The sequence below is a fragment of the Bacillus sp. RC242 genome (assembly GCF_044908245.1).
GTDB lineage: Bacteria > Bacillota > Bacilli > Bacillales > Bacillaceae_G > Bacillus_A > Bacillus_A mycoides.
On sequence record NZ_JBIYCZ010000026.1, the window covers coordinates 1 to 42,232 of the forward strand.

General features: G+C 35.8%; 36 protein-coding genes and 1 pseudogene. 16 read left to right on the forward strand and 21 right to left on the reverse strand.

Annotated features, from left to right (window positions below; translation table 11 throughout):
* Positions 1-693: 693 nt before the first annotated feature.
* Positions 694-3,738 (forward strand): efflux RND transporter permease subunit, encoded by a 3,045-nt coding sequence (locus ABH957_RS28260; protein ID WP_404512765.1) that lies wholly within the window; start codon positions 694-696, stop codon positions 3,736-3,738.
* Positions 3,739-3,786: 48 nt separating this feature from the next.
* Here ABH957_RS28260 and ABH957_RS28265 read toward each other — a convergent pair whose 3' ends face one another.
* From ABH957_RS28265 to ABH957_RS28280, 4 genes are all read right to left on the reverse strand, one after another.
* Entirely contained in the window at positions 3,787-4,314 is a 528-nt protein-coding gene (locus ABH957_RS28265; protein ID WP_404457211.1) for a P-loop nucleotide/nucleoside kinase family protein, read from the reverse strand.
* 138 nt (positions 4,315-4,452) lie between these two features.
* Positions 4,453-5,373, reverse strand: a complete 921-nt coding sequence (pstA, locus tag ABH957_RS28270; protein WP_002010630.1) for a phosphate ABC transporter permease PstA — start codon at positions 5,371-5,373, stop codon at positions 4,453-4,455.
* 2 nt (positions 5,374-5,375) lie between these two features.
* Positions 5,376-6,266: a phosphate ABC transporter permease subunit PstC gene (pstC, locus tag ABH957_RS28275; protein ID WP_012260333.1), complete on the reverse strand. Its 891-nt coding sequence runs from the start codon at positions 6,264-6,266 to the stop codon at positions 5,376-5,378.
* Between the two features lie 71 nt (positions 6,267-6,337).
* Positions 6,338-7,237, reverse strand: coding sequence for a phosphate ABC transporter substrate-binding protein PstS family protein (locus tag ABH957_RS28280; protein WP_113937941.1), 900 nt, complete (start codon positions 7,235-7,237; stop codon positions 6,338-6,340).
* 500 nt (positions 7,238-7,737) lie between these two features.
* Between ABH957_RS28280 and ABH957_RS28285 the strand changes: the two genes are divergently transcribed.
* Genes ABH957_RS28285 through ABH957_RS28295 form a run of 3 tightly spaced genes read left to right on the forward strand, consistent with a single transcriptional unit; the run spans position 7,738 to position 10,092 of the window.
* Positions 7,738-7,995 carry a FeoA family protein gene (locus ABH957_RS28285; protein ID WP_002090873.1) on the forward strand — a complete coding sequence of 86 codons (258 nt, stop codon included), beginning with the start codon at positions 7,738-7,740 and terminating at the stop codon, positions 7,993-7,995.
* Positions 7,992-8,714, forward strand: coding sequence for a FeoB small GTPase domain-containing protein (locus ABH957_RS28290; protein ID WP_404512767.1), 723 nt, complete (start codon positions 7,992-7,994; stop codon positions 8,712-8,714). The genes ABH957_RS28285 and ABH957_RS28290 overlap by 4 nt, the downstream gene beginning before the upstream one ends.
* Positions 8,692-10,092, forward strand: coding sequence for a nucleoside recognition domain-containing protein (locus tag ABH957_RS28295; protein ID WP_113770285.1), 1,401 nt, complete (start codon positions 8,692-8,694; stop codon positions 10,090-10,092). Before ABH957_RS28290 ends, ABH957_RS28295 begins: the two co-directional genes overlap by 23 nt.
* Positions 10,093-10,293: 201 nt before the next feature.
* On the opposite strand, the gene ABH957_RS28300 is transcribed toward ABH957_RS28295, so the two are convergent.
* The 7 genes from ABH957_RS28300 to ABH957_RS28330 form a co-directional block, all read right to left on the reverse strand.
* Complete coding sequence (locus ABH957_RS28300; RefSeq protein ID WP_113937940.1) at positions 10,294-11,460, reverse strand: Ger(x)C family spore germination protein; 1,167 nt, start codon at positions 11,458-11,460, stop codon at positions 10,294-10,296.
* On the reverse strand, positions 11,444-12,565 hold the full coding sequence (locus tag ABH957_RS28305; RefSeq protein ID WP_113937939.1) for an endospore germination permease: 1,122 nt from the start codon (positions 12,563-12,565) through the stop codon (positions 11,444-11,446). Before ABH957_RS28305 ends, ABH957_RS28300 begins: the two co-directional genes overlap by 17 nt.
* Entirely contained in the window at positions 12,566-14,044 is a 1,479-nt protein-coding gene (gene gerLA / locus ABH957_RS28310; RefSeq protein ID WP_113937938.1) for a spore germination protein GerLA, read from the reverse strand. It abuts the gene before it with no gap.
* 101 nt (positions 14,045-14,145) lie between these two features.
* Positions 14,146-15,618: a sodium:solute symporter family protein gene (locus tag ABH957_RS28315; protein ID WP_113937937.1), complete on the reverse strand. Its 1,473-nt coding sequence runs from the start codon at positions 15,616-15,618 to the stop codon at positions 14,146-14,148.
* Positions 15,615-15,812, reverse strand: a complete 198-nt coding sequence (locus ABH957_RS28320; protein ID WP_002029838.1) for a DUF3311 domain-containing protein — start codon at positions 15,810-15,812, stop codon at positions 15,615-15,617. The genes ABH957_RS28315 and ABH957_RS28320 overlap by 4 nt, the downstream gene beginning before the upstream one ends.
* A 1-nt stretch (position 15,813) precedes the next feature.
* Entirely contained in the window at positions 15,814-16,989 is a 1,176-nt protein-coding gene (locus ABH957_RS28325) for an amidohydrolase (protein ID WP_404512769.1), read from the reverse strand.
* Positions 16,990-17,118: 129 nt separating this feature from the next.
* Positions 17,119-17,829: a C39 family peptidase gene (locus ABH957_RS28330; protein ID WP_404457208.1), complete on the reverse strand. Its 711-nt coding sequence runs from the start codon at positions 17,827-17,829 to the stop codon at positions 17,119-17,121.
* 381 nt (positions 17,830-18,210) lie between these two features.
* Between ABH957_RS28330 and ABH957_RS28335 the strand changes: the two genes are divergently transcribed.
* The 8 genes from ABH957_RS28335 to ABH957_RS28370 all read left to right on the forward strand — a co-directional run bounded on the left by ABH957_RS28335 (position 18,211) and on the right by ABH957_RS28370 (position 26,540).
* A complete protein-coding gene (locus ABH957_RS28335; protein ID WP_404493115.1) occupies positions 18,211-19,626 on the forward strand; it encodes an amino acid permease in 1,416 nt (471 codons plus the stop codon).
* Between the two features lie 282 nt (positions 19,627-19,908).
* A complete protein-coding gene (locus tag ABH957_RS28340) occupies positions 19,909-20,784 on the forward strand; it encodes a cytochrome aa3 quinol oxidase subunit II (RefSeq protein WP_002134440.1) in 876 nt (291 codons plus the stop codon).
* Between the two features lie 33 nt (positions 20,785-20,817).
* Positions 20,818-22,752, forward strand: coding sequence for a cytochrome aa3 quinol oxidase subunit I (gene qoxB, locus ABH957_RS28345; protein WP_002063826.1), 1,935 nt, complete (start codon positions 20,818-20,820; stop codon positions 22,750-22,752).
* A 13-nt stretch (positions 22,753-22,765) separates the two neighbouring features.
* Positions 22,766-23,368 (forward strand): cytochrome aa3 quinol oxidase subunit III, encoded by a 603-nt coding sequence (gene qoxC, locus ABH957_RS28350; RefSeq protein WP_002010602.1) that lies wholly within the window; start codon positions 22,766-22,768, stop codon positions 23,366-23,368.
* Entirely contained in the window at positions 23,369-23,680 is a 312-nt protein-coding gene (qoxD, locus tag ABH957_RS28355) for a cytochrome aa3 quinol oxidase subunit IV (protein ID WP_002063824.1), read from the forward strand.
* A 269-nt stretch (positions 23,681-23,949) separates the two neighbouring features.
* On the forward strand, positions 23,950-25,779 hold the full coding sequence (locus ABH957_RS28360; protein ID WP_404512771.1) for a monovalent cation:proton antiporter family protein: 1,830 nt from the start codon (positions 23,950-23,952) through the stop codon (positions 25,777-25,779).
* Positions 25,780-25,797: 18 nt separating this feature from the next.
* The gene (locus ABH957_RS28365; protein ID WP_113937931.1) at positions 25,798-26,088 is read left to right on the forward strand and encodes a DUF4022 family protein; all 291 of its coding nucleotides are present in this window, start codon (positions 25,798-25,800) and stop codon (positions 26,086-26,088) included.
* 14 nt (positions 26,089-26,102) lie between these two features.
* A complete protein-coding gene (locus ABH957_RS28370; protein WP_113937930.1) occupies positions 26,103-26,540 on the forward strand; it encodes a GNAT family N-acetyltransferase in 438 nt (145 codons plus the stop codon).
* 33 nt (positions 26,541-26,573) lie between these two features.
* Here the strand turns inward: ABH957_RS28370 and ABH957_RS28375 are convergent, their stop codons facing one another.
* The 3 genes from ABH957_RS28375 to ABH957_RS28385 form a co-directional block, all read right to left on the reverse strand.
* Positions 26,574-27,008 carry a hypothetical protein gene (locus ABH957_RS28375; protein WP_113937929.1) on the reverse strand — a complete coding sequence of 145 codons (435 nt, stop codon included), beginning with the start codon at positions 27,006-27,008 and terminating at the stop codon, positions 26,574-26,576.
* Positions 27,009-27,012: 4 nt separating this feature from the next.
* On the reverse strand, positions 27,013-27,213 hold the full coding sequence (locus tag ABH957_RS28380) for a helix-turn-helix transcriptional regulator (RefSeq protein ID WP_113937928.1): 201 nt from the start codon (positions 27,211-27,213) through the stop codon (positions 27,013-27,015).
* A gap of 139 nt (positions 27,214-27,352) precedes the next feature.
* On the reverse strand, positions 27,353-28,645 hold the full coding sequence (locus tag ABH957_RS28385; RefSeq protein ID WP_002029772.1) for an NCS2 family permease: 1,293 nt from the start codon (positions 28,643-28,645) through the stop codon (positions 27,353-27,355).
* Positions 28,646-28,910: 265 nt separating this feature from the next.
* Between ABH957_RS28385 and ABH957_RS28390 the strand changes: the two genes are divergently transcribed.
* Both ABH957_RS28390 and ABH957_RS28395 read left to right on the forward strand, forming a co-directional pair.
* The gene (locus ABH957_RS28390; RefSeq protein WP_002125290.1) at positions 28,911-30,302 is read left to right on the forward strand and encodes an amino acid permease; all 1,392 of its coding nucleotides are present in this window, start codon (positions 28,911-28,913) and stop codon (positions 30,300-30,302) included.
* 181 nt (positions 30,303-30,483) lie between these two features.
* The gene (locus tag ABH957_RS28395; RefSeq protein WP_113937927.1) at positions 30,484-32,031 is read left to right on the forward strand and encodes a DNA-binding protein; all 1,548 of its coding nucleotides are present in this window, start codon (positions 30,484-30,486) and stop codon (positions 32,029-32,031) included.
* A 50-nt stretch (positions 32,032-32,081) separates the two neighbouring features.
* Here ABH957_RS28395 and ABH957_RS28400 read toward each other — a convergent pair whose 3' ends face one another.
* Positions 32,082-33,803 carry a DUF2339 domain-containing protein gene (locus ABH957_RS28400; RefSeq protein WP_404457200.1) on the reverse strand — a complete coding sequence of 574 codons (1,722 nt, stop codon included), beginning with the start codon at positions 33,801-33,803 and terminating at the stop codon, positions 32,082-32,084.
* Positions 33,804-33,937: 134 nt separating this feature from the next.
* Positions 33,938-35,239 carry a branched-chain amino acid transport system II carrier protein BrnQ1 gene (gene brnQ1, locus ABH957_RS28405; RefSeq protein ID WP_395923019.1) on the reverse strand — a complete coding sequence of 434 codons (1,302 nt, stop codon included), beginning with the start codon at positions 35,237-35,239 and terminating at the stop codon, positions 33,938-33,940.
* Between the two features lie 232 nt (positions 35,240-35,471).
* Between brnQ1 and ABH957_RS28410 the strand changes: the two genes are divergently transcribed.
* Positions 35,472-36,857, forward strand: a complete 1,386-nt coding sequence (locus ABH957_RS28410; RefSeq protein ID WP_002090906.1) for a peptide MFS transporter — start codon at positions 35,472-35,474, stop codon at positions 36,855-36,857.
* A 30-nt stretch (positions 36,858-36,887) separates the two neighbouring features.
* Here the strand turns inward: ABH957_RS28410 and ABH957_RS28415 are convergent, their stop codons facing one another.
* The 5 genes from ABH957_RS28415 to ABH957_RS28435 form a co-directional block, all read right to left on the reverse strand.
* Positions 36,888-38,009, reverse strand: a complete 1,122-nt coding sequence (locus ABH957_RS28415) for a YHYH domain-containing protein (protein ID WP_404457197.1) — start codon at positions 38,007-38,009, stop codon at positions 36,888-36,890.
* Positions 38,010-38,148: 139 nt separating this feature from the next.
* The gene (locus tag ABH957_RS28420) at positions 38,149-38,781 is read right to left on the reverse strand and encodes a class A sortase (protein ID WP_078206595.1); all 633 of its coding nucleotides are present in this window, start codon (positions 38,779-38,781) and stop codon (positions 38,149-38,151) included.
* Between the two features lie 116 nt (positions 38,782-38,897).
* Positions 38,898-39,371, reverse strand: coding sequence for a hypothetical protein (locus ABH957_RS28425; RefSeq protein ID WP_061675087.1), 474 nt, complete (start codon positions 39,369-39,371; stop codon positions 38,898-38,900).
* Positions 39,364-39,582, reverse strand: a complete 219-nt coding sequence (locus ABH957_RS28430; RefSeq protein ID WP_002167109.1) for a helix-turn-helix transcriptional regulator — start codon at positions 39,580-39,582, stop codon at positions 39,364-39,366. The genes ABH957_RS28425 and ABH957_RS28430 overlap by 8 nt, the downstream gene beginning before the upstream one ends.
* Positions 39,583-39,695: 113 nt before the next feature.
* A complete protein-coding gene (locus ABH957_RS28435) occupies positions 39,696-40,955 on the reverse strand; it encodes a 3D domain-containing protein (protein ID WP_404457195.1) in 1,260 nt (419 codons plus the stop codon).
* 661 nt (positions 40,956-41,616) lie between these two features.
* Between ABH957_RS28435 and ABH957_RS28440 the strand changes: the two are divergent.
* Positions 41,617-42,120: pseudogene (locus ABH957_RS28440) on the forward strand (methyl-accepting chemotaxis protein); the annotation flags it as partial.
* Positions 42,121-42,232 lie beyond the last annotated feature (112 nt).

Genomic DNA, 42,232 nt, shown 5'->3' on the forward strand with positions numbered 1-42,232 from the left:
CAGGATCAAACTCTCCAATAAAGTTAGTTTGTCTAGCATCTAAAAATAAAAATTGACGTTCACGTTGTTTGTTTCGTTCAGTTTTCAAAGAACTTGTCTGCCGCTTCAAAAGCGACTTCATCATATTAACATCTTCATTTTTCGATGTCAACTATGTTTTTAATTTTCTTTTTTGTCGTTTTCTGCGTTTCCGCATCAGCGACGTTTATTAATATACCATCATGGTTTTTAAATAACAAGTATTTTTTATAAAAAAATACAAAAAGTTATCTATCCTACTTTCTTCTATAGAAAGAACCCTTATCCTTTCTACTAAAAACATTCATTTTGATTGTATACAAGTTACTATACACTATCATCAACCAGGCAGTATTTCACAATAACTTCCTAACCTTTAGTCTTCTCTTTTTTAAATTTTATAATTACCATAGTTCTACTTAAGAAGGACAAATAATTATTTAAATGTAGAGTAACAAAAAACGAGGCCACTATACTAGAGCAAAACTTTAATTCCTGATTTTTCTCTCCAATCAGGAATTTTGCTTCCACAAATAACAAACTTCCCCTCGAAATATTAACTTAAGATTATTGTTAGAATTTTTTTACATTTAATTAATGAAAGATATCCAATTTTTGTTATATAGTAAGAAAGTGCCCACAAAACTATAAATAAACTAATGGAGGAATTATTTTATGGATAGGTTAACAAAATTTTCATTAAAAAACCGAGCCGCTATTATTATCATGGTTTTTCTCATTTCCATACTCGGTGTTTATTCCGGCTCTAAATTACCTATGGAATTTTTACCAAGCATCGATAACCCTGCAATAACTGTTACGACATTATCTCAAGGGCTCGATGCTGAAACGATGACCAAGGACGTAACTGATCCCCTTGAAAAACAATTTCGTAATTTAGAACATATCGATGGCATCACTTCTTCCACACATGAGGGATTATCACGCATCGACATTGCATATACATCCAAGGCAAATATGAAAGACGCGGCACGCGAAGTCGAAAAAACAATTAATACGATTAAATTACCTAAAGATGTAACTAAACCTGTTGTTAGCCAATTAAACACTTCTATGATTCCACTCGCTCAAATTACCATCCAGAAGCAAAACGGATTTTCAAAAGCTGACGAAAAACAAATTGAGAAAGAAATCGTACCACAACTCGAAAGCATTGATGGTGTTGCCAATGTTATGTTTTTCGGAAAATCAACTTCCGAATTATCCATCGTACTTGATCCTAACCAACTAAAAGATAAAAACGTAACATCACAGCAAGTATTAACAGTTTTACAAGGAAAAGAAACTTCCACTCCAGCCGGAGCAATTACCGTTAATAAGGCAGAATACAATCTTCGTGTCATCGGGGATATAAAAAATGTAAATGACATAAAAAACATCACCGTTACACCTCAAGTAAAATTACAAGATGTTGCTCAGATTGAATTAAAACAACATTACGATACAATCTCGCACATAAACGGGGAAGAAGGAACAGGATTAATCATCATGAAAGAGCCGAGTAAAAATGCGGTTGCAATCGGAAAAGAGATTGATAAAAAGATTAAAGATATAAGCAAGCAATATAAAGATCAATTCTCTATTAAACTTTTAGCTTCAACTCATGAGCAAGTTGAAAATGCTGTTACTAGTATGGGAAAAGAAGTAATCCTTGGGGCAATTGCTGCAACTCTCATTATCTTAATCTTTTTACGCAGCTTCCGAACAACACTCATCGCTGTCGTTAGTATTCCATTATCTATTTTATTAACACTATTTTTACTCCATCAATCTAACATCACACTTAACATTCTAACTCTTGGTGGCTTAGCCGTTGCAGTTGGACGTCTCGTCGATGATAGTATCGTTGTCATCGAGAATATTTTCCGTCGTTTACAAAAAGAATCTTTCTCTAAAGATATTATTCTCGATGCAACAAAAGAGGTCGCCGTCGCAATTACCTCTTCTACTTTAACGACAGTCGCCGTTTTTTTACCTATCGGTCTCGTATCGGGAGTAATCGGAAAACTAATGTTACCTATGGTATTAGCAGTTGTGTATTCTATACTTTCTTCCTTAATTGTGGCATTAACAGTCGTTCCACTTATGGCTTTTTTACTGCTCAAAAAAACCAAACGTCGCAATTCACATTCTTCACCGCGATATGTCGCTACATTAAAGTGGGCTCTTTCTCATAAGTTTATCATTCTACTCACTTCTTTTTTATTATTTGCAGGATCAATTGCAGCCTACATACTACTTCCGAAAGCTAACATAAAGTCTGAGGACGATACAATGCTTTCCGTTAACATGACATTTCCAGGTGATTATGATTCTGAAGCTAAAAAACAAAAAGCCTTTGATTTCGAAAAGAAACTCCTCTCTAATTCTGATGTAACAGATGTTATTTTGCGAATGGGATCTAGCGCAGAAGATGCACAATGGGGACAGACAACTCAAAACAATCTTGCAACTATATTTGTAGTCTTTAAAAAAGGATCTGATATCGACCAATATATTAAAGAATTAAAAAAGGCTCATAATACTTTTGAACCAGCTGAACTTGATTATATAAAAACGAGTTACTCTGACTCTGGAGGCGGAAACAACTTACAATTTAACGTAACCGCTACTAACGAAACAAATTTAAAAAAGGCCGCTAACATCGTCGAAACAAAACTAAAAGGTATGGACGATCTCTCTAAAGTAAAAACAAATATGGAAGACTCTAAAAAAGAATGGCAAATTCATATCGATCAAACAAAAGCGGAACAACTCGGTTTAACACCAGAATTAGTAGCACAACAAGTATCATTCCTTATGAAGAAATCTCCTATTGGGGAAATCTCAATCAATAATGAAAAAACAATCATTATGATAGAACATAAAAAGGCATCCATTAACAAACAAGAAGATATTTTAAACACAAACATACTATCACCTATTAACGGACCTATTCCTTTAAAAGACATTGCAACTATTTCAGAAAAGCAACTTCAAACAGAAATCTTCCATAAAGATGGGAAAGAAACGATACAAATTACTGCAGAAGCTTCAAGTGAAGATTTAAGTAAAGTAAGCGCAGAAGTAAATAAGGCTATAACCGACTTAGATTTACCTAACGGAGCAAAAGTAAATGTCGCAGGCGCTACTGAATCTATGCAAGAGAACTTCACAGATTTATTCAAAATTATGGGGATCGCAATCGGGATTGTATATTTAATTATGGTTATCACATTCGGGCAAGCACGTGCTCCTTTCGCGATTTTATTCTCTTTACCATTAGCTGCTGTCGGCGGTATTTTAGGATTAATCATTTCAAGAACACCTGTTGACGTAAATTCATTAATCGGCGCATTAATGTTAATCGGGATTGTCGTTACAAATGCTATTGTATTAATAGAAAGAGTGCAACAAAATCGGGAAAACGGTATGGAAACCAGAGAAGCCTTACTAGAAGCAGGATCTACTAGATTACGCCCAATTATTATGACAGCTATAACAACAATCGTCGCTATGCTACCACTCCTCTTCGGGCAATCTCAAGCAGGAAGTATGGTATCGAAAAGTCTGGCCGTCGTTGTAATCGGTGGTTTGGCAGTCTCAACCGTTCTTACATTAGTAGTCGTTCCCGTTATGTATGAACTATTAGATAAAATCGGGAGAAAAAGACGCTCCCGCAGAAAAATAAGCACTTCTACAGAAACACCTGATATTTAAACTAAAAGGCGTTATCTTCAATTATGAAGATAACGCCTTTTTATCCCTCTATCTATCCATAATATAATCCATCACTTTTTTACCATACTTCTCTAGCGGCTCTCCAGAATCCACAATAAGATATTCACCATGTAAAGGCCTTTTACTGCCAGCCAGACATTTTTTAAATGCTACCTCTGATTCTACTTTTGTAATTTGACTTATCTTACGTTCACGCGTTTGTAACCTACGATTAATTTCTTCTATATTATTAAGATAACATTCAATATATTTATATGTAGCACCATGTTTCTGACATAAATCTATTCCTTTTTTAACCATCCCTTCATAGAGACATGGACTATCTAATATCACACTGTGCTCTTGCTCCAACAAAAAACCGATCAGTTCCCACTCAATATCATAGGAGATCCCCCCAACCACTGTTGGTTCAACACCTTTTGCCTTTAATGATTTTAATAAAGCTGATTTCACGACGTCATGATCTACAATAACAGCACCTGTTAACTTAGCGATATACTTAGAAAGAGTCGACTTCCCTGATCCAGGAAATCCCGACATTTGCAGAAAAAACACCTTCAAACCCCTCCCTATTTTCATCCGAATATCCACATATCAAATTACCTATTCAACAACTCTCCTTCTTTTCCTTCCAGCAACAAAATGACCGTAAAAAACTCCCTGTTTTATAAACAGAGAGTTTTCATCTTCAATTTATGCCGCTTTTACCTTCTTCGTCGTTTTACGACTTTTTTTCGCTCCTGTAAAACGCTTGTGTAATACAGATGCTACGAAACGAGAAATGATATTAAAGAGTAATACCATAATAATTAATACAGCTGCAGATTTTGTTGCAATTAACTTCGCATCCGGGATAATCCCTTCAGAGTTTAATTTCCAAATGTGAACAGCTAACGTTTCAGCTGGTCTAAATGGATTTAAAGGATGCGAGGGGCTCGAGAAGTCCGCTGCTGAATTTAAAATAGGTGATGTTAAACCAGCTGTATAAATTAACGCCGCAGCTTCACCGAATATACGGCCTGCCGCTAAAATAATACCTGTAATGATTTGTGGTAACGAAGACGGGATAATGATGCGGGCAATTGTTTGCCATTTCGTTGCACCTAGTCCAAGACTCGCCTCTTTTACATTATGAGGAACTTCAGAAATCGCATTTTCACAAACACGTGTTAAACCAGGCAAATTCAAAATAGTTAAAGCAAGAGCTCCACCCATTACTGTATATCCCCAGCCTGTCATGGTAACAAATACTAATAAGCCAAATAGTCCAACAACAATAGAAGGTAAAGACGCCATTGTTTCAATACATAAACGAACAAAACTTAAAAAACGACCTTGTTTTGCATACTCCGCTAAATATATTCCAGCCCCTAGTCCAAGAGGAATAGATATAATAAGTGTTATAACAAGCATGTAGAAAGAATTGAATAACTGTGGACCAATTCCCCCACCAGCTCTTGTATTGCTTGGTTCTCCGAATAAGAAACTAGGATCCCAAAATCCCCATCCCTTTTGCAGAATTTCGTACATTAAAAAAGCCAGCAAAGCTACAACTAAAGCTGCAACCCCATAAAAGATACCTGTCCAAACTTTATTTACCGTTCTTGCATTCATTATTATCGCTCACCTCTTTGACCAATCGCTCGAATTACTAAAATAAACAGGAATGAAATAACAAGTAAAATCATTGCTAACGTCCATAGCGCATTGTTCCAAGCTGTTCCGTTCAATGTATTCGTCATATCCATTGTCAGAATACCTGTTAACGTTGCTGTTGGACTATATATTCCTTCCGGTAATTTAATCGTGTTCCCGATTACCATTTGAACCGCTAACGCTTCACCAAAAGCACGCGCTAATCCTAAAACTATACCTGTTAAAATTCCTTGTTTTGCAGCAGGAACAATAACTCGGCTAATCGCTTGCCATTTCGTCGATCCTAGACCGTAAGAAGCTTCCAAGTAATCAAACGGAACAGAGCGTATTGCATCAGAGGCAATACTAGCAATAGTAGGTAAAATCATAATACTCAGGACAATAATACCCGCAATTAAACTAAATCCCACTCCACCGAATGAATCTCGTAATAGAGGAACCAAGATCGTAACCCCTAATAATCCGTATACAACTGATGGAATACCAACTAATAATTCTAAAACAGGCTTTAATACTTTATTCCCAAACTTCGGCGAAATTAAATTCATGAATATAGCAAGAGCTATAGCAATTGGTGCACTAATGACAACAGCACCTAACGACACAAGCGTCGAACCGACAATAAAGATGACAGCACCATACGTACCTTGATCAGCATTTGGATTCCAGTTTGTCGAAGTTAAGACCTCAGAAAATGAGATACCACTTTGCGTGAAAGATTGAATTCCTTTGCCGCAAATAAACGCAATAATAGCTAATGTAATAAAAACAATAAAGATACCGCAAAACGTAACAAGTGATCTACCTATATATTCACTCTTTACGTAATTAATTTGTTTTTTCCCCTTCATCACAGGACAGACCCCACTTCATAGATTGCATTGAACAGGACTGGCCTTGCAGCCAGCCCCATAAAATTTTATTACTTATTTAATTTAGACATTGGGATGTAACCCATATCTTCTACTTGTTTTTCGAAATCTTTACCTTTTACATAATCAATGTAAGCTTTTGTCGCTTCTTTTGCCTCACCTTTAGTTACCATGTACTCGTAAGACCAGAATGGATATTTACCAGCAGAAATATTTTCAACTTTCGGTTCAGATCCATCAATTTTAACCGTTTGTAACGCACCTTTTTTCTCACCAACCATGTAAGACATTGCTAAGTAACTAACTGAACCTGGAGTAGAGTTAATCGCTTGCTCTACAGCACCATTAGAATCTTGTGTTGTACCAGTTCCATCATTAATCTTCGCGTCTTTCATCACTGTCTTTTCAAAAGTAGCACGTGTACCAGATGAAGCTGGTCGGTTAATTACATTGATTTTTTCATCTTTTCCGCCTACTTCTTTCCAGTTCGTTACTTTTCCAGTGAAGATATCTTGCACTTGTTTTACTGTTAAGTTATCAACTTTTACATCTTTATTTACGACAAGTGCGAATGCGATACCCGCAACTTTGTTATCTACTAATTCTTTTGCTTTTTCAGCATCTTTTATTTTATCTCCAGCTGGAACATCTGAGTTACCAATTTGTACTGCACCAGATGCTACTTGGTTAATCCCAGTTCCACTACCGCCACCTTGAACTTGAATAGAAACTTTTGAATTTTTCTCCATGAATTTCTTTCCAGCTTCCTCCGCAAGAGGTTGAAGAGCTGTAGAGCCAGCCGCTGCAATCGTACCTGATAATTCTTGTTTTGCATCGCTACCTTTAGCAGCTTCCTTATTATCCGTACTTTCTGCTTTTCCACATCCAACTAATGCACCTGCAACAACTAAAGCCGCTAAAGAAAATTTAATACCCTTTTTAATAACCATGTCTTGTACCCCCATTTGGATTATCACTTTTCGAATTCATCTTCTTTCGAACACAAATTCATTGTAGGACAACAATATTATGTGAGTGTTAAGCAATTTTTAAGTTTAAGTAAATAGAGATAACATCCCCTAAAAGCTAGACATTCCAACATTTACAGTTGAAAAAGCCAACAAAACCCACACTAAACACGTAGTATTGTAAATTTAATCTTAACAATGTAAATTCAATGTAAATGTTTTTCTGTATTTTTCCCTTTAGGTTAAAACTACATTTACAATTCCCCTATATTTTTAAGCTTTTACACTCTTACTTTAAGAAGAATTCCAGTAATATTTTTCGGTACAACTAAATAAATTGGAACAATTCTAAAAATATTTGAATATTTTTAAAGTACTAATTGACAGCATCATTAAATGTAGTCTAATATATTAGTATCAAAAAGTTTACCTAAGGAAACTTTTTAAACTAAAACTAAAAATATAGAGATGAGGTAACTTTTATGGTATCGGCTAATACTAAACCCCTTTCCGAATTCAGAACAGGGGAATTTGTACAAATTGAGAAGATACAATTAGAAGGAACTATGAAACGACGTTTATTAGATTTAGGCTTTTTTCCTGGAGCGACAATTAAAGTATTACAACGCAGCCCACTTGGAGACCCAGTCGCTTATCAAGTAAGCAACACAACTATTGCACTGCGTAGTGAAGAAAGCTCCCTTATTTTCGGGGTATTAATAGGAGATGATTTCAGATGAGTAACCATCGCATTGCGTTAGCTGGTAACCCGAATACCGGAAAAAGTACATTATTTAATACTTTAACAGGCTTAAAACAACATACTGGAAACTGGACGGGAAAAACTGTTTTAAAGGCTGAAGGGGAATATAAGCATGGCGGAAATATATATACAATAATAGATTTACCTGGAACTTACTCACTGTATTCAAATTCGGCAGATGAAGAAGTAGCACGAGATTATATTATATTTGAAAAACCAGAAGTAACTGTAGTTGTTATAGATGCAACTGCAATGGAGAGAAATTTAAATTTAGCACTCCAAGTGATGGAAATGACAAACGATGTGGTCATTTGTATTAACTTAATTGATGAAGCGGAGAAAAAAGGAATCATTATTGACGAAAAGAAATTAGCAAAATCACTCGGTGTACCTGTAGTGAAGATTTCTGCTCGCAACCGAGTAGGCATTGGTCATTTGCTAAATATCATCGCTAAAGTAGCAAATAAAAAACTCATTCCAACACCAATTAAAATTACTTATAATGAAAAAATCGAAAATATGATTCAAGAATTAGAACCACAAATTTATAAAGTGTTCGGCAATACGTATCCAGCACGTTGGATTGCGTTACGTATTTTAGATGGAGATAAAAATTTCTTAACTGCACTTCAAAAACATCATAACGAACCACTTGTAAGGGAGGTCATAATAAATGGAATCTCACTCAGCCAGTAAAGCTCTTCCGCTGGACTATATTGTTCAACATGCACAAACACTTTCAAAAGAAGATATACGAGATGATATTGTCGGAGATATTTATCGAACCTCCGCAAGTATATGTAAAGAAGCTGTCCAATATACAAATACCGATAAATTGTATCGTTCCGAAAAGCTAGATAAAATTTTCACATCTCCAATCTGGGGATTCCCAATTATGCTCGGTATTTTATCTATTATTTTTTATCTCACAATTGCAGGCGCTAACGTACCTTCTGATATGATCGCTAAGTTCTTTGGCTGGGTAGAAGGATATTTAACATCTTGGTTCCAAGCAATGCATGCACCTGAATGGTTACATGGCATTTTAATACTTGGTTTATTCCGTGGTACCAGTGCTGTTATAAGCGTTATGTTACCACCTATGGCAATCTTTTTCCCTATGTTCGCACTATTAGAAAACTACGGATATTTACCACGTGTCGCATTTAACATGGACCGCTTATTCAAACGATCTGGTGCACATGGCAAGCAATCTTTAACAATGGCAATGGGATTCGGTTGTAATGCAGCTGCCATTATGTCAACACGTATTATTGAATCACCACGTGAACGTATGCTTGCAATCTTAACAAACAACTTCGTTCCATGTAATGGGCGCTGGCCTATGTTAATTTTAATGGCTTCACTATTTATGGCTGCTGGTTATACAGGTAGTATGCAAACACTTGTTACTGCTGGCGTTGTAGTTGGAATGGTTGTAATTGGTGTCATTATGACATTAACCGTTTCTTGGGTACTATCAAAAACAGCTTTAAAAGGTGTTCCGACTCACTACACACTTGAGTTACCACCGTACCGTAAGCCAAAAGTTTGGAATACAATTGTACGCGCAACACTCGATAAATCAATATATGTTTTAAAACGAGCTGTAGTTGTAGCTGCCCCTGCAGCTGCATTAACTTGGTTACTTGCTAATATTTTCATCGGTGACACAAGCTTACTTATGTATTTTGTAAACTTCCTAGATCCATTTGCTAAAATGTTAGGACTTGACGGATTTATTCTAGCAGCGTTTATTCTTGGACTACCAGCTAATGAAATTGTTATTCCGATTTTATTAATGTCTTACTTATCAACTGGCGCTTTAACTGAAATAGATGATTTTAATCAAATTAAAAATCTATTCTTAGAAAATGGTTGGACTTGGTTAACAGCGTTAAATACAATGTTGTTCTCACTCCTTCATTTCCCTTGTGGAACAACACTAGTTAACATATATAAAGAAACAAAAAGTGCAAAATGGACATTTTTATCGTTTGCAATCCCTACTGTTATTGCCATTGTTGTTACATTCCTCTCTACACAATTGGTACATTGGTTAGGGCTTGTATAAAGCAAAGCATACATAGAAGGTATCCCCCTTCACATATGCTTTGCGCGAAAGAAACCTGAAATTATTCAGGTTTCTTTTTTTCTTTCCACGGCTGAGCTCCATACGTTGTGAGTTTTTTATGAATGGAGTATATGGCTCCCGGAAGAACCGCCATTAATATCGTGCAACTAATTCCTAGTCCAGTAAACAACTTAAATCACCTTATTTCACTCTCTTCGGTAAAGCTGAACCTGAATGCTCAATTGTCGGATGAACATGAACAGTAACCTCAGCATTACTAAAATAATTTTCACCTTGATCCCAATTCTTATCTATCTTCTTCCATTCTTTATAATTATGCCTCTTATATACTTCCCCTAACGCTAATACATCTACCTTATATTTTTTTTGAACAAGCTTAATAGATTTTTGGATACGCTTCTCCATTTCCTCCGCAATGGTTTTCTTTAATCGCTTTTCATTCATAATTTGTTTATGATCACTAAAATGCAACTCTGCTAAGGTCCCTTCCAAAGATAAATGGATATCAAACTTCGGTTTTGTAGCATTTTCCGTAGATACTTTAATCTTTCGGTGCATCTTATGAATTTCATATGTAATAAGCTGCTCTTGTTTACGGATAGTAAAGAACCCTCCAATTTTTTTACCTATTACATAATTCATTCCTAATGTTTCTTCTCCATTCAAACTACCTACACACTTATTATCCTTCCCACGAAATAACGCCGCCCCGTTCATTTGCACCCCTTGTTTTGTTAGTTCAAGAATAGGTAATACGAAACTTCGGTTAGCAATCATTTTTTGCTGTACCTCACCAATTCTTGCAGCCTCAATCATTTGGGCATTTTTCGGAGGATGCTCAGCTAACATATCAATATACTGTGCCGGTAAGTTCTCAGGCTTGGCACTCTGCTTTAAAATAGCTTCTGCATTTTTCTTAGAAACGAACAAACGAATATTTCTTCTCATCTCATGATCGCGAATATATACATCTAACGTATTTTGTAAAACATATGGATTCGCTAGTAAATCTTTAGAAAAAATTATCACTTGTATATGCGGAAAGAATAATGAACGACTAATTTTTTTAGCAATAATTCGTATTTGCTCAAAGACACTATCTGCTTTCGCACTAACATTAATATAATTTTCACTATCTCCACCGCCTTGGCCACCTTGCTGTGCTAGCTTACTGGGAAGTACCATCTGATACGTCCCTTTTATAATTGGATTCGATTTCTTTTTTTTCACAATATCATAGGCTGCACCTACTACAAATCCTCTTTCTTCTATTTCTTCTAGCTCAGAGCACCCACTTATAGATCCAGCTAAAACCATAACCATTATAATTTTAAGAAGGTGTTTCATTTCTACCATTCCTTCTTTTTATTTTATATACAATAAAAACTAACAAAGGTGCTAACACGACAAAGCCCATATCTATCCAAGCTAAATACGTTCCGTAATTTGATAAAGTATCTAAATTACCAGGGATCATATTCAGCATAAAAATCATAGGAGCACTTACGAAAATAAAAATATGTTTCTTAACTTTCGGAAACATAGCGCAAAACAATAGAGATGCAACGTCATAATACATTGCTGTAGTGTTATAAATAGTAATAATCCAAGTAGTAAAAAAGATCGCATCGAATCTTTCTAAAAACCCCCCACCAATTTCAATCTCCTTCCCCAATTCAATCGTTGGATATGTTAATCCCCGGGTTGTCATATATGTAAAAACACTAATACAAGTTAAATAAATTAAAATGTAAGACAATACGTTTACCATCACAGCTTTTGCAACTGCCATCGGCGCCTTTTTTGCTGTCTCGTTTAACATCACTGCATAAAATAGCGCTACCTCAAATCCAATAAACGTAAAAATAGAATTTTTAACCCCAACAGCATATTTACTTACGTCCGTTTGAAAAGCAGGTAGTAAATTATCTATTTCCATTAAGTTCACATTCAATAAAGAAAGCAGCACGATCGCAATTAAAACGATTGGTAAAAATAAAACATTTAACCTTAATAAAGCAGCCCTAGATCCAGCAATTCCATAAACAACAACTAACAAAAAAAAGAAGGATAACAATTGTATTGGTGTATCACTAAATAAATAAGTTTGTGAAATAATTGAAATTTTCCGGGCCTCATATGCTGTCAAAGCAGCAAATGTTAATACTAAAATGCTACTAATTGTGTATGCAACAGGCTTCGTCAAATGTGCACTTGTATATTGAACAAAGTTTTGTTTTGGGAATAAAATAGCTATCCTCGTTACAAACCAACCTAAAACCGCACATATCAATCCACCCAAAAGCAAAATAATCCAACCATCCGAAAATAAAGTTTGGTCAGCAATATCTCGAGGCATAGATAATGCACCTATACCGATAATTGTTGACGATACCGCAAAACCAAGTTCCCGAGATCCAATTTCTTCATCCCCATATTCAAATGGCTTCAATTACTCTCGCTCCTTTGGACGTAGTGTAGAGTCTTTCGTTTGTAAATATTCTGGTCTCTCTTTTAACATTGATTTTGGTAGACGAACCAATTCTTCTTCCCAATCTTTATAAAAAGCAGGAGCAATAGGTGTTGTATACGGTACCCCAACACTCTTTAAATTTGTAATATGGATTGCAAGTGCAATAAGAGCTAAAATGATTCCGTATAACCCAAAAGCAGTTGCAGCTAACACGAAGACGAAAAGTAAAATTCGAAATGTAATCGTAATGCTATATACAGGAAGTGAAAATGTAGCAATTGCGGTAACCGCAATAATAATTACTAAAAACGGATTTACAATCCCCGCATTTACTGCCGCTTCTCCAATTACAAGACCGCCTACGATGCCAATTGTTTGTCCCATCGGTTTCGGAAGCCTAATCCCGGCTTCTCGTATTAATTCCATCGTTAATGCCATCATTAACGTTTCTATATAAGCAGGAAACGGTACCCCTTCTCTCGCTCCCGCAATGGAATAAGCTAGTTTAGATGGAATAAGCCCTTGATGATACGATACAAGCGCTACGTACATGGCAGGTAATAAAACAGCAGCAATACCTGATCCCATACGTAACATTCTTAATAACGTTCCAATTATCCAACGCTCATAATGATCTTCTACAGATTGAAAAATATCAACAAATACTAGTGGAGCTATAAGAGCAAATGGTGACCCATCTACTAAAATGGCCGCTTTCCCTTTCGCCAATGCAGCCACTATATTATCTGGTCTTTCTGTATTTAAAAACTGCGGAAACGGCGATAAATTATTATCTTGAATTAATTGCTCAATCGTTCCTGTCTCAAAAATGACATCTGTCACTATTGATTGAAGACGCCGATCTAGCTCGTTTACGATGTAAGGGTTAATAATATCCTCTATATATACTAGGGTTACTTCTTTCTGCGATCGCTTCCCCATAATATAAGATTGAAACCGTAACTTCGGATCACGTAAACCACGGCGAATTAACATTTTATTCACATTAATATCTTCATTTAACCCAACCCTCGGTCCACGAATTAAATCTTCTGTCACTGGCGGTTCTAGACTTCTTTTCTCCCAAGCCCTACTGTTAACAACAATAGCCGTTTGAATATTATCAATTAATATGACTGTATCTCCTGCTAAAACCGCATTTATAATATCTGGAAAAGTCGTCTTCATACCGACTTCTGCAATAGAAATAAAACGATCCAATAATGTCTGAACCACAGCTGCTTCATTTGGTATTTCTTCATATTGAAGTGTACGAACTACATATTTATAAACATTATCCTTATCTGTCAATCCACATAAGAAAACAACCGCACAACGTGTAAAACTACCAGCAAGAGCAACTTCTCTAATTGTTAAATCATTAGGTGAACCTAACTCATCTCTAATTTCCTTCATAACTTCAAACAAGTTACCTTTTAGCTCTAACAATTTCCCCACCTAACTTCCTTTTCAACAAGTTTTTAGTTAGATTCCGCTAATAGAAGAAAATATATACAAAAAAGAGCTATCTCTTTTCGAAGATAGCTCTAACATACGAATTACTTTTCTACTATTATATTATCGGTCTTTACAGATACATTTCTTGTGAATCCACTAACTACAAGCATCACAATAATGTTAACTAACAACGCGACTATACCTACATTCAAATCTTTCATATACTGCGGGACACCCGGGAACATCGTAGCTATAGTAGAACCAGATAAGGTGATATATGCGACAATTAACAACCCAATTCCCATCCCCGCAATCGCACCTTGTTTCGTAATAATTTGACGAGGAAACAAACTACATACAAGCGCAGGGAAAAGTTGCGTAACTATACTGTATCCCATTAAAAGAAGAGCACCTATCGTCTCTCCACCTTTAAAGGTAAATAATACGGCAATAAGCGTCACGACAGGTACAAATAGCTTAGCTGCTTTTGCAACTTGTTTATCAGAGGCGGATGGTACCATCGTTCCATAAATATTTTTTGCTAATAATGTAGAAGCGGCCATAACAAGCATGGAACCGGGAACTAATGCCGTTAACACCCCCGCACTACCAATAATCCCAATAAACCAAGGATCAAACGTTTGAAGAGCCAGACGGAATAATGAAAGATCTACATCCGCTCCCTTTAACCCTGGAACTTGCAAGATAGCAGCAAAACCTGCAAAGAACACAAAAAGCAAAACTAAAGAATAGAGAGGCATAATTGCTGCATTTTTCCTAAATACTTTTTCACTTTTCGCTGAGAAAGCTGAGGCAAATGTATGAGGCCACATATAAAAACCGAGAGCCGTTAATATAATAGTAGAAACAAACCAAGAAATACTCATTCCCTTTTCAGGTAAAGATAAAAAACCTGGTTTTGCAGCTTCTACAGCTTCAAACATCGGTTGAAATCCTCCGTAATAGTGATACGGTAAATATATACCTAAAAACATAACGATGAATAGTATCATAATGTCCTTCAAAGCAGCTGTCCAAGCCGATCCATGTATACCTGAAACCATTACATAAATAGTTATAACAATAGCACCAATCCATACCGCAATAACAGGTGTCACTCTTCCATAGGAAGCTTCCGAAACGATAATTCCTAATCCCTTTAATTGCAAAACAAGATACGGGATAATCGAAATAACACCAATAATTGAAACAATTACCCCAAGCGTCTTACTCCTGTATTTCTTCGCAAAGAAATCTGATTGTGAAATGAGGTTATGTTCTTTTGCATACTTCCAAATTGGAGGCAATAAGAAATACGATAAAATATAAGCTAATGCACCATACCCTAAAATATAAAATGTAGGAGCTCCTTTACTATAAGCCCAGCCACTTCCTCCTAAAAATGTGAACGTCGTATAAATTTCCCCTGCCATAAGGAGAAAAACGAAAATAGTTCCAAATCCTCTTCCTCCAACTGACCATTGTTCTAAATTCATATCTTTTCCATGTTGTGCCCGAATTCCTAAAAATAGTGCGAGAAACAAAAATATAATAATGATAAATAATGCAGTCATTTTACGTCCCCCTTATTAGCAGGATCGAATACGTACACAAGACCCATACAAAGAGACGTAATGAGCACTGATAATAGTACCCAAAATAATAAAAATGGCATCCCCCATACGTAAGGAGTGACCGAATTTGCAAATACTGGTCCAACTACTAAACAAAGAACTGGGATAAGTGCTAGCACGTGTATTTTCTTCATCTCATTCTCCTTTACTTATAAAATTCATAATGGATGATACAAAGACTTCCACTCCAATTGGTAATGCGTCTTCGTCAATTGTAAAACGAGGGTGATGATGCGGATATACAATTCCCTTCTCTTCATTTCCTGCCCCTATAAAAAAGAACGTCCCTGGTGCCTTTTGTAAAAATGCTGAAAAATCTTCTCCTGCCATCGTTGGTTGTAAACGAACAACCCTTTCTCTTCCATAAAGCTGTAATGCTGTATGTTCAATAAGCTCTGTAACTTCATAATCGTTCACAACTGGGCGATATCCATATTCATAAGAAAATGTATACTTAGCAACGTAGGATTCTGTAATATGTTTTACAATCCTTTCAAGCTTCTTCTTTGTTTCTTCTCTTAATTCATGCCTTAAACTTCTCACTGTCCCTTCAATCTCCGCTTGTTCCGGGATAACATTATGAGTTGTCCCAGAATGAAATTGTGTAACAGATACTACGAGAGAATCTAACGGATTCGTGAGGCGAGATACAATTTGCTGAATTTGCGAAACTACTTGCGCACCAATGGCGATACTATCAACTGTTTCATGCGGAATTCCAGCATGCCCACCTTTTCCCTCTATCGTAATTTTAAAAACGTCCGGCGCCGCCATCGCAGGACCATAAATTACACCTACTTTTCCAACCTCTAATGACGCCCAAAGATGAGCACCAATAATGTAATCCACACCTGTCATCACTCCCGCTGCGACCATTTCCTCTGCACCGCCCGGAAAGTTTTCTTCTGCATGTTGAAATAAAAAGCGAATCTCTCCTTTAACTTTCTCTCTTTCCTCTACCAACTTATGTACTACACCAAGCAATATTGCCATGTGACCATCGTGACCACACGCATGCATCACACCTGGATATATAGAAATAAAATCAAACTTATTTTCTTCATGAATAGGAAGAGCATCCATATCAGCACGAACCGCGATAGTTTTACCAGGCTGCCTACCAATTAACCTTGCCATTACACTATATTTAGTAGGCCTTGAGACTTCTAAATACGGGATTTCCCGAAGTATGTCGAATACAAATTGAGATGTTTTTTCCTCTTGAAAAGATAACTCTGGATACTTATGAAAATGCCTTCTCCACTCAATCAACTGATTCTTTGATAAAACAAGTTCCTTTGCAACATCCATTTCTCTTCTCCCCTTCTTTACCAAGTTAAATGTTATTATAGCGTGAATTGTTAACTTCTAAAAGAATTTTCAGAATTTTCTATAATAAATATTCAAAAAGAAAAAGCCATCGCAAGATGACTTTTCATTTTATAAAATAGTAATTGCTTGTTTCCCCATTTGCTCCCATGCCTTTTCAAATTCAGCACGAGGAACAGCGAAACGTGGATTGTTTTTTAGAGGATCATTTACATATACAAAGTTTTGATCGTATCCAACCACTACTACACTATGCTCAAAATATGTAATTTTCACTTCACCAGAACTTGTATTCCATGTTTCAAAACTACTTTCAGCTAGCGGCTTAAACGTTGTATTAATAATAACCCATACTGGAGAGCCAGAACTAATTACTTTATATAGATCTTGCACGTCTCTACCCGTTAAATTAATTACTTTTTCAGGAACATACTTTTCTGCTAAATTAAAAATCGGTTGATTATATACACCGTATCCCGGCTCAGCTTTTGTGTAAATATTTCCAACGAATCCCTCATAAGGATTTCCACGCAAACCATTTTGTTCAAATGGAACACGATGAATTTCGCTAGCAAGTTGCATCTTATCTACTTGTACACCTTTATGTTGTAGTAGCATAGCTAAACTTGTCACTTCACATCCACGAGGTAATTCTGGTAATTGTTTTATAAATGGAACATCTTCAATCATAGCCGCTTCTTTCATTTCAGATAGAAAATCTAAGCGTAGCACTTGCGCCTTTTGTATAATTTTATCTTTCCCTATAAAAAACGCGGCAGCTAGTATAATTCCAAAAACAAAAAGATATTTTAGCTTTTTCATTATAAACAAAACTCCATTAATTATTATTTTACAGACACAACTCTTATCATTGTACCTTTCTTCTTACTAGTTTGCTAGAAAGATTCTGTGAATTATTATTCACACTTATATCGTTGTAAAATTCTAATTATTTTTAATAAAAAGAAAAAACGATATACTTTTTCAGAATTTTTTGCTAAAATAAAAATCATTAACCTAGTGAAGTAATCGATTTTATTTCACTAGGTTAATAAACATTCTAAGGTATTTAGTCATAGTTATCTTTTACATACTCAGTTCACAACAAAATAAGCCGAGTATGTTTTTCATCCCCCACTAATGATTAAAAACCCAGAATGAAATCAAGTTAACACATACAAGAAAATATGGGGTGAGGGGCATATGAATCAACAAGTAGAACAAACAGATCTAAAACGAACAATGAAAAGTAGACACCTATTCATGATCGCACTTGGCGGAGTCATTGGAACGGGATTATTTATGGGTTCTGGACAAATCGTCCATAATGCAGGACCAGGCGGAGCTATTCTCGCATTTTTAGTCGGTGGTTTCGTTATGTATTTAACGATGTTATGTCTTGGTGAATTGTCAGTGGCTATGCCAGAAGCAGGTTCATTCCAAAGCTATGCAAGCAAATTTATTTCACCTGGTTTTGGATTTGTTGTCGGTTGGATGTATTGGTTAAATTGGGCTGTTACAGTTGGAGTAGAGTTAACGACTGTTAGCATTTTAATGAAACGCTGGTTTCCAGACGTTTCTTCTTGGATTTGGTGTGTTACATTTGCAGCAGCACTCTTCCTTGTGAACGCTTTATCAGCAAAAGCATATGCAGAAACGGAATTTTGGTTCGCAAGTGTAAAAGTCGCAACAATTGTTATTTTCATCGTACTCGGTGGTGCAGTTATGTTCGGTCTACTCGACTTTAACGGAAAACCAGCTCCGATGCTTCACAATTTCACTGAAAATGGCGGGCTATTTCCAAACGGTGCATTAGCTGTTCTTCTTACGATGATTACAGTCAATTACTCCTTCCAAGGAACAGAACTAATCGGAATCGCTTCAGGAGAAAGTGAAAATCCTGAAAAAACAATTCCAAAAGCAATCAAAAATACAATTTGGCGAACTCTATTCTTCTTCGTCCTAGCAATTTCAGTTGTTGTCGGTTTACTCCCGTGGCAAGAGGCTAATCTAGTTGAAAGTCCATTTGTACTTGTATTTGATGTGGCTGGTATCCCTTATGCAGCGGACATTATGAACTTTGTTATTATTACAGCTGTATTATCCGTAGCTAACTCTGGCCTATACGCAAATTCTCGTATGCTTTGGGCAATGGCAAAACAAGGAATGGCTAGTCCAGCTTTTACGAAGTTAACTAAAAGAGGTGTACCACTAAATGCGTTAATTTTCAGTCTAATTTTCGCAAGCCTTTCTTTATTAACAAGTATATTTGCAGCAGATACTGTCTTTTTAATTTTAACTTCTATTGCAGCAATGGCTGCTGTTGTTGTTTGGATGTCGATTGCAGCTTCACAGTTTTTCTTCCGTAGAAATTTCGTGAAAAATGGCGGCGACATAAATGATTTAAAATACCGCACACCACTTTATCCAATAGTTCCAATCGTAGCTTTCTCACTCAATTTCCTTACATTTGTTAGTTTAGCTTTCATTCCAGATCAGAGAATTGCTCTTTATTGCGGTATTCCATTTATGATCATTTGTTACATTTTATACCAAGTGAAATATAAAAAAGTTGTCACATTTGAACAGAAAAAAAATATAACTCAGGAAATAAACTAAATATACAAAACATTCAGCTATCTTCCTTATAATAAGATAGCTTTTTTCTATTTCTTGGATATCTTGGTATAACTTTATTTATCTTAAAATTTCCACAATCATGTTTTTATCTGGAAAATAGTTTACAATGTTATCAAGTTACAAATGATATTCACCTTAAAAAGTGTGCATTTGTGTCTATTTTTTAACAATATGACAAAAACTATTGCCTTCTATAAATTAATAGGTTTATATTGTTTTATTGGCATAGTTTCAATCCAAGGAGAAAGGAGATTTTCAATCGTGCAACTAAAGAAAACGTTTTGGAAGTTGGCTTCACTTCTTCCGTTATCATTACTTCTGTTCCTCGGTGGCTGTGATAAGAAACTCGCAGTATTAAATCCGCAAGGACCTGTTGCAAAAGCACAGTATGATTTAATTGTTTGGTCATTCTTGCTTATGTCATTAATTATCGCAATTGTATTCATCTTGTTTACAGTCATCTTGATTCGTTATCGTGAAAAACCAGAGAATATGGACTATGAGCCACCTGATCAACATGGTAACACATTATTAGAAATCATTTGGACAATTATTCCTGTTATTATCGTTATCGCATTATCGATTCCAACAGTTAAAGCAACTTATGCTTCGGAAGAGGTTCCGCAAGAGTCCAAACATATTAAACCAGTTGAAATTTATGTTACATCTGCAAACTGGAAATGGTTATTTAGTTACCCGGAGGAAAAAATTGAAACCGTTAACTATTTAAACATCCCAGCTGGTGTACCAATTCAATTTAAGCTGACTTCTGTCGGTCCAATGAATGCTTTCTGGGTACCAGAACTTGGTGGTATGAAGTATACAATGGATGGCATGATCATGGACTTATATTTACAAGCTGACAAGCCAGGTTCTTACCTAGGTCGTAGTTCGAACTTCTCTGGTGAAGGATTCACTCACATGGAGTTCGAAGTTGAAGCAAAAACTAAAGAGAAATATGATAAGTGGGTAAAAGAAGTACAAGAAACTGCCCCTAAATTATCAGAAAAGAAATACAACGAAATTATTAAACCTGGTGTAGTGGGGCGTATGACGTTCTCTAGTCACCACTTAAGTTATGTAGATCCAAAATCACTTGAATATTGTGATTACAACTACTACAAAAACAAAAAATAATAGCTATTATTCCAACAGATTGGAGTGAACACAGTGAAGCTTGATGAATTTTTTGTCACAGGTGACCCGATTATTTACGGAGCTGACGCTTCTATCGTTCTTGTGACATTAGCGATTCTTTTCGTACTAACAAAGTACAAAAAATGGAGATGGCTTTGGGATGAATGGTTGACAACTGTTGACCATAAAAAAATAGGGACCATGTATATTATCTCTGCCGTTATAATGTTATTCCGTGGTGGTATGGATGGTTTAATGATCCGTGCACAGTTAACATTCCCAGAAACAACTTATTTAAACGCTGAACACTATAACGGAATCTTTACAACACATGGTACAGTAATGATTCTTTTCATGGCAATGCCATTCGTTATGGGATTAATGAACCTTGTAGTACCATTACAAATTGGTGCTCGTGACGTTGCATATCCGTTCTTAAATGCTTTAAGTTTCTGGTTATTCTTTGTCGGAGCAATGTTATTCAACATCGCTTTCGTAATCGGTGGTTCTCCAGACGCTGGGTGGACTTCTTACTTCCCAATGGCAGGTACAGAGTTTACTTCTGGTGTAGGAAATAACTACTACGCAATTGCATTACAGATTTCAGGTCTCGGTACGTTAATGACAGGTATTAACTTCCTAGTTACTATTTTAAAAATGCGTACACCTGGCATGAAATTAATGAGAATGCCAATGTTTACTTGGTCAATCTTAATTACAACAATTATCATTATTTTCGCTTTCCCAGTATTAACAGTTGCTCTTGCATTAATGACATTTGACCGTCTATTCGATGCTCACTTCTTTACGATGGCGAGCGGCGGTATGCCGATGTTATGGGCCAACCTATTCTGGGTATGGGGTCACCCTGAAGTATATATCGTTATTTTACCGGCATTCGGTATTTTCTCTGAAATCATTAGTACATTCTCACGTAAACGTCTATTCGGTTACAGTGCGATGGTGTACTCGATGGTTGCAATTTCTTTACTAAGTTTCGTCGTATGGCTTCACCATTTCTTCACTATGGGTGCAGGTCCAGCGGTTAACTCATTCTTCTCGATTTCGACAATGGCGATTTCGATTCCAACCGGTGTTAAGATCTTTAACTGGTTGTTTACACTGTATAAAGGACGTATTCGTTTTACAGTTCCAATGCTTTGGTCATTGGCATTTATTCCAAACTTCGTAGTTGGTGGAGTTACAGGGGTTATGCTTGGAATGGCAGCAGCTGATTATCAATACCATAACAGCTACTTCCTAATTGCTCACTTCCACTACGTATTAATCGCAGGTACAGTATTCGCTATGCTTGCTGGATTCACATACTGGTATCCAAAAATGACAGGTCATATGTTAAATGAACGCCTAGGTAAATGGACATTCTGGATCTTTATGAGCGGATTTAACATCTGTTTCTTCCCAATGTACTTCTTAGGTTTAGACGGTATGACTCGTCGTATGTACACTTACTCTGAAAGTCTTGGATGGGGCTGGCTAAACCAAATCGCATCTGTTGGTGCTGTAATGATGGCTATTGGCTTCCTAATCCTTTGCTATAACGTAATTTGGAGTGCACGTCACGGTGAGCGTGACACAACTGGAGATCCATGGGACGGCCGTACACTTGAATGGGCAACTCAATCTCCTGTACAACATTACAACTTCGCGAAACTTCCTGAAATTAAAGAAGCTGATGCTTTCTGGTTCATGAAAAAACGTGGAGAAACAATTACACCAACAGCAGATGAATTAAAACCAATTCACATGCCAAGTAATTCTGGTGTGCCTATTATTGCGTCTTTATTCTTCGGTCTTGCAGGTTTTGCATTAGTATTTAGCTGGTTCTGGATTGCAGCAATCGGTGGTATTGGTATTTTAGGTTGCTTAATCTATCGTTCATTCGATTATGATGATGGCTACTACGTAAGCGTTGATGAAATTAAAGAAACAGAACATATAGCATGAGAGGTGAAATGACATGGCGGCTTTAGATAAAAGCTTACCTTTGGAATATCAATCCGAGCAAAGCAGGTTGAATATCCTAGGATTCTGGATTTTTCTTGGGGCTGAAATTATGCTGTTCGCAACACTTTTCGCCTCTTATCTAGTCCTTGCTGGTCGTACGGCAGATGGCCCAACACCAGCGCAACTGTTTGAACTTAAAACGCTTTTAATTCAAACACTACTACTTTTAACAAGTAGTTTCACATGTGGTATCGCAATTCATGAAATGCGTAAACACAATCAAAAAGGAATGTTAGCCTGGTTTATACTAACTTTACTTTTAGGTGCAGGTTTCCTATTCTTCGAGATCGAAGAGTTCATTATGTACATTGGTGAAGGTGCAACGATTCAAACAAGTGCTTTCTTATCGGCATTCTTCGTTCTTCTTGGAACGCATGGTGCCCACGTAACAGGTGGTATCATCTGGGCAACTTGTGTTATTATCCAAATTTTAAAACGAGGTTTAACACCAGTTACAGCTCGTAAAGTATTTATTATCAGCTTATACTGGCATTTCCTTGATCTTGTTTGGGTCTTTATTTACACACTAGTTTACTTGAACGGGATGGTGGCGTAAATGGGTCAAAATAACAACCAAGCAAACGGACATGGGCATAGCGGATTCCCATGGTCACACGTTTTCGGATTTATTTTATCGCTTGCACTAACGTTTCTAGCTTTATACGTGGCACTTTATACAACCCTGCCACTTTCAACGATATTAACAACTATTATCATAATGGCTGTTGCGCAAGCTTTATTACAATTAATTATGTTCATGCATTTAAAAGAAGGAGAAGGAAGAATTCAAATTCTTACAATGATATACAGTTTCTTCGTTGCAGCTGCAACAGTTGGTCTTACTGTATGGATCTTCTTCTCAATGTAATTTGCATGAAAAGACTGCTGGGATTCCTCAGCAGTCTTTTTTTATCCCGCATTAACGAGCAGTAAGACCCCCACTGATTAAAGTTTCACTTTATCCCCTCCCCCTATTACATCCACATTACGGAATTAACAACAAAATCATGAAAGATATACTTATTATGACAAATGTTAAGAAAACTCTTTCTTTATGAAATCGAAACCATATCCGTTGCTTTTCTTCCTATTATATGGCTAAATAGTTACTATATTTATTTGAAGGGAGAGAACGCAATGGAACATCATTCTTCTGTTCTATCACTTATGGTTGTCGTCGCAATCGCGTTTTTCGTTCCCCTTTTGTTACAGCGCTTTAAATTAAAAGCACTTCCTGTCGTTGTTGCAGAAATTATCGCAGGAATCTTTGTAGGTAAAAGTGGATTTAACATCATTGAGCCCGATATGTGGCTTCAAGTCTTATCAACACTAGGGTTTATCTTCCTAATGTTTTTAAGTGGTTTAGAAATTGACTTTTCGATCTTTAAACAAAAAGGGAAAAAGAATACGACAAACGAACCGAACACATTCCAAGCAGCAAGCATTATCTTCTTGTTTATTTTCATTTTATCTTATGCCCTATCATTAATATTCGTATGGCTAGGATTCGTAGACAATGCAATGTTCATGACTTTAATTATTTCAACTATTTCTTTAGGTGTTGTCGTACCAACATTGAAAGAAAATAACTTAGGAAAAACCGCAATCGGGCAAATCATTTTATTAATCGCTGTTATTGCAGACTTAGTTACAATGATTTTACTCGCTATATTCGTCGGATTAAATTCCGAAAGTGGCCAAAGCATGTGGCTTCTACTTCTTCTATTCGGTGCTGGTATTGTAATTTACTTTGTCGCAAGACGGTTTAAAAATATTCCATACCTAGAAAGCTTAAAAGCCGGTAGTGTACAAATTGATACACGAGCTGTTTTTGCACTCATCTTAATATTAGTTGGATTATCTGAATCTGTTGGGGCAGAAAATATTTTGGGAGCCTTTTTAGCAGGTGTACTCGTATCTTTATTATCACCAAATGAAGATATGGTTGAAAAACTTGATTCCATCGGATATGGCTTCTTCATTCCTATTTTCTTCGTAATGGTTGGTGTAAATCTAGAAGTATGGTCTATTTTTAACGAGCCTTCTAGTATGCTAATGATCCCAATTCTAATTGTGGGACTCTTTATTTCAAAACTGTTGCCATCACTCGTCTTACGAAAATGGTACCCACGCAATATCGTACTCGGAAGTGCTATTTTGTTAACATCAACACTTTCTTTAGTTATTGCGGCTGCACAAATCGGTGAAAAGCTAGGCATCATTAGCCCAAGTTTATCAGCATCTCTTATTTTAAGTGCAGTTATTACTTGTATTTTTGCACCTATATTATTTAAAAAGATGTTTCCAAAAGTGGAAACACCAAAACCGAAAGTATCTATTATTGGTGCAAGCAGAATTACCCTTCCGTTATCACTTGATTTAAAACGTGAAGATTATGACGTAACACTATATATGATACGTCAAAATAAAATAAATGATGAGGAAGCGAAATCTCATGACTTCCCTATTGTAAAATTAGATGATATTACTATTCAATCTTTAATGGAGCAACAAGCTTTCGAAGCAGACCGTGTTGTTGTTGCGACAAGTGATGATGAACAAAACTTATTATTAGCAGAACACGCAAAAGAATTAGGTGTTGAACACGTCATCGCAAGTGTAGAAGATCCCCTTCTACAAGAAAAAGCGACTCAAGAACATATCGCTGTATTCTCGACTATTAACTCTACACGTATTTTATTACGTGCACTTATTGATAAACCGAGTCTCGTTCGCTTGATTACAACAGCAAATGAAACGGTGCGTGAGGTTGAACTACGGAGTAATAAATATAACGGCTTAGCACTTCGTCGCCTTCCGTTTCTAGGTGATGTACTTGTCATTCAAATTTACCGTGGTAATAAAGCATTAATACCACATGGTGATACGAAGTTACAGCATGGCGATACTTTACTTGTAACGGGTTCAAAAGAACATATTGATACAATGAAAAACATATTAGAATAGAAAATGCCCCTCACATAAATGAGGGGCATTTTTTCAATTTTATATGGTAAAATGTTACTATCACATATTATGGGGATGAATCACATTATGTCTATTTCAACTTTAGCTCTCTTATTATTAGCAGAAGTACTCGTCGCCATTATTCTCATCGGTATTAGCATTGAAATTTGTAGTTATGGATGGAAAAAACCGAATGGAATTAAGTACTTTTGTCTCTTAATTTCACTCCTTCTCGGAACAGCTAGCATACTAGGACTTCTCGTTGCACCCGCATATTTCTTCTTACAACTTATAGAAAAAGGCTTATAAGAAAGGGTGATATTATGATTACAGTGAAACATATTGATGCATCTGAAACATACTTATTACGCCAAAAGGTTTTGCGTCCCAATCAATCATTAGAAGATTGTAAATACGATTCAGATTACGAAACAGACGCCTTTCATTTAGGTGCATTTCTACATGATGAACTTGTTAGCATCGCCTCTTTCTCTAAAGAAATACATCCTGATTTAAAAGCTGGTAACCACTATCGTCTACGAGGAATGGCAACATTACCTAATTTCCGAAACCAGCATGCTGGCAGCTCCTTAATCCGTAAAGCTGAACAAGTCCTCCAAGAACGCGAAGCAAATATTCTATGGTGTAATGCCCGAATTACCGTAGCGGATTATTACAAACGATTAGACTTCCATGAGCATGGTGAAATCTTCGAGATTGATCCAATAGGACTACATAAAGTAATGTATAAAGAAATATAAGAAAAGCTTTCTGCATATTGCAGAAAGCTTTTCTTATATTTCTTTTTCACTTTTTATTTTTTTCATATATATGTATATAAACAAACTAGGAATTAAAAAGCAAACAAACATAATAAGTCCTGTTATACTAATTTCCTTTATCGAAATATCCGGTGTTACAATGATACAAATAGCTAAAATCCCAATAACAATCCCTACTGGAATTAATAATAGTTTCATGAAATAACTACGAGATACTCCCCCTGTATGCTCATACACTTCCACCGAATTTTTTAAGTTTAAAAAGTTAATAACTATTATCCCGCCCATAAATACCATTAATAAATCCGAAACACTTTCATACCCTGCCCCTTGCAAGACGTAACGGTAAAAAACAATGCCTAGTATGACGACATTTTGTAAGATGAAAGCCAATCTAATATGTTTTAATCCCTCAATCATTAAACGTTCATCTTTCACGATTTTCACCCTATCACTCCTTTTCCTCCCAAAACAAATCATTCAATGTTTTATCTACTGCATAACAAATTTTCAAACATAAATCTAAAGATGGATTGTATTTCCCCTTCTCAATTAAACTAATTGTTTGCCTTGTGACGCCTACGTTTTCTGCTAATTGTTGTTGTGTTAAATCTAACTGAACACGTGCGACTTTTATTTTACTTACAGCCATTCATGTTCCTCCTCTGCCTTTATTGTAATATATATATTCCATTAAGTAATTTATATTTTACGTAATTGATTTGTTTTTTTCACTTTATTATACACAAAAAAGGAGCCTCTCATAAGAAGACCCCTTTCCTATCTCTATACTATAAGAATAAATGACATCCAAATAAAATTGTAAATAAATATAGTAACGGATGTACTTCCATCCCTTTCCCCTTCACAATTTTTAATACTGGATACACTAAAAATCCAATTGCAATTCCATTTGCAATACTAGACGTTAACGGAATACCAACGAAAATTAAAAATGCTGGTAATGCATCTTCAAATTCATTCCAATTAATATCACGAATGCTTTGTGCCATTAAACTACCTACAATAATTAATGAAGGAGCTGTAATAGCAGCTACACTTGATAAAGACGCGATAACAGGGCTGAAAAATGCCGTTATAATCGTTAGACCAACAACTACAATACCTGTTAATCCAGTTTTACCACCTGCAGCAATACCAGCTGACGATTCAATCGTTGCTGCTGTTGGGCTTGTTCCGAAGATAGAACCTGTCGTTCCGCCAATCGCATCTGCAATAAACGCTTTGCCAAAACGTTTCTCTGTATTATCTGTAATTAAACCAGCTTGTTTAATTAAACCGAGTAATGCACCTGTCGTATCAAATAAAAGTACAAGTAAAAATGAAAATACAACACCATATAATCCATACTGAATTACATCTGAAAAAGCATTGATTGGATTTGAAACGATAATACCCTCTGGTAAATGAGGCATCGCTACAATTTTATCCTCAAACTTCAGTTGCCCCGTAAAGAAGGCGATAATTCCTGTCACAATCATACTAATAAATAATGCACCACTCACACGTAATACCATTAATACTGCCGCTAAAATTAAACCAATTAAAGTTAAAATAACGGCTGGAGAATGAAAATCACCAATCGTAACTAAGTTAGATGGATGATCCACGATAATTCCAGATAGACGTAATCCAATAAAAGCAATAAATAGTCCAATTCCACCTGCAATTGCATGTTTTAAACTGTCAGGAATTGCGATAATTAGCTTTTGCCTAAATGAAGTGAAAGATAATAAAAGAAAAATGATACCTGTTACAAATACTGCCGAAAACGCAATGACATACGTAATCCCCTCTGCCTGTTGAACGACAGAATAAGCAAAATATGCATTCATCCCCATAGCTGGAGCAATAACAATTGGATAATTAGCTAAAAACGCCATACATAGCGTCCCAATAACTGTCGCAATAATAGTTGCCGTAAACGCTTGATCAAATGGTACACCTGCATCAGATAATATTTTCGGATTGATGACAAGAATATACGCAAATGTAAAAAAAGTTGTGATGCCCGCTAAAAGCTCTTGCTTCACAGAAGTGTTATATTTTTGTAATTGAAACATGGCTATGTACCCTTCCTACACCTGAATTATTATCACACATTCTTTTCTTACTAGTATGTGAGAAAATATAATACTTAATCTTAACAATCAATAAAAAGAAGAGTCAATATATTCTCTAATAGTGAGAATTTTAAGTTTAAGTCTGACAAATTCAGATGTAGTACAGTTCATTTTGATTATTTTTGTAGCATAACAGATATAAATGTTTTATAATTTGAAATAGTTAAATATTTAGGCAACTCATTCTACAAGGGGGATTCTTCTTATGCAGCACACAAACAAATCTGGAACTTTAAATCGAGGTTTAAAAGAACGACATATTACTTTAATGTCACTCGGTTCGGCTATTGGCGTTGGGCTATTTTTAGGATCTGCTTCTGCTATTAAACTAGCTGGTCCTTCCATCTTACTAGGTTATATGATCGCTGGACTCGTTATTTTTTTCATTATGCGAGCGCTCGGAGAAATGGCAATTGAACAACCGGTTGCCGGCTCTTTTAGTAAATATGCTAATGATTATATCGGCCCACTTGCTGGCTATATTACTGGTTGGAACTACTGGTTCTTATGGGTTGTTACTTGTATGGCTGAAATTACGGCGGCTGGAATTTACATGCAGTACTGGTTCCCAGATATCCCGCGCTGGACTTGGGCACTACTCGCTCTATTATTAATGAGCGCTTTCAACTTCTTATCAGTAAAAGTATTTGGAGAACTTGAGTTTTGGTTTGCTCTCATTAAAATTGTCACAATTATCTGTATGATAGTGATTGGCTTTGGTATTATTCTATTCGGATTTGGAAATGGCGGCGTTGCAACTGGTATTTCAAATCTTTGGGAACATGGGGGCTGGTTCCCAAATGGCTTCTCTGGATTATTGCTTTCCTTACAAATGGTATTATTCGCTTATCTAGGCGTTGAACTAATTGGTGTTACAGCTGGTGAAGCTCAAAACCCGAAGAAAACACTCGCAAAAGCTATCGATAACGTATTTTGGAGAATCCTAATCTTTTACGTCGGGGCATTATTCGTTATGATGGCAATTTATCCATGGAACGAACTTGGCGAGAAAGGAAGTCCATTCGTATTAACATTCCAACAAATCGGCATTGCAAAAGCAGCAGGTATTATTAACTTTGTTGTATTAACAGCTGCACTTTCTTCTTGTAACGGTGGTTTATTTAGTACAGGGCGTATGCTATTTACACTAGCACAACAAAAGAAAGCACCTGAACGATTTGGACGTTTAAATAAAAATGGCATTCCAAGTCAAGGTATTATAGCAACTGCGATTGTTTTACTCGTTGGCGTTATATTAAACTATCTTGTTCCTGCAAAAGTGTTTACATGGCTAACTAGTATTTCAACTTTCGGGGCAATTTGGACTTGGGGTATAATATTAGTCGCTCAAATTAAATTCCGTAAAGGATTACCAACTGAGAAAAAAGACAAGCTAACGTATAAAATGCCTTTACATCCATTAAGCTCTTACTTCTCACTTGGCTTCCTCGCACTTGTACTAGGTATTATGGCGTATTCAGAAGATACACGAATTGCATTAATCATTGGCCCAATTTGGCTTATCGGCTTAGCTATCGTGTATTACATGAAAGGGTTTCATAAGATCGATGAAACACCTAATTCAAAAATTAGTTAAACAAGCTATCCCTTCCTTATTAATTGGAAGGGATTTTTTATTGCCTATATAAATATTTCTCAACAAAATTCACGGTATTTTTACAATTTTTTAATATTTTTTACGTTTTCTGTCTTTATTTTTCCAGAAAAATAAATTACATTATTAAAGCACATATATTTATTATTAGGGGGATTCTTCTATGAAGAATAAAAAATGGATTACATTTTCTTTAGCAACAGCAATTACACTTAGTATGGGGAGTTCGTTCATACCGTCTACTTATGCCGAAAGCTCTGTAGACCCAGCTCCTGAAATTGCTGCAAAGGTTGTAAATCAAAACAATGGGAAGAAAGTATTATTCGATAATACGCACGGTCAAACTGCCGGGACAGCTGACTGGGTTATTGATGGCGGCTTTTCTGATTTCGGAAACGGCATTGCCCAAAACGGATATCATGTAAAAGAACTTCGTAAATCAACACCTATTACATACGACGACTTAAAAAATTACAACGTGTTTATCGTTCCAGAGGCAAATATTCCTTACAAAAAATCTGAACAAGACGCAATGTTACAATACGTGAAAAATGGCGGCAGTATTTTCTTCATTGCCGATCATTATAATGCAGATCGTAATAAAAACCGCTGGGACTCCTCAGAAGTGTTCAATGGATATAGACGCGGGGCATGGGATAATCCAGCAAAGGGAATGTCTAATGAAGAAACAACTTCACAAGCTATGCAAGGAGTAGAAAGCTCTGATTGGCTATCCGATAATTTCGGTATTCGCTTCCGTTACAATGCACTTGGTGATGTTTCAGCTAAAAATATTGTCTCACCTGTGCAATCATTCGGAATTACAACTGGCGTTTCATCTGTAGCAATGCATGCCGGCTCTACCCTTGCGATTACAAATCCAAAACTAGCGAAAGGCCTTGTATATCTTCCAGAAAATCCATCAAAATGGAATAACGCTGTTGATAGCGGCGTTTATAACGGTGGTGGCGTTGCAGAGGGGCCTTATGCTGCTATTTCGAAAGTTGGCCTTGGAAAAGCAGCCTTTATTGGTGATTCTTCTCCTGTTGAAGATGCTACGCCAAAATATGTTCGCGAAGATTCAGGTCAATCAAAGAAAACTTATGATGGTTATAAAGAAGAAAACGATGCTGTTCTATTAGAAAACATCGTGAATTGGTTAGCGAAGCAAGAAACATTTACAAGCTTAGATCAAGTGAGTGGTTTACAGCTTGATGCCCCTACAGCTCTACAAACATTTGAACAACCAAGTTTATCAACAGAACCACAACCAGAACCTTGGAGTGCACCAAGTCAAGGTTACCAGTGGTTCAATACAAATACTTTCAAACCAGGTTCATACGGCTATAACGGTGCAGTGACAACGAGTGATTACGTAATTACTCACCCTAGCATTCTACCAAACAATGAAGTGTTCCAAATGACGATTCAAGTAAATAACTTATTACCAAATACAACGTACAATAATTATTCTTTAGGTATTTTCACAACTGGCGGAACACAGGTAGCAAAAGTTCAAAATACAAATGGCACTTGGCCGTCTTCTTTCGGATATAGCAGTACATTCTCTTTCATAACAAATAACCAAGGATCTGCTGAAAAAATTGTGAACGTACAACTTGCCCCAAATACAACTGGACAAGCAACACTTCGCCTAAGACAAAACACAACAGCTAAATATAATGAGGCTGTAACGATTGGTAAGAATTAAAGTAAAGTAAAGTAAAAGAAAAGGCAATCCGTAAAGGGATTGCCTTCTTCTCACTTCTCTTCTTTTGAGAAAAACATTCTTGAAATAACGATACCTATACTACCTACGATTAAGAATAACACCGCCCTAATCATCATCGACACCTCTGGTAGGTCGAGAAGGAATAACTTCCCTACTGTTACTACTAATACGACTAATCCAGCATATAATATTTCGTTCATCTGTCTATAACGGCCAAACCAAACTGCAAATAAAGCATATACCATCCATAATAATGATACAGATACGCTAATTATACTTCCATCTGTAGAAAGAACTTCACCGATCCTAGTAATTGTAATAAACACAATAACCATTAACGAGTAGAGCGCTATAGAGTACACATATTTACCAAAACTCGCTAACACTTCTTTCGCTTGTCTCATGCAATAATAGAACGTTCCTATTAAAATAATATGAGCGACAAACCCTGCTGAAATGAACTCATCAAACGGGCTAAAAATCGTCTGCACCATTCCAATCGCATAAATCGTTGCACTTACATACAATTTAATATTTTGCTTTACTTTAATAGCAGTAACCATACCGAGGAAACCTTGTAACAATAATACGATTGCTGCATTCACCAAACTGTACTCGTATAAAATTGCTAAACTAAATGACCCCATTGCAAATCCAAATATTAGATTTGAAAATACAGAATGTTTATTCTTCCTATATTCAAGTACAAACATAACAGCATGCACAAATGCACTTATAACTAATCCCCACGTTGTAAATTCAGGAATTTGGGAGATAGCTAAAATAAAGAAAACTGCATTCGCACTAAATATCGCCAATCGTGCTTCTTGTATAAAACTTCTCTCCGAAAACATATGCCAAAATAATAGTAAATGAATTGCACCGTATACAACTGTTAACTGTACTTGCACATTCTCTACTAATATTGACATAACAACAAAGAAGACAAATAGGACAATTGCCGCAACAACATAAGAAATCATATACAAGTACTTATAACGGTTTCTCAATGCATACCATAATAGGCTAATTGTTAATATCGTCTCATAACTAAAGAAAATATACGTATTAGGAGTCGTGCTATTTAACAAGAAAGGAACAAAAAATGCTCCCACCGCCACGAAAATAGCGAGATATTCCGATCTATATCTTTTCGCTAAATAAATCCCTAAAATAACCCATACAATATTACAGATAAACGCAATACTTGCAGGAATAAACTCATATAAATAATGTGCCGCAAACGTTGTTAAAACAATACCTGTAATACTTCCTCCAGCTAATACTAATCCTAACGATTGCCGCTCTCGTTTAATTTGAATATCCCCTATATAATACAAACCGATAGATAAGGCGATACCAAACACAATTCGTATCGCTGGTGTTAATAAACCAGCATCTACCCCTGCTTTAAATAACCAAATAACGCCAAGTAGCATAATACCGACAAATATACGCGGCAACCATGTTTGGCAAAACTTAATAATATTGAATGGTTCCGGTTTAAAAACAGATATATTTACTTGTTTTTCCTCAACTTTTTGAACAGGCTCTTTGATTTTCACTACATCTTCTTGTAACTTTTCATTACTTACCGCTTCAATATATTCTTTCTTTTCCTTATTAACATTTTGTTGAACTTTATCTACTTCTATTTTTCTTTGTTTCGCTTTCAATTCATAAAGTGTCTCTTGCATCGTTTCAATTGCCGTTTCGAGTGCTTCTATTTTCTTATTCAAATCCTCCTTCATACGCTCCCCCCTCATCACTCATGTAAAAGCTATATATTACCAATTACCCTTATCATACTATTAGTCTATTCATGTTCGATACTATTTTTCAAAAAAAAGAAAGGTGTTTTCCGAAATAGGAAAACACCTCTTACTTATTTATTCTTATTTATAGCAATACTAGCAATCATACCGAGGCAGGCACCTACAAATGCCGGAACAATCCAACCTACACCTTCTGTATAAAACGGAAGAACTTTTAGTAGTGGTGTCCATTTATTCATCAGTACACTTTTGTTTAAAATATCAATCGCACTAAATAACGCTACGATTCCAATCGTGACCGAATATACGTATACATACTTTCCAATATACTTATGGAATAACCCTAAAATAATAAGCGTTAGTGCAACTGGATAAATAAATCCCAGAATCGGTACCGATACTTTTAAAATTTGCGTTAATCCTAAATTAGCTAAAACCATACTAACAAAACTTAATATAAATGCCCAAACTTTATAAGATACTTTCGGAAATACACTTGCAAAAAACTGACTACAAGACGTAACCAGCCCAATTGAAACACATAAACATGCGATAGTAAAAATAAGGCCTAATAATACTACTCCGCCTTGTCCAAATAATGTCGTCATAACTTGTGCTAACACTTTCGCACCGTTATCAAATGTACCCAATGAACCACTAATTGAACCAACATATCCAAGAATGACATAAATAATAGTTAGTAATAGTCCTGCTCCAATACCAGCAATACTCATATATTTCGCTAAACCTTTATCATCCGCTACACCTTTTGCACGCAGAGCATTTGCAATAACAATCCCAAATATTAAAGCTGCTAACGCATCCATCGTTAAATATCCATCTAAAAATCCTTGGAACATAGGAGCTTGTCCATAATTTCCTGCAGGCTCTTTCACACTGCCTACTGATGTAAACATACTTTTTATAAATATAATAGCAATCATACATAATAATAAAGGCGTTAACACCTTTCCAAACAAGCCCATTAATTTAGACGGTGATAAACTTAACCAGTAAACAATACTAAAGAAAATAGCCGTGTACAATAACAAAACTACGCTACCCGCTTCTGGGAACAACTGGCCTGGCCCCATTTCAAAAGCCAAACTTCCTGCACGTGGTATACCAAGACCTGGTCCAATAAATAAGTACACAATACACGGAAAAATAATTGCAAATGAAGAATGAACCCTGCCTGCTAACGTTTGAAAACTCCCTGCTTTCGCAATAGCGATAACACCTAATATAGGAAGCCCTGTTGCTGATATAATAAAACCTAACAATGCAATCCATACATGTTCTCCTGCTTCATATCCAAGGAAAGGTGGAAATATAAGATTTCCGGCCCCAAAGAACATAGAGAATAACATAAGACTAATAAGCAAAATTTCTTTTTTCTGTAACAATTTCATTTCTTTCTCCTTCTTCAATTTCACAAATAAAAAAATACGGTAATCCGCTTCCTTACAAAGAAAACATAGTCCATAGTCTATCACAAAAGAAACACCCATTCTATAGCTATTTCCCTTTTCAAATTTCTTCTGAAAAATCAACCTTTATTGACTTATAATAGTTAATAAGGTAAAATATTAATCATGCAATACTATTAACTTTGTTTTTTGCTTGTGTCAGGAGGAAAATATTATGGAATCAGCGATACAACTAGAAAGAGAACAACAAAGAAAAAAGAAACATCCTCCAGGTTTATACTTACTCTTCTTTACAGAAATGTGGGAAAGATTTAGTTACTATGGATTACGAGGATTATTAACATTATATTTAACAACAGCTTTAGTAAGTGGTGGTCTTGGGTTTAGTCCCGCTTGGGCACTCTCTATTTACGGATTTTATACTGGTGCTTGTTATTTCACACCATTGATCGGTGGATACTTAACGGACCGTTTTCTAGGCAAACGAAAAGCCATCACAATTGGTGGTATAACAATGGCAATCGGTAACCTTACACTATTTGCCTTGCAAAACCAAGTCGGTCTATACCTCGGATTAGCGCTTATTATTATCGGTAATGGATTCTTCAAACCGAATATCTCTACACTTGTTGGAGAATTATACGAAGAAAATGATCCAAAACGTGATAGTGCATTTACAATATTCTACATGGGTATTAACGTCGGTTCATTTTTAGCTCCACTCGTTTGCGGGTTTTTATCAGAAAATTTATTCAAAACAACAGTAGATGGCGTTGCTCATTTCGGATTCCGTTACGGTTTCTTAGCCGCTTCAATCGGAATGATCATTGGACAAATTTTATTTACAACACTATCAAATCGCTTCCTTGGTGATATCGGTAAAAAACCAACTCGCGATTTGCAAACGGATGCTGGACAACAAACAATAGGAAATACACCGTTAACAAAAAAAGAAAAACAACGTACAACAGTTATCGTCATTTTAACATGCTTTGTTGTCTTCTTCTGGGCTGGATTTGAACAAGCTGGTAGTTCGTTAACATTATATACAAACAAATTTGTAGACCGCTCTGTATTCGGATGGGAAGTTCCAACATCTTGGTTCCAATCGGTCAATCCGTTATTTATTATTTTACTTGCACCAGCTATTTCAGCATTATGGGCGAAACTGGCAACTAGAAAAAATGGTGACATGAAAATCCCAACAAAAATGGGACTTGGTATGATCTTACTCGGTATCGGTTATATTGTTCTTGTTATCGCTACGTTAAAAACAGGCAGTGACGAACATAACATTACAGAAAAAGCAAACTTACTATTTATCGTCTTTACGTATCTTTTCCATACGTTAGGTGAGCTATTCTTATCACCTGTCGGGCTATCAATGGTTAGTGCTCTCGCTCCAGTAAAACTTGCTTCTTTATTAATGGGAGTATGGTTAGCAAGCTCAGGTATTGCTAATATTTTAGGCGGACAGCTTGCAAGCTTCACAACTTCACTTGGATATGCTGAAGTATTCACAGTTATTGGCGCTGTGGCGATCGTTTTAGGTTGTGTTTTATTATCAATTTCTAAGAAATTAGTGAAATGGATGGATTAAAAAAAGATGAGGAATTTTCCTCATCTTTTTTTACGCTTTCTTTCCCTTTTCTATTGCTTGTTCATACAAGCCTTTATGTTCTTTATATTCACTTGGCACGAAACTCTTATAGAAGAACGAAAGCCAGCTGTCTCCTTTTTTATATCCTTCTTCTCGAATTTCCGCTGCCTTTTTATTTGATTTAAATCCTTCAGTAAACCATTTCTTTAATGTTTCATTCTTTTCATACTTAGCAGGAACTTTTAAGTCGTAGTTTTCAAATGCATATGTATATCCAGCTTTTTCCGCTGCCTTTTTAGCAGCCTTATATCCCTTTTCATACGCGGTTTCATATACTTTCACATATGTATCCTTTTCAGTATTTCCAGGTTTCTTTTCAGCTAATTCTTTACCAGCCTTTTCACCAAGTTCCGCTTGTTCTTTTTCAATCTTTTCGGTTCTCTCTTTATTACCTACTTGGAAACCTTCTGTAAAGTTCACCTTAAACTCAGGAGTAATTTGACTATCGTCCATTGCTTCTTGTGTTAACCCTTGCTCTTTTCCTTTTTCAAAATGCGTTTTCTTCTGCTCTTCTAAAGACCAAGATGCAGCATAAACGGTTTTGAATGCTTCTTTATATGTATCTGATTTTCCAGCTAAATGTGCTTCCGCATCATTTTTCCCTGCTTTAAAATCAGTCTCTCCACTTTTTTGTCCCTCAAGCTGCCCTTTTTCCATATCAGCTTGACGCTGTGCTTCCTCTCGCTTACGTGCCTCTTCAGCTTTTCTTTGTTCTTCAGCTACACGTTGTCTCTCTTCCTCTGCTTTTCTTTGTTCCTCCGCTACACGTTGTCGCTCTTCTTCTGCTTTACGCTGTGCCTCTGCGGCACGTTGTTTTTCAGCCTCAGCATTGCGCTGCGCTTCTGCTTGTCTTTCAGCTTCTACAGCACCATTGTTATTAGAGCTTGGAGCTGGACTCGTTGCACCGCTACTAGAAGCTGGTTTATTGTGATAATGATATTCCCCGTACTGTAATCCCCATTTCTCACAATTTGTACGACACGTATGTCCCCCATTAGCATCTGTACGCCCTGGATGCGCATAGGTTGAAATTGGAGCTACCAATAACGCTACACTTGTTGTTAAAAGAAGTTTCTTCACCTGTTGTTTCACTCTTGTTCCTCCCAAAATCTTAAATTCTAACTTTATTATACATAAATAGAAAAATACTTAAATACCAACTAAAATATTCTATTATTTCTCAACATTAGTAAAAAAGAAGGTCAACTCTTTAAAGAGTTGACCTTCTTTTTTACTTCTTCGCCTTCGTTCCTACTAAATCACCAGCAACAACGTAACGCTTAGAATTATCTTTCACAGATACACATGTAATAAGCGTTATCTCATCTTTCCCATGATCCTCTACAACTTCCCATTTATCAGGAGTTACTTCAGATACACCAGTAACCGCATATTCATATTCGTTTTCATTATCATACAAATACATTTTATCGCCTTTTTTCAAAGTTGCTACATCACTAAATAAAACACCTTTTTTAGACATGTTATGTCCTGCTAATGCATAATTTCCTTTTCCCATTACTTGATTTTCTTTTACTGTTGCTGCACCTGATAATAGGTTTTTCTCAGTAGAAGATTTTAAAACAGGAAGTTCTAATGAAACACTCGGGATCGAAATACGACCAATTACTTGTTTCTTATCTAATGATGCATTCGCTACTTCTGCCAAGTCTGGTTGATCAATTTTCGAAGCATCTACAAATTCCGTCTCATGTTTTTCATAATCCATCTTTTGAACAGCCTGTACATTTTTAGTCTGTTTTTTTTCAGCCTGATATCCATCATAAAATGGCTTTCCGATTAACACACCACCTACAACAAATAGAAGGATTGCTACTATACTATAAATTCTTTGCTTATTCATATACAATTCCTTTCCCTTACAAAATCTTACTCTATATAAAATGATAAGATAATATTGCTATATGTACAAGTGTAAGCTGAAAAGAAACCTTCTTGCCGATGCAAGAAGGTTTCTTTTTAAGCGATTTTATTTCGATATAAGGATACGTGAAAAATCGTCATTTGAATAAAGAAAATACTAAATGCAATATATATCGGATATGCAGGAACATATAGATTAGCAATTGGAGAAAGAGTTAAAAAACCAACCGCACAAGGCAACACGTACCATAGTGACATAAATGTAGTACGACAAGCCTTTTCTGTAATTGCCTTTTCTCTCTCATCCTCTTGAGGAAATAATAGTGGAAACATCCAATACGAGAGCTCTTTATATTTTTTCTTTTGAATTTTATAAAGAACAGTCGATACAATACCAAATATTAAAAGTAATCCTAGCGGCATTAAACTCAGTGAAATTTCAGATGGTACTCTCTCCGTTTGAATAAAATTAGCGACTTCAATAGTAAAATAATACAACTCAATAAACGCCCAACCTGCTAATACCATTAAAAGTACATTTAGCATATAAGAAAATACGAGTCTATTCATCCTCTTCCCCCTCCTTATTTAAAACAAACACATCTTCCATCTTTAACTCGAATACATCACAAATCGTCAATGCTAGTAACAATGAAGGAACGTAATCCCCCTTTTCAATTGCTGCGATCGTTTGTCTCGTCACTCCGACTTTTTCCGCTAATACACTTTGTGTAAAATTAAAACGCGCTCTTAATTCCTTCACTCTATTTAAAATGGTCAAATTTACCACCTCTCACCATTATTGTATGATACTCTTAACAAAATGTAAACTTAACTTAACATTATTTTTACAAAAAAAATCCAACTTTACGTTTTGTAAAGTTGGATTACGTTTTAGTTTAAAATTGTAACTTTAACATTTTTTCTGCCCCAATTACTAGACGAAGCTTTATCTGGCATTAAAACATCGATTTTGTGACCTTTAATCGCGCCACCAGTATCTGCTGCAATTGCAATTCCATAGCCTTCAACATTTACAGTAGATCCTAATGGAATAACAGATGGATCCACCGCAATTAATTTCATTCCTGGGTTTGCAGTTAGATTATAATGGCCCCATGCAGAATACACTTGTTGACCTGCTGCATAACCATTTTCAGATGGATCTGCTGTATAAGCTGTTGCGTGTACATACATTTCTTTTCCGCCAGCAGTTACTTTAGGCTGTTCAGGCTCTACTTTCGAACTATTATTAGCAACTGGTTCAGCTGGTTTATTAGCTTTTTCTTGCTTTTGCTTTTCAGCAACTTCCGCTTGCGCTTTCGCTAAAGCTTCTTGCTCAGCCTTTGCAGCTGCTTCCGCTTTTGCACGCTCTTCCGCTGCAATTCTTGCTGCTTCTTGTTCACGAGCGATTGTTTCTTGTACTGCCTTCATATTTGATTCAATTTTAGCCTTTTCTTCTGCTGCTAAATTAAGTTGGCTTGCAACCTGATTATATTTAGCTTGAACTGTTTGTAAGTTATCTTGACGTTTTTTCAAGTTATCTTGCAAATCAGCTTGTGCTTTTGCTAATTTTTGTTTATCTACTACTAAAGATGCTTCTTTTTCATCAATCTCTTTTTTATCTTCTTCAATTTGACGAAGATCTTGTTCTTGTAGACGTAAAATTTCTTTATCTGCTTCTAGAATAGTCGTAACTGCGTTCATACGTTGTATGAAATCTGCAAAGTTTTTTGATTCTACAACAACTTCTACTACTAAACTCGTATTTGAGCTATTTTGAACAGAAACCATACGTTTTTTCATAATATCCTTACGAGCAAGGACTTTATCTTCTAAAACGACAATTTCGTTCTTTTTTTGTTCAATCTGCTTATGTGTTTCATCGATTTTACGTTGAATAGCAGCTTGATCCTCTTTATTTTTTGCAATTGTATTATTTAAATTATGTAGTTCATTTTCGATACCTTGAATTTCTTTACTAACAGCTTGCTTCTCTTGCTCTTTCTTCTGCATATCTGCATCGTTTTGCTGCAATTGCTGTTGCATGTTGTTAAGTTTCTCGTCGTTTGACTCTGCTTTTACAGCGACTGTACTAGAAAGAACGATAATTCCTGCTAATACTAGACTACTGATTCGCTTAAAATAGTTCATAATCCGACTCCCTTCTTATACAGTTATACATGATTTATTTTACAGTTTGTTTACAGGACCATTAAATACAGTTTATTTTTCATGACAAAAAAAGAGAATTGTGAACAAAATGTAATAGATTCTTAAATATTTAACAATTCCTATATTTAAAAATTATAAAAAATGCTAAAATCCAAATATAGAGAAATTAAAAATCCCAAAGGCGGTTGAATTAAATAAAATGTTTACTCAAAAGAAATCACTCCAACATAAAATTGATCAACTAGAAACTCATATACATGAACTAGAAGCAGAATTAAAACAAAAAGATGTGGAAAAACAAGAAATTATATCTTCTATCCATAATCGTGTAAAAAGCGTTATGCAAGAGCACGAACTTGTAAATAGCCAACATCATACACTCCAAAACTTAATTCAACAATTGAACGCATGCTTTGAAAATGTTTCTATGCGTACTACACATTCCAACGAATTAAATAACGAAATGCTACAAAAAGAGCAAAACTTAATTCAATCTATTGAAGAAATTATCGATTGCTCTAATGAAGGAAAAGAATCCGTTCATCGCTTACTCATTGTAATTAATAGATTAGGTGAACAATCTCAACGTACTTCTAATAGTATGAATCATTTAAGCGAACGCTCTAAAGAAATTGAACAAATTGTAGAAGTGATTCAAAACATTGCAGCACAAACAAATTTACTAGCGTTAAATGCAAGTATTGAAGCTGCACGTGCTGGAGAACACGGTAAAGGATTTGCTGTTGTTGCTAATGAAGTAAGAAAACTAGCTGAAAGTACAGCTGAAAGTACAAAAAACATCGGTAACTTAACGAAAAAAATTCAAGAAGAAATTGAAAAAGCATATGAAAATACAAAAGATAATTTACATTTAGTTGATGAAGGTGTAGAAATGAGCGCTGATACTAACGCTAGAATTGAAAATATTTTAATGATGATTCAAACATTACAAAGTGGCGCTACAAATGTTATTAAAGCTATCGAAAACCAAAAATCTTGTAATGATGATATATTAAGAGAATTTGCAAACACTCAACAAATGTTCCAAAAATTAAATACTACTATTATGAGCCATATTCATGATGCTGAAAAAGTCGATGTTCAATTGACTAAAGGTCTTCAAGAAACAGTATCTTCTCATTAACAATAAAAACCCCTTATATTTGAAGTGAACCCCGAAAACGGGACACATATCAAAACACCTAAACCATCTGTTCCCTAAATTCTTTAGGGGATAGGTGGTTTAATTTTTCTTG

What these genes read in the sequence shown, in the direction of transcription:
- ABH957_RS28260 (WP_404512765.1), top strand. Translation starts at nt 694, where the DNA reads ATGGATAGGTTAACAAAATTTTCATTAAAAAACCGAGCCGCTATTATT.
- pstA (WP_002010630.1), bottom strand. Translation starts at nt 5,373, where the DNA reads ATGAATGCAAGAACGGTAAATAAAGTTTGGACAGGTATCTTTTATGGG.
- pstC (WP_012260333.1), bottom strand. Translation starts at nt 6,266, where the DNA reads ATGAAGGGGAAAAAACAAATTAATTACGTAAAGAGTGAATATATAGGT.
- ABH957_RS28280 (WP_113937941.1), bottom strand. Translation starts at nt 7,237, where the DNA reads ATGGTTATTAAAAAGGGTATTAAATTTTCTTTAGCGGCTTTAGTTGTT.
- ABH957_RS28285 (WP_002090873.1), top strand. Translation starts at nt 7,738, where the DNA reads ATGGTATCGGCTAATACTAAACCCCTTTCCGAATTCAGAACAGGGGAA.
- ABH957_RS28290 (WP_404512767.1), top strand. Translation starts at nt 7,992, where the DNA reads ATGAGTAACCATCGCATTGCGTTAGCTGGTAACCCGAATACCGGAAAA.
- ABH957_RS28295 (WP_113770285.1), top strand. Translation starts at nt 8,692, where the DNA reads ATGGAATCTCACTCAGCCAGTAAAGCTCTTCCGCTGGACTATATTGTT.
- ABH957_RS28300 (WP_113937940.1), bottom strand. Translation starts at nt 11,460, where the DNA reads ATGAAACACCTTCTTAAAATTATAATGGTTATGGTTTTAGCTGGATCT.
- ABH957_RS28315 (WP_113937937.1), bottom strand. Translation starts at nt 15,618, where the DNA reads ATGACTGCATTATTTATCATTATTATATTTTTGTTTCTCGCACTATTT.
- ABH957_RS28320 (WP_002029838.1), bottom strand. Translation starts at nt 15,812, where the DNA reads ATGAAGAAAATACACGTGCTAGCACTTATCCCAGTTCTTTGTTTAGTA.
- ABH957_RS28325 (WP_404512769.1), bottom strand. Translation starts at nt 16,989, where the DNA reads ATGGATGTTGCAAAGGAACTTGTTTTATCAAAGAATCAGTTGATTGAG.
- ABH957_RS28330 (WP_404457208.1), bottom strand. Translation starts at nt 17,829, where the DNA reads ATGAAAAAGCTAAAATATCTTTTTGTTTTTGGAATTATACTAGCTGCC.
- ABH957_RS28335 (WP_404493115.1), top strand. Translation starts at nt 18,211, where the DNA reads ATGAATCAACAAGTAGAACAAACAGATCTAAAACGAACAATGAAAAGT.
- qoxC (WP_002010602.1), top strand. Translation starts at nt 22,766, where the DNA reads ATGGCGGCTTTAGATAAAAGCTTACCTTTGGAATATCAATCCGAGCAA.
- qoxD (WP_002063824.1), top strand. Translation starts at nt 23,369, where the DNA reads ATGGGTCAAAATAACAACCAAGCAAACGGACATGGGCATAGCGGATTC.
- ABH957_RS28360 (WP_404512771.1), top strand. Translation starts at nt 23,950, where the DNA reads ATGGAACATCATTCTTCTGTTCTATCACTTATGGTTGTCGTCGCAATC.
- ABH957_RS28365 (WP_113937931.1), top strand. Translation starts at nt 25,798, where the DNA reads ATGAGGGGCATTTTTTCAATTTTATATGGTAAAATGTTACTATCACAT.
- ABH957_RS28370 (WP_113937930.1), top strand. Translation starts at nt 26,103, where the DNA reads ATGATTACAGTGAAACATATTGATGCATCTGAAACATACTTATTACGC.
- ABH957_RS28380 (WP_113937928.1), bottom strand. Translation starts at nt 27,213, where the DNA reads ATGGCTGTAAGTAAAATAAAAGTCGCACGTGTTCAGTTAGATTTAACA.
- ABH957_RS28385 (WP_002029772.1), bottom strand. Translation starts at nt 28,645, where the DNA reads ATGTTTCAATTACAAAAATATAACACTTCTGTGAAGCAAGAGCTTTTA.
- ABH957_RS28390 (WP_002125290.1), top strand. Translation starts at nt 28,911, where the DNA reads ATGCAGCACACAAACAAATCTGGAACTTTAAATCGAGGTTTAAAAGAA.
- ABH957_RS28395 (WP_113937927.1), top strand. Translation starts at nt 30,484, where the DNA reads ATGAAGAATAAAAAATGGATTACATTTTCTTTAGCAACAGCAATTACA.
- ABH957_RS28400 (WP_404457200.1), bottom strand. Translation starts at nt 33,803, where the DNA reads ATGAAGGAGGATTTGAATAAGAAAATAGAAGCACTCGAAACGGCAATT.
- brnQ1 (WP_395923019.1), bottom strand. Translation starts at nt 35,239, where the DNA reads ATGAAATTGTTACAGAAAAAAGAAATTTTGCTTATTAGTCTTATGTTA.
- ABH957_RS28410 (WP_002090906.1), top strand. Translation starts at nt 35,472, where the DNA reads ATGGAATCAGCGATACAACTAGAAAGAGAACAACAAAGAAAAAAGAAA.
- ABH957_RS28420 (WP_078206595.1), bottom strand. Translation starts at nt 38,781, where the DNA reads ATGAATAAGCAAAGAATTTATAGTATAGTAGCAATCCTTCTATTTGTT.
- ABH957_RS28425 (WP_061675087.1), bottom strand. Translation starts at nt 39,371, where the DNA reads ATGAATAGACTCGTATTTTCTTATATGCTAAATGTACTTTTAATGGTA.
- ABH957_RS28435 (WP_404457195.1), bottom strand. Translation starts at nt 40,955, where the DNA reads ATGAACTATTTTAAGCGAATCAGTAGTCTAGTATTAGCAGGAATTATC.